Raw genomic sequence first — 56483 nt, 5'->3', positions numbered from 1 at the left:
CCAACGTCTTTGAAGATGGCGAAATGGGCGTCTTTGACGGGGAAGTCCGTTTGGGCGAGGAAATACTTGTCGACGCACGTATCAATGTATATCAGCCCAAGGAGAATGAAACGGCTTCAACGCCGCCTGTGGGCAACAACCAAGAAACATCAGACCAATGACGAAAACCATATTGATAACCGGTGCCAGCAAGGGCATTGGTGCGGCAACAGCACGACGTCTTGCCAAGGACGGTTTTGATATTGTTATCCATTACAATTCTGATCACGATGGTGCCCAAGACGTTGCAAATGATGCAATAAAGCTCGGGGTTCAAGCCCGACTGGTGCAATTCGATATTGCGGATCGGGAAGCGGCGCGTGAAGTTCTAACGCAAGACATCGCGGAACATGGCGCGCCCTATGGTGTCATTCTGAATGCCGGAATAACCCGTGACGGCCCCTTCCCGGCTCTTGAAGATGATGACTGGGACAGTGTTGTGCACACCAACCTTGATGGGTTTTACAACGTTCTCAAACCCGTCCTGATGCCTATCATCCAACGCCGCAAAGGCGGGCGGATTGTTGCTCTTACATCCATCGCAGGCATTGCGGGCAATCGTGGTCAGGTAAACTATGCCGCGTCCAAGGCCGGGATCATTGGTGCCGTAAAGTCACTTGCCCTTGAACTTGCCAAGCGCAAAATCACGGTTAATGCCGTAGCACCTGGGATCATCGAAACCCAGATGACAGGTGACCTTCCCACAGACGAAGTAAAATCCATGATCCCGATGCGCCGATATGGCACACCTGAAGAAGTTGCAGGCACAATTTCATTTTTGTGCAGCGATGATGCTTCTTACATCACCCGCCAGGTCATTAGCGTGAATGGAGGCATGCTATGACGCGACGTGTTGTCGTTACAGGCATGTCAGGCATAACAGCCCTTGGCAATGACTGGCAAACCATCAAAACACGCATGCAGGCTGGTGAAACAGGAATTGTCCGCATGTCCGAATGGGATGGCAAATATGATCTGCGTACCCGGCTTGCGGCCCCGGTGCAGGATTTTTCCCTGAAAGGCCGGTTTAACCGCAAGCAATTGCGCAGCATGGGCCGCGTGGCCCAGATGGCTGTTGCGGCAACTGATGATGCGCTCAAGATGGCAGGCCTGCGCGACGACACAGCGATGTTCGAAGGTGGCCGTCTTGGCATAGCTTATGGATCGTCGTTTGGCAGTACGCCACCGGTTCTTGGCTTTACCCGCCTGATGGAACAGGGTGACAGCAACGCAATTACCGCCACCAGCTACATTCAGATGATGAGCCACACCGCAGCCGTCAATATCGGTGTCCTTTATGGTATTTCCGGGCGGATCATTCCGACGTCGACGGCCTGCACATCCGGCAGCATGGGCATCGGATATGCGTGCGAGGCAATCAAATTTGGCAAACAGGATGTCATGATTGCCGGTGGTGCGGAAGAACTCTGCCCCACGATGGTTGCTGTGTTTGACACGCTTTTCGCCACCAGTGTCAGTAATGATGCACCGTACGCCACACCGCGCCCGTATGACGCCAACCGCGATGGATTGGTCATTGGCGAAGGCGCAGGTACTTTGATCCTTGAGGATTACGAACACGCGAAAGCCCGCGGGGCAAAAATGTATGGTGAAATTGTCGGCTTTGCGACCAATTCAGATGGCGCGCATGTGACCCAACCCGCCGCAGACAAGATGGGCCGTGCCCTTCAACAATCCCTTGATGATGCGGGGCTTTCATCAAGTGACATCGATATTGTCAACGGACATGGCACAGCCACGGATCACGGCGACCTTGCCGAAAGCAAAGCAACCCGCACCGTATTCGACCGCGCAGTTCCAATCCACACGCTTAAAGGCCACTTTGGACATAGTCTTGGCGCATGCGGCGCCGTCGAAGCATGGCTTGGACTGGAAATGATGCATGAGGGTCGCTTTGTCCCCACAGCAAACCTCAAGAACGTGGACCCTGAATGTGCCGATCTTGACTACATTATGGGATCAGAACGGGTCATGAATGCCGAACACATGATGAGCAACAATTTTGCCTTCGGCGGCATAAATACATCCCTGATATTTAAGCGCATATAAGTTCACAATTTAGGGCTTTCTTCAAACGAATCCCGCGAGTTAAGCAGCTTCGCTAAGCCAACTTAAAGCTTACAGAGAACACGCAGCCACTATGCTCTTTGGGGCGATCAAGCTTGATCTTAGTATCGTGACGCGCAGCGATTTCCTTGACGATGGAAAGACCAAGTCCGCAGCCCTCTTCCTGTCCTGTCTCTGCAATACGGTAGAACCGCTTAAAGACGTCCTTGTGATGCTCAATGGGAATTCCAGGGCCATTGTCCTCGACGGTCAATTTAACGCGATTACCGGATTTCTCCCGATCAAGGCGCACAGTCACCGAACTTCCATCCGGGCAATATGTCAACGCGTTGTGAACAAGGTTTTTAAGAAGCTCTTCAATCAGGGTTGCATCCCCCATGATCAAAGCGGGCTCTGTGATGCCTTCATAGCCAAGATCGATACCGCGCTCGATTGCCACCGGGACTTTTGATCCGGTGACAGCACGCGTGATTTCACACAGATCAATTGGGTCAAATGGCCGTCCTGCAAGGCCTTCAGGTGCTGCACGTGCAGATGCCAGCAATTGATTGGCAAGATGGGATGTTTGCCGCGTCGAAGATGCAATCGTCTCCATAATACGATGGATTTTCTTGGGGTCTTCTTCGCGCTGGCCAAGTTCGGCCTGTGTTCTCAATGCTGCTAACGGAGTGCGCAATTGATGTGCGGCATCAGCTGTGAACCGCTGCATGGTCTTAAGGCTGTTTTCTAACCGCTGAAACAATTGATTGATCGCGCCGACAAGATGGCGAACCTCAATCGGGACATCATGCAAAACAGGTCGAAGATCAGTCGGAGATCGGCGATTTAGGGCTTCTTCCAGTCGCGTAAGTGGTTTCAACCCCTGCCCGATCCCAAACCAGACAATCATTGCGGCAATCACAATCAGCACAATCTGACGTGCCGCGGCACTTGCAAGAATATCTTCGCTAAGACTGGTGCGGGTTCCCATGGTTTCGGCAACAAGCACTTGAAAACGGGTGGCCTTGCGAACACTCGCGACATACCGCGACAAAGCACCAATGCGCACCGTTTCGCCGTTATAAACCGCATCATAAAACACCGGCTCTTCGCGTAGGGGAAGCAACCGGTCTGGAACCGGTGGCAGGTCTTCATACCCTGTGATGAATTCACCCTGTATCGTGCTGACCTGATAGAAAACCCGGTCTTCGGCAGAGCTGGTGAGCATCTCAAGCGCGACATAGGGCACATCAACTTCGATCTTGCCACCAATCAGAACAACACGGTCGGCAATGGCGAGTGCAGAACTTAAAAGAGCACGGTCAAATGCCTGATTTGTCGAACGAATTGCGTTAGTCCTGACTTCAAGCAACATCAAGGAGCTGACCACCAAAAGCGGGATCAGCAACCAGATGACAAGCCTGCGCCTCAGGGATCCGTTACGCCATTTCATGTTTTTTTCAACAAATAACCAAGACCACGGACAGTCTGAATTTTAACATCTGCCAACTCAACGCGTTTGCGCAGACGGCTAATGTAAAGTTCGACCGCATTGGCACTGATATCATCCTCAAACCCGGCAAGTTGATCTGAAATCTGTTCTTTGCTTAGAACGTGACCAAGCCTCAGAAGCAAAATTTCAAGGATGTTAAGTTCGCGGCGGGGAATTTCGACATCATCACCATCGATGGTCACCCGTCGCGCAACGGTATCGAATGTCAGTTTTCCGCATTTAATCTGGGTGTTGTGCGTTCCGGCATTGCGCCGCATAAGCGCCCTCACCCGTGCTTCCAGCTCCACCAGTTCAAACGGTTTGGCAAGATAATCATCCGCACCAAGATCAAGCCCCTTTACCCGGTCTTCAATATCCCCGCGTGCGGTCAGGATCAGCACAGCACTTTCCGCCCCGCGGTGGCGCAAACGGCGCAAAATCTCAAGCCCGTCAAGTTTCGGAAGATTCAGATCAAGCACAACCAACCCATATTCCTGCGTGCGCAAAATATCATCGGCCTCTTCCCCATCGGCGATCACGTCGACAGCATAACCGGACTGCCGAAGAGATCTGGCAATCCCGTCAGCCAATGCGGCATGATCTTCGACGACAAGGACTCTCATTGTTTGTGCTTCTCTTCCCTGATAAACCGATGAAAGGCTTTTAAGGTTTGGCCGTTCCAGACCACGACCATGTTTAGCAAATTATATCGACAACCGCCGTTCATGATAGCAAGTCATTGACGGGGTGCTTGTGAAACAGAGTATTCCACCATGATCTTGGGCCGCATCTGTATTCGTTTATGTGCCATCGTGCTTACGATGCAAGCAACTTCTGCCATCGCAGAAGTCTTTACCTATGCCCCATTGCGCACAACACAGGCAGCTGACCCGGAACAATCCCTGCTTTCAAGCACGACCCCAAAAGCTGTTATTTATGGCTCTGCCGATATCGGCGCCTTTACCACGGTGATAGAAGCCTTTCAGCAAGAAAACCCATTCATCGGTGTCGAGTATCATCAGCTCCAGACGCTTGAAATGTATGACATGACCTTGGTTCAGCGTCAAAATGGCGAACCCAATGCAGATCTGATTATCAGCTCGTCGATGGACCTGCAGATGAAACTTGCCAATGATGGCTATGCGATACCGCATGAAAGTGCAGAAACCCGAGCTCTTCCACATTGGGCCCGTTGGCGCAATGAAGCATTTGCCGTCACACAAGAACCGGCCGTGATTGCCTATAACCGCGAATTTTTCCGCGAAAATGATCTTGAACCGCCCCGGACCCGCGATGATTTCATCCGTCTTTTGAACGATCACGATGATCTTCTAAGCGAAAAAGTCACAACCTATGACATTGAACGAAGTGGCGTCGGCTTTCTTTTCCTTGCACGTGATGAACGCTTTTTCCCCGGTATTTGGGACTTTGTCCGAACCCTTGGTCAATCCAAGGTCAAACTTTATTCCAACACTTCCCCGATGCTTGAAAAGATCGCCGATGGTCAGGTTGTACTTGGGTACAATCTTCTAGGGTCCTATGCCGAAACCTTTAGCCAACGGAACCAAAACCTTGGCGTGATCCTGCCAGACGACTTCATCGTGGTTTATTCGCGAATTGCCATCATCCCGCGTGATGCGAGAAACCCGAATTTAGGCGCGCGTTTTCTTGACTTCATCCTGTCCGTCAAAGGGCAAACGGTTCTGCAAAACGATGGCAACTTCAACCCGGTGCGAACTGACGTTCCACCAAGTTCGTTTTCGTCGCTGATCTTTGACCGTTACGGCGAACGTGTACGTTCATTCCCGGTTGGGCCCGGCTTGCTGGTTTACCTTGATCAGGCCAAACGCCAGCGTTTTATTCGCCGGTGGCAGGATGCCTTACTCAACCGTCGCTAAGCCACCCTGCCCTGATTTACCCAGCTTTATGAAGTCTTTGCGCTGTCGGGAACAGGGCGGCGTTCTGGCCCGGTATAGTTCCAGATCATTCGCCGTGGAATCGGCCCCTTGTTTCGACCACCTTGCTGTGTTTGTTCCCACGCATGGGCCAGGATCCCGACCGATCGCGACAAACAAAACAATCCACGCGCCAATTCCGGGGCAAAACCAAGCTCGGCATAGATCACTGCCGTTGCGCCATCAATATTCATCGGAATGCGTTTACCCTTGCGCGCGAGAATCTCTTCTTCAACCGCGCTGGCAATCACCCCGAATTGACCACTGACCTGACCATTTGCGGCCGCCTGTTTGACAAGCGCCAACAGTCTTGGAGCACGCGGATCAATGGGGTGAAACCTGTGACCAAATCCCGGGATATGTTTGCCATGTTCAGCAATCTGGTGATCCAGTCCGGATGCAACGGCTTCGCCCAGTGATGCGCCAGATTTCATACGAGACGCGATGTCATGATAAAGCCCAACGGCCTGTTCGCCTGCACCACCATGAACATCGCCCAACACATTCACCGCACTTGCCATGGCATTGTTCAATCCAACGCCACAGGTCGCGGCCATACGGGCGATTGCAATGCTTGGGGCCTGTGGTCCGTGATCAACCGCTGCCACAAGGGCTGCTTCAAGAAGCTTCGCCTGTTCAGGTGATGGCAGATCGCCGCGTGTCATCAACCAAATCATGATTGGAAAGCTGATATTTCCGATCAGGTCTTCAATCGCATAGCCACCATAGTGAATTTTGCCCGGCTCCATATCAATGATGGCGGTTTGCCACCAGTCACTGACTTCGTTTTCAATATCGGTTGCGGTTTTATCGCTCACAACACGCCCTCCTGCGAAAGAATTGCGATCTCGCTCTTTGAAAAACCAAGAGATGTAAGAATGTCGTCATTGTCTTGGCCAAGTTCTGGCGGTGGTGCGTCCACCGATGGCGCCTTGCCATCCATCTTGATCCCGGTACGCAACACGCGAATATCGCAATCTGCACCCGGCACATTTTCAAATGATGCCATCATCCCGCGATCGGCAATCTGCGGCAGTGCCAAGGCCTGTGGCACTGTCAAAACAGCCCCGGCAGGAACTCCGACGGCATTAAACTTTTCCACCCAATGATCCGTCATGTTGGTGCGCAAAACATCTTCAAGAAGGCCTGTCAGAACCGTACGGTTTTCCAGTCGTTCCTTGCGAGAAGTAAAGCGGACATCAGAAATCAGATGGTCAAGATCCAGCACCAGGCACAGGGCCTCGAACTGTTCTTGTTTGTTGGCCGCAATATTGATCTGTCCGTCACCAGTTCTAAACGCCCCTGATGGGGACGAGGTAAAGTTGTCATTGCCATTGGCCGTCGGTTCTTTGCCCGCCACAAGGTAATTCGAAACAACCCAGCCCATTGTCGCAATTACGGATTCCAGCATGGAAATATCGATGAAGCTGCCTTTGCCGTCATTGTTGCTAAGTGCCCGCCCGGCCAAGGCGGAGCTAATGGCAAATGCGGCTGTCATCCCGCCGATCGTATCCGCCATGGGATAACCCACACGATATGTTCCGGTATCTTCTTCACCGGTGATGGTCATGATCCCCGACAGGCCCTGAACAATCTGATCATAGGCAGGCAGCTTTTTCATCGGGCCGGTTTGACCGAAACCGGAAATCGCACAGTAAACAAGCCCCGGATTAACCTTGGAAAGAACGTCATATCCCAACTCAAGCCGGTCCATAACGCCCGGGCGAAAATTCTCGACCAGAACATCTGCGCGCTCGACAAGCTTTTTAAGGATTTCCTTGCCGCGCGGATCTTTCAGATTAAGCGTCACCGACCGCTTACCTGCATTCTGCGCCATGAATGAAATGCCCATCAGCTTTTCATTCAATTCCATATCCGCGCCAAGCTGACGGGCAAGGTCACCACGCCCCGGTGCTTCGACCTTGATGACCTCTGCCCCCAAATGCGCAAGCTGATGGCAACAAAATGGCCCGGCCAGAACATTTGTCAGGTCCAAAACTGTCATCCCGGAAAGTGATTGTGGTCCGTTCATGAAAAATCCTTAAATTCTGTCTAGTAGAATTATGTTCTATTATATAGAATATTGGATGATCACGAAACGCCAACCACACCCATACGGGGCATTACCCCAGCACCGGAAGTCCATTTTTCATGCCAGAACAAAATGTTAGTGCCGTTGAACGGGCCTTGAAAATTCTTGATGTTTTCACCGATCAGGACCCTGACCTGTCCCTAAAAGAACTGGCAGAACGCACCGGCATGTATAAAAGCACCATTTCAAGACTGGCGGGAACTCTGGAGTCTTGCGGTTTTCTGATGCTGTCCGGTCGTGGACGATATCGACTTGGTCCGGCCCTGTGGCGCTTGGGATCCATTTATCGGCGGTCTTATCGCATGGATGATATTGTCCGCCCCTATCTGTCCATACTGGTCAAGGAAAGCGGCGAAACAGCATCGTTTTATGTTCCTGAGGGATCTAACCGTCTGTGCCTGTTTCGCGAAAATTCACCCAGCAGCCTTCGCCATCATCTCGAAGAAGGTGCCATATTGCCCTGTGATCGCGGTGCCGCCGGCCATGTCATTCGTGCTTGGGGTGATGGTGTCGATGACCGTGCAATAGAAGTCCTCAGTGACAGGTTCGCTCAAAGCGAAGGGGAACGCGATCCTGATATCGCTGCAGTTGCAGTACCTGTCCTTGATCGCCAGAACCATCTTTTAGGCGTTTTAACTTTATCCGGGCCAAGCAGCCGGTTCACCAAAGGTAAGCGCGACAACCTGTTGGCATCATTGCAAAGACATGCAACGGATTGCGGCAAACAACTATCCGCATAATCCGCCATATTCCGTCACCTGTGCCCACATTGCATATATCATGTGAACTTTTTTCACCCAATTGCGCGCAATGACAGGTTGATGACAGGTTCTGCTGCTAACGTCTTCGCACTGCCGATCCGGGAGTTCAAAAGAACCCCTTGGAATAAACAAAAAGAATATCGGCAAGGGAGGTCATCATCAAATCCGCTGACACAGAGCACAAATGCATCTGAACCGCGGGGATTGGGTTCTTCCTTGCTGAAGTTTTGTTCCTAACGATCGGCCGGCCACCACACGGGTGGCTGGGGAAAATGCTTTAGTGTCTGGAGGAGACCCTGATGAACAAGCTGACGATGTTCTCACGTCGCGGATTTCTTGCTGCAGCAACTGTTGTTGCTGTTTCGACTGCTGCATTTGGCGCAATGGATGCCAAAGCTGCAGAAATGGATGAACTTCACTTCGTCATTCCGGGCGGCGCTGGCGGCGGCTGGGACGGTACGGCACGTGGTACCGGCGAAGCCCTGACCAAATCCGGTCTGGTTGGGACTGCATCTTACGAAAACATGTCTGGCGGCGGCGGCGGTAAAGCCATTGCTTACATGATCGAAGCAGCTGACCGTCTTGATAAGACCCTTATGGTCAACTCGACCCCGATCATCGTTCGTTCGCTGACCGGTGTCTTCCCGCAGTCCTTCCGTGACCTGACCCCGATTGCAGCAGTTGTTGCTGAATATGCAGCTTTTGCCGTTGCAGCAGACAGCCCATACCAGTCCTTTACCGAAGTTGTTGATGCCGTCAAAGCTGACCCAAGCTCGGTTAAATTCGGCGGTGGTTCTGTTCGCGGTGGTATGGACCATATCGTAGCTGCCTATGCAGTTCAGAAAGGCGGCGGCGACGCCAAACAGGTTAAATACATTCCGTATGATGCTGGCGGCAAAGCAATTGCTGGTCTTCTGTCGGGTGAAACCGAAGTTCTTTCAACGGGTCTTGGCGAACTTCTTGAATTGGCCAAAGCTGGTCAGATCCGCATCCTTGCAGTGACCTCGGTCGAACGCGTTGAAGCAGCACCGGACGTACCGTCGCTTGGTGAACTTGGCATCGATGCCGAGTTTGTGAACTGGCGCGGTTACTTTGGCTCCCCTTCTCTGTCTGATGACAAAGCGGATGCCTATGCAGCTGTTCTCAAAGACGTTCAGGCCACTGAAGCATGGGAAACCGTTCGTAAGCGTAACGGCTGGGAAAAAATCTACAAAGGTCGCGCAGAATTTTCCTCCTTCATGGAAAATCAGGAAAAGGTCGTTGGCGATCTGATGCGTGATCTCGGCTTCCTGAAATAAGCCTTTAAAACACAAGTAAAAGATCTCCGAAGGAAACCACGCCATGTCCATCAATCGCGACAAATTCGGCGCACTGCTATTTCTATGTCTTGCGCTGATTTATGGCTTCTACGTAAGTGACATTCCGCTGCTGTTTGGTGACGAGGATGCCCCGTTTAATGCCAGAACCCTCCCGAATGCCCTTGCCTGGATACTGGGCGTGGTTTCCTTCATCCAACTGATAATGCCTGCCAATCAAGAGGCAGGCAGCCTTTCCAATGCCTTTCGCGGCCTGAAATGGGGGCGCGTTGTCGTCCTTGCCATTCTGATGGTGTTTTACGGTCTGACGATCCGCCAACTTGGTTTTCCGATTTCAACATCGCTCTTCTTGATGGGCGGCTTTTATACCCTTGGCGAACGGCGTCCTCATGTTCTGATTTTGACGGCTGTTCTTGTCACGCTCGCGTTCTGGGGATTGCTTTATGCGATGGGCATTTACCTGACCCCGGGTGATTTCTTCTACTACCTTGGCTGGATCTCAAACGATGCTTGATGGAATTTTCTCCGGTCTTTCGACCGCTGTAATGCCAATCAACCTTTTGATGGTTGCCGTTGGCTGTTTCGCAGGCACCTTTATCGGGATGCTTCCCGGTCTTGGCCCAATCACCGCCATTGCCCTTATGATCCCGATCACCTACGGGTTTGATCCGTCAACCGGCCTGATCTTGATGGCTGGCGTGTATTACGGGGCAATTTTTGGTGGCTCCACCTCATCCATTCTGATTAATGCGCCGGGTGTTGCCGGCACGGTTGCGACCGCTTTTGACGGCTATCCAATGGCGCAAAAAGGTCAAGCCGGTAAGGCATTGGCGATTGCTGCCTATTCGTCCTTCTCGGGCGGAACGATTGCCGCGATCTTCCTGTTGGTCGCAGCCCCGGTCTTGGCATCTGTGTCGCTTTCGTTCCAGTCAGGTGATTATTTTGCCCTGATGGTTCTGGGGTTAACGGCGGTATCTGCGTTTGCAGGCAAAGGTCAGGTTCTTAAAGCAATCACCATGACCCTGTTTGGGATCATGCTTTCAACCATCGGGACCGACCCGGCTGCCGGTGTCGCACGCTTTACCTTTGGCAGTGTCGATCTTATTGACGGCATCAGCTTCTTGTTGCTCGCCATGTCGACCTTTGCCCTGTCCGAGGCACTTCTATCGATCCTGCGCCCGACCAAAGATACGCGCAGTGCTGAAGAAAGGGCGCTTAAAAGCCTTGGCTCGATGAAGCTGTCCAAGGAAGAAGTAAAGATCATGGTGCCTGTCATTGGTCGCTCGTCGATCCTTGGCTTCTTTACCGGTGTTCTTCCGGGTGCGGGTGCGACCATTGCGTCATTCCTCGCCTATGGCATGGAACGTAATCTGGCTTCGGCCAAAGAAAAGCTGAAATTCGGCAAAGGATCAATCCGTGGTCTGTGTGCACCGGAAACCGCAAACAACGCGGCATGTTCTGGTTCGTTCGTACCGCTCCTGACCCTTGGTATTCCGGGATCTGGAACGACCGCCGTGATGATGGGGGCGCTGATTTCCTATGGTGTTCAGCCGGGCCCGCGTCTGTTTGTTGAACAGCCTGCCGTTTTCTGGTCAGTGATCATTTCGATGTATATCGGCAACGTGGTGCTTCTGGTTCTGAACCTTCCGCTTATCCCGTATATCTCGCGTTTGCTCGCCCTGCCCCAGCAACTGCTGGTACCGTTCGTTCTGTTCTTCTCGTTGGTTGGTGTTTATCTGGTGACCTTTAACACCATGGACATCCACATGATGGTGCTTGCTGCGGCAATCGCAATCGGCCTGCGACTTCTGAACTATCCGATGGCGCCGATGCTCCTTGGCTTCATTCTTGGCAAAATGATGGAAGAAAACCTGCGCCGTGCACTGGCAATCAGTGACGGGTCACTGTCGTTCCTTTGGGAACGCCCGATTACGCTGGTTATTTTAATCATCAGTGCTGTTTTCCTTGCTGCACCGCTTGTTGGAAATCTTCGTGAGTGGAAGCGCAGCCGGAAAACCGTTCCCAATGACGGCGAACTTTAAGACCACACGCTAAAAGGCGCGAAGGATACTGGTAAATGCGTTTTCTTGATAATCTGTCGATTGGTCCCAAAACACTTTTGGTGCCTGTCTTCCTTATGATCGTCATTATCGCGATGGGAATTGCAACGGTCGCAGCCCTTCAAAGCGAGAAAGACACGCTCACCAGCCTTCGCGTCGAAGCATATGAACGGCGATCCGATGCGCTGACACTTAGCAACGCGCTGAACGAAGCGCACGGGTCGCTGTTTCGGATACTGACGTGGGATTCCAATGGCATTAATGCCGCAGTGGTCCCGGATTTGCGCGAAAAAGTCAGTAAGCTTTCTGCCGAACTCGCACCAATGGCCGAACGGCTTTCGGCTGTTGGCGGTGATGCTTTCACTGAAAATTACGTAAAATACATGGAGCAGGTTGACCAGTTCCTTGTTGAAAGCGAAATGAACATCTATGGCGCACTGGAAGTCATCGCAAAAGCAGATGAAACCTTCCAGGCCCTTCAGGTGCCGCTGAACGAAATCCTTGTCCAATCTCATGACGTCGCCACCACATCATTTGCAGCCGCCTACTCACAGGCTGAAGCACTGCAACAAGTCTTCGTTATCGTTGCTATTCTCGTCGTTGTGATTGCGGGAATTTTTTCGATATTCGTGTCACGCCGCATTTCACGTCCGATGACTACGATCGCCAAACTGATCGAACAAATCTCCAATGGTGATCTTGATGTCAATATTGCCGGTGGACAGCGTGGCGATGAAATCGGGACTGTTGCACGTTCGGTCACGGTGCTGCGCGATCAGTCCAAAGAAGCCGAATTGCTGCGTCAAGAACGCGAGCGTATCCGTGCAGTTGAAGGCCAACGTCAACAAAACCTGATCGAGGCAACCAATCATTTCCAGCGTTCCGTTCAGGAAGCCTTATCCGGATTTGACCGTGAATTTGGATCACTCAATGGCTCGGCCAGCGACATGGAACAAATCGCTACCCATGCAAGCGCCCGCTCTGCCGATGCCAATCAGCATTCCGAACAGGTTCTTCACCATATCGAAGCAGTGTCCCACACAACTGCCAGCCTGTCCGAAGCCATTGCCGAAATCGGTCAGCAGGCCCAAACCTCTGCCGAAGTCGCCGGTCGTGCACGTTCTGAAAGCGAACAATCGCGCGCGCTGTTTGAACAATTGACCAATGCCACCCAGCGAATTGGCGATATTGTCGGATTGATCGAAGAAATTGCCAGTCAAACCAATCTTCTGGCGCTCAACGCCACCATCGAAGCAGCTCGTGCAGGCGATGCCGGCAAGGGATTTGCAGTCGTTGCTGGCGAGGTTAAAAATCTTGCATCCCAAACAGCACGTGCGACCGAAGACATTGCAAATCAGGTCGAAGAAATTCGTGGTCTGACCGATAACGTGGTCGCAGCCCTTCGTAGCGTTGCAGATGTCATTGGCGAGGTCGATCAATCTGCTGCGGCGATTGCAGCGGCCGTTGAAGAACAACAGGCATCAACAGCTGGTATTTCCGAAAGCATTCAGGATGCCAATGGCGGCATGCGCACAGTTGCCGAGGCCGTCGGTGCCCTTGATAATGAAACCGCACGCGTTCATAGCGGGTCGGAAAACGTCACACGTGCGACCAGCACGCTGAATACCGAGGCATCCCGGCTGCGCGACGCAATTGACGGCTTCCTCGAACAAATCAACAAAAACAAGGCCAGCGCGTAATGAGCAAAACACAGGACGGTCCATCCAAAGACAGTTGGATCAATCGATTTTCCAGTGTTTTGACACCGCGCTTTTTCAAAAATCTGTCCATCGCCCTTGGGATTGGTCTTGTGGGTGGCCTGATCGCTCATTCCATCAATATGCCACTGGCTTGGATGATGGGGCCAATGTTGGCCACCTTCGTCGCAAGCTTGCTGCGTGTGCCGATGGGGGTTCCGATGCAATTTCGGTCGGTCATTCTGGGCGTGATCGGTGTGTTCCTTGGCGCATCCTTTACGCCAGACACACTTGAACAGGCGGCACGTTGGCCGATCAGCATGATAGCCGTTCTGCTATATGTCCCGATCATCACCCTGTTTATCACCTGGTTTTACACCAAGATCGCCCGCCTGGATCCGGCAACCGCCCTGTTTTCCGCCACCCCCGGCGGCTTGACGCCGATGGTGGTTCTTGGTGCAGCCGCAGGTGGCAATGAACAGGAAATCGCCCTGACACAAGGTTTGCGGGTTTTGTTGCTTGTGATGTCGGCCCCCTTGATCGTTCTTATGATTACCGGGGTTGTCGCAAGTGGACATGGCGACAGCCAAGCCGTGCAAATGACGCTTAACGAAGGCCTGCTTACTGCTGTTTGTGCCGTCATTACCGTTCTGGTCTTTCGCAAGCTTCGCATTCCCGCCTCCTATATGACGGGTGCAATGGCCGCCAGCATGGTTTTGCATGTGACCGGAACCGTCGAAGGAAACTTACCAGATTGGCTACTTGCCGGTAGCCTCTTAATCCTTGGGGCGGCAATTGGCAGCCGGTTTTCCGGAGTAAAGATTGCGGTTTTGGGGCGACTTGCCGGTTATTCAGTTGTTGCTACGGTCGTTGTCCTTGCCTTTACCGGCGGCGTGGCATGGTTTGTCTCACAATGGCTTGATCTTGATTTTATTGCTGTGTTGCTGGCATTCGCACCGGGTGGCGTTGCTGAGATGTCTTTGATTGCGCTTGCCCTGAATGTCGAGCCAAGCTTTGTTGCATTTCACCATATTGTGCGCATTTTCGAAATCGTGCTGCTGGCACCGATTATGGCCAAGTGGTTCCAGCGTCATATGCAAGGCAAATCACGCACAACAATCTAGCGAGCAGACGCCGGTATAACGCCCTGCCCGGTCCGATATTTTCAGAAGAGTCCAATTTCGAAGGAATGCCCATAAGGGTGCTACAGCGACCGACTATTTTAGTCGCGCTTCTCAACGATGACGTCATGATCAAGAACCGGTGCGACATCAATATCGCTGGCATCCATCATGCCGGACACCCGCTGCAAGGCCGCAATCAGGAACGTTTGTTCCCATTCTTCCAGGCCGTTGAAATTATCGGAAAAACGGTCATGTAGCGCCATTGGCGCACGGTCAAGAATGGTCCGTCCGTGATCTGTCAGGCGGACAAACACTTTTCGCTTATCGCTATCACCCCGTTCTCGGGTAACGATTTCCATCGCCTGAAGCTTATCAACCAATGAAGTCGTTGATGCCTGTGCAAGATTAACCTTGGCAGCAATCTGCCCAACCGTCATTTCACCAAACTCTTCCAGAGACTGCAAAACCAAAAGCTGTGAGGTTTTTAACCCGGTTATTTTACCAAGTTTTTTAGCGTGAATATCACTCGCACGTAGAATACGGCGAATAGAAATCAACGCTTCATGCAATTTGTCCATTTTGACGTTCCGGGCATAAATTATTATTCTGCTGCAACTGACCTTTTATCTCCAGAACCGGCAATCCGCAACGGTTTAAGCACAATACCCTTCGATATACGATATTTTATTTCATCGGTTTTCGTTATTTTTATGAAATAATGTTTCCTGTAACGAGCCACATTAATATCGATAGTCGATAAATTATTCTTTCTTTATACTTCAATAACTTAACTACGTTCACAGGAAATTCACAGTCAAAGGGTTGATCAATTTACATCGTTATTCTATACATCTCTCGCGACATGAATGATCGCATATCGAAATAACAGAGCAGGCAGACCGATGAAAATTGCCAACACAAACGGCAATACCGGCCACAAAGCCAACCTGATTATCCGAAAACCCAAGGCCACTGATGGCGCGGCGGTCAACAATCTGATCGCCGAGTGCAAGCCTTTGGACGAGAATTCAATGTATTGCAACTTGCTGCAGTGCTCGCACTTTGCGGACACATGCGCGATTGCGGAACTGGATGGCGAAGCTGTTGGCTTTGTATCTGGCTACATCGTACCGAACACACCTGAACAGCTTTTCATCTGGCAGGTTGCCGTTTCCCCGAAAGCCCGTGGCCTTCGGCTTGCGAAACGCTTGATCCTTGACATTCTGGATCGCTCGGCATGTCACAACGTAAATCAGTTGAATACGACGATTACGTCGACGAATGCACCATCACAGGGCGTGTTCCGCTCCGTCGCACGCGAGCTTGGCGCTGATGTAAAACGTAAAGTTCAGTTCGAACGCGAAACGCACTTCGAAGGTGCCGCTGCCAGTGAAATTCTATGGCAGATCGGCCCATTCGAACGCGAAGACGTCGAACGCGTCGCGGCCTGACCCGACCAAGCATATTTCACCACCTTGATGCACAAAACGGCGTTGCCCGTCGATGGAACATCCGGTCCGCCGGAACGTTTTGCATGACAGGTGAACTTGACTTTTCCCAATCTGAAAGAGGGAACCATGACTGTATTTGATCGCCTTGAATCGGAAGTTCAGAGCTACGCACGCTCCTTCCCCGTCACCTTTGATAATGCCGAAGGTGCATGGCTAACCGACCTTGATGGCAACCGTTATCTTGATTTCCTTGCTGGCGCCGGCAGCTTGAACTACGGGCACAACCATCCGGTTCTGCAGGAAAAGCTAATTGATTACATCAAATCAAACGGCATTACCCATGGTCTGGACATGCACACCAAGGCCAAGGAAGCCTTCCTGACCGCGCTTGAAACCAAAATCTTCAAACCGCGCGATATGGAATATAAGGTTCAGTTCACTGGCCCGACCGGCACCAATGCGGTTGAGGCTGCGTTGAAACTTGCGCGCCGTGTAAAAGGCCGTGAAACCATCATTTCGTTCACCAACGGCTTCCACGGTTGCACCCTTGGTTCACTTGCCATAACCGGTAATGAACATCACCGTGGCGCTGCAGGTGTATCGCTTGATAATGCTGTTGCAGTTCCGTTTGATGGCTATATGGGCGATGGCGCAGATACCACCGAGTATCTTGATCGCGTTCTTTCGGACAACTCCAGTGGTATCGCCCTTCCGGCTGCAGTGATTGTTGAAACCCTTCAGGGTGAAGGTGGTTTGAACGCCGCTGACTTTGGCTGGTTGAAAAATCTTGAGAAAGTCTGCCGCAAACACGACATCCTGCTGATTGTCGATGACATTCAGGCGGGTTGTGGTCGTACAGGCACATTCTTCAGCTTCGAACCTGCTGGCATTAAGCCCGACATGATCACCCTGTCCAAATCGCTGTCGGCTTATGGTCTTCCGCTTGCAGTTGTTCTGATCAAGCCGGAATTTGATGTGTGGCATCCGGGCGAACATAACGGCACCTTCCGTGGCAACAACCATGCGTTTGTTACTGCCACTGCTGCCCTTGATCATTTTTGGTCAGATGACAAGTTCGCAGCCGATGTCCGCGATAAGGCCGAATTCCTTGGTAACCGCCTTGAAGAGATTGCCGAACGTTATGGCGATGGCAAACTCTATCGCAAGGGCCGTGGCCTGATGCAGGGTATCTGCTTTGAAAGTGGCGAGCTGGCGTCGAAAGTCACCAAGGAATGCTTCAAACATAACCTGGTCATTGAAACCAGTGGTCCGGAAGATGAAGTTGTCAAATGCCTTGTGCCTTTGATCATCTCCAAGCAGGATCTGGCACATGGCTTGGACATTCTTGAGCTGGCAACTGCAAAAGCCATGGGCAAAGATGTCGTTCCAGCCAAAGCCGCCGCAGAGTAAAGAAGTTAGGGTGATGTCATTGGGCATCGCCCTGCCCCACAGCTTAAATAATTCAAAGAGTTAAAGATGATTGTTCGTACACTGAAAGAATGTGAAGCATCCGGTCGCCGTGTCGTTTCGGATAACTGGGAAAGCACGCGCCTGTCACTTGCTGATGACGGCATGGGGTTCTCGTTCCACGTCACGACTATCTATGCCGGCACCGAAACCGAAATTTGCTACGCAAACCATTTCGAGACGGTCTATTGCATTTCGGGCAATGGCGAAGTTGAAACCATTGCTGATGGCAAAAAATACAAGATCGTACCGGGTACGGTTTACATCCTTGATAAGCATGACCGCCATTATCTGCGCGGCGGCACCGAGGATATGGTTGTAGCTTGCGCCTTTAACCCACCACTTAATGGCCGCGAAGTCCATGACGAGAACGGGGTTTACCCGCTCGGTGGGGATGCACTCGCCAGCTAATGCTCTTATTTGGGGCGGCCGGTAACGACCGCCCCAAAATTAAAAAACAATAGTTTTCAAAGAATCGCCCCCCAAAGGAGGCAACATGCTTTCAGTCCAGAAAAAATCGGACGCTGGGCATAGCGTTCATAAGATCGGTGGTACGTCGATGACGCAGGTAGATGCGGTCATGGACAACATTCTGGTCGGCAATCGTAGCGAAGAAGAACTGTATAACCGGGTCTTTGTCGTTTCAGCTTATGGCGGTTTTACCGACGTTCTGCTGGAAAACAAGAAAACCGGTGAAGCAGGTGTCTATCAGCTTTATGCCGGGTCGGAAACCGATTGGGCTTGGGGCGATGCTCTGACCAAAGTTTCCGAAAAAATGTGCACCATCAACGAAGAAATTTTTGGTGATGCACCGGAACTTAAACTGGCCAATGCCTTTGTTCAGGAACGCATTGAAGGCACGCGCAGTTGCTTGATGGACCTCCATCGCTTGTGCAGTTTTGGGCATTTCAAACTTGAGAAGCACCTTCTAACAGTGCGTGAAATGCTCTCAGCCATTGGCGAAGCACACAGCGCGCATAACACCATGCTGCTGCTGCGTGCCAAGGGTGTTAATGCTGTGTTTGCCGACCTTTCAGGTTGGCGCGAACCCGAGGCATCAACCCTTGACGGCCGTATTGAAAAGGTCTTTGAAGATATCGATCTTTCCAGTCAGCTTGCCATTGCTACGGGCTATGCCCAGTGCAGCGAAGGCTTGATGAGCATCTATGGCCGTGGATACAGCGAAGTGACCTTCTCGCGCATTGCCTGCCTGACGCAAGCACGTGAAGCCATCATTCACAAGGAATTCCACCTTTCCAGTGCCGATCCGCGCATTGTGGGTGAAGATGCCGTGCGCCCCATTGGCCGGACCAGCTATGATGTGGCTGATCAGTTGTCAAATATGGGGATGGAAGCCATCCACCCGCGTGCCGCGAAAGGTCTTCGTCAGAATGACATTCCGCTGCGCATCGCCAATACCTTTGAACCGGAACATCCCGGTACGGTTATTGACGATCATTGGGACCCGGAAAACAGCCGCGTTGAAATTGTGACGGGTGTTCCAACCGCGTTTGAAATTGAAGTCTTCAATCAGGACATGGTTGGCGTTCCGGGCAGCGAAGAATCAATCCTAAGCGTGCTAAAGCGCTATAAGGTTCCGACTGTTACCAAGAACCTGAATGCCAATACGATCACGCATTATGTGGTGGCACCGCTTAAGCAGATCCGTCGCTGCGTTGACGAGATCGAGGCCAAACACCCCGAAGCAACCGTTCAGACCCGCAAAGTTGCAATTGTCTCGGTCATTGGGGCGAATATTGACCAACCGGGCCTGTTTGCCCGTGCCGTCATGACACTTGATGATGCTGGTGTTGAATTAGTGGCATCCCACTATCCAAGCCGCCGTGTGGATCTGCAATTTGTTGTTGCCGAAGGTGACTTTGACAAAGCAATCATTGCGCTGCATCGCGGACTGGTCGAAGGCAAAAAAGAAGAAAGCGCATCATCTAAGAAAACCAACGATGTTAGCGCTAACAAACAGGAAAAGCTTAAGGCGGCATAAGCCAAAGGCATCCGAACATCACAGCAAAACCCGCAAGTGCTTTTATAGCCTTGCGGGTTTTGTTTTGCCTTGATCAGCCTCTTGTCAGCGATGATGCACCGCGATAGGACTAAAAGCAGAATTTGAAAAACACATCACAGGACCACGCCCATGAGCACGCATAAAAGCAAAGCCATCAACGACCTTCTTGACGTCATGGCCAAGCTGCGTGATCCCGATGGTGGATGCCCTTGGGATTTGGAACAGGATTTTTCCACCATCGCCCCCTACACCATAGAAGAAGCTTATGAAGTTGCCGATGCTATTGCCGATGACGACATGCACGAACTTAAGGGCGAATTGGGTGATTTGTTGCTTCAGGTTGTTTTCCATGCACAAATGGCCAAGGAAGCAGGACATTTTGAATTTGAAGACGTAGCCAACAGCATCGTTTCAAAAATGATCAGCCGCCATCCTCACGTTTTTGGCGATGGGGATGCGACTACCACGGACGGTGTTAATCAGACGTGGGAAAAGATCAAGGCCGCCGAACGTGCACAAAAGGCCGAAACCAAAGGCCATGAACGTCACAGCGCACTTGATGGCGTTGCAAGTGCCCTGCCCGCGTTAATGCGTGCAGAAAAGCTCACCAAGCGGGCAGCACGGGTTGGCTTTGACTGGCCAAGCACCGATGAAGTCTTTGACAAGCTTCACGAAGAGATCGACGAACTTAAGGCCGAAATGACAGAAACGCCTGATCCAGAACGCCTTCAGGATGAATTGGGGGATATGTTGTTTGTAATGGCGAACCTTGCCCGCAAGATCGGTGTCGATCCTGAAGTGGCCCTGCGCGGTGCCAACCACAAATTCACCAAGCGGTTTCATTTCATCGAAGACGAACTGGCCCGGGACAACCGCACGGCTGCACAATCGGATCTAAAAGAAATGGATGACCTGTGGAATTTGGCAAAAAAGGTGGAACGCGGCCAAGTCTGACCGTTGGGCCTTTTACTACCCTACAAACTCCGGCGTCGATGAAGTTAATGCACCTTACGAAAACAAAGGCAGCAAAATTTCGTTAATCTCGGCCCAAAGTTCTTCTGAACTTGCACACAAAAGACCCGGGGCCGTTGCATTTGCGTTGTATTCGTTACTTTTATCCGTGGTGATATAGCGAGCATAGCCACCGGATTCACGAACAAGCAACGTACCCGGCGCATGATCCCATGGCTTGAGCGTACGGTAGGCGCAAAAATCATATGCCCCACGGGCTAATTCTTCATACTCCGCCCCACAGCAGGAGTAATGCGCAATCCCGTCAAAGAAATCCATATGACCATAATGCTTGGTCAAACGGTCACGGGCGTAGGAAATCAGGAACCCTTTGGCATCACTTGCCTTGGTGATGTTTGATCGAACGGAAACCTGCTTTTCCTGATAACGGGTACCGGCCCCTTTTTCTGCCACGGTTGCCGATCCCTCAATCGGATCAACAATCCACGCAGCAACAGTTTCACCGCCTGAATACAGCCCGACCATACAGCGAAATGGTTGGCGATGATGGGCAAAGTTCTTTGTCCCATCAACCGGATCAATAATCCAGAACGGGTCATCCCCGGCAAAGATACGATCCTGAAGTGTCGGATCGGCATGGGCTGCTTCTTCGCCAAGCGCACGACTGCCAGGCAGAAGATCGGTCAATCGTTTGGTCAGAACACGTTCTGCTTCGGTATCGGCAATCGTTACCAGATCAAGCGCATGGGTCTTGATGTCAATATCTGCATCATCAAGTTGACCGAAACGCGGGGCGATTTCTTCAGCCGAGACTTCCCGGATAATCCCGGTAACCTTGTCTATATCGACTTTCATCGCCACGCTTCGTCTCCCATTGGGTATGTGTATTTACGATACCAGCTGTATCTCAAGCCCGGATTTAGCACACCAGTCTTCAAATCGCCCAAGCCGGGTGGTATCCACGCGGACCTGAATTGAAATACCATCTGGCCCTTCGTTACGGTGCAATACTTCACCCTGTTCATACAAACGGGCCAAGGATTTACCATCAGAATAAGGTACGCACAGCTCAAACACCGGCATATCTACGGTCAGGCGATCTTCAATTAGTTCTAATAATGCCTCACAGTTTCGGCCCTTCACGGCTGAAATCGCAATGGTATTACTATGACGCGCTGAAGATTCAAGCATGGCTTGCAGATCTTCACCTTCAAGCAAATCGATCTTGTTCAAAGCCTCGACCAGTTCTTCACCGTCAATTGCTTTTTGCAATCCAAGTGCCTTTAGCACTTCCAGAACGTCAAGCTTTTGCGCTTCTGTCTCCGGTGACGAAGCATCGCGCACATGAACAATCAGATCAGCTTCAAGAACTTCTTCAAGTGTTGCCCGGAATGCCGCCACCAGATCATGGGGCAAATCGGAAACAAAACCCACCGTATCCGACAGGATAACCTTCCGCCCACCGGGCAAGATCAAACCACGCATTGTCGGGTCAAGCGTTGCAAACAGCATATCCTCGGCAAAGACCTCAGACACTGTTAACTGATTAAACAGCGTTGATTTCCCCGCGTTGGTATATCCAACAAGCGCCACAATCGGATAAGGAACACGACGTCGTGCTTCACGATGAAGCTCACGCGTACGTTTAACTTCCTCAAGTTCGCGGCGCAGCTTTGCCAGCTTGTCGCCAATCAAACGTCGGTCAATTTCGATCTGACGTTCACCCGGCCCGGCAAGGAAGCCACGACCGCCACGCTGACGCTCAAGGTGGGTCCACGTCCGCACAAGACGAGATCGCTGATAGCTCAGCAGGGCAAGCTGAACCTGCAGGCGCCCTTCTCGGGTACGCGCACGATCAGCAAAAATCTCAAGAATCAAACCTGTACGGTCAATAACCTTACACTTCCACTCTTTCTCCAGATTACGCTGCTGGATCGGGGTGAGTTGGCCATTGATCATAACAATGTCGGCTTCTTCGGCCTTGATCTGCAGACCAAGCCGTTCCGTTACGCCTTTACCAAACAAGGTAGAAGGACGCACTTTTGCAATGGGCACGATATCCGCGCCCACCACTTCAAATTCTAACGCGCCAGTTAAACTGACGGCTTCATCCAAACGAGATGAAGCATCGCGCCAGGACGCCGTCTGGTCCGCACGTTTTAGTTCCGGATGGAAAACCAGGACCCGGGGGGCGTCAGGCGTATCGCCTCCCCCCGAAGTCAGAGACTCGTCAGCTATTTTCTTCTTCCGTCGCTGGCTGGCTCGGATCAAACAGTTTAATCGGTGTCGTCGGCATTACCGTCGAAATCGCGTGTTTGTACACGAGCTGGGTGTGAGCATCGCGCCGCAGCAAAACAGAGAAATTGTCAAACCAGGTGATGATGCCCTGCAATTTGACTCCGTTGACCAGAAACACGGTAACCGGCGTTTTGTTTTTACGGCAATAATTCAGGAATACGTCCTGAACATTTTGTGATTTTTCCGCCATTGGTTAGACCTAGCCTTCTTTTATGAGCGTTTTTTTAGTTTCGGGCGGCCAAGGAAAATGTGGAACCGTCGACCTTGGGTCTATTACGGTTCCGTCCCCATTTTTAGTGACCTGTTTGAACTATAAGACTTTCGAGAAGCTTTTTACAACCCCTACAAACGCCTCGCAATCAGCGAAATGCCAATCAGGGCTAAGAGTCGCAGAATTCTGCCCGTCACTATGGCCGGTAATTTCATTGCCGATCAAAATTGCAGTCGCCCCGACATTGCGCGCACATTGAATATCAACCACGCTATCGCCGACAAACCACAGATTCTCATATTGCGGCGCCGAAGAGTCGCCCATTGCCATATGCACTGGATCGGGTGCCGGTTTGTCATTGGCAGCATCTGTTGCACCAATAATTTTGCCAAAAAATTCCGTCCAACCAAGATGTTCGGCTTCTTTCCGCAAGAAATCACCGTTTTTATTGCTGACCACCCCGATATAAGTGTCGTTGTCACGCAGTGCACATAAAAGATCATAGGCACCGGCAAGTGGGGTCAGTGTTTCCAGATGAATGGACTGGAAATGGGCATAGAAGCTGTCTTTGGCCGCATGCCACTTATCTTCTCCAAACAGAACCGGGAAACTGTCACGCAAAGAACGCGCCACGCGCTGCTTGGTTTCATCAAGCGTCCAGGGCTCTTTGCCGAAGTCGGCAAAGGTCATGTTCAAAGCAACCTGAATGGTTCCCCAACTATCAACAAGGGTGTTGTCCCAATCAAAGATCACAGCCTTTGGCGGATGGGGCAATTGATCAGACATAAAATCTTCCGGTTGTTTTGGGGATTTTTATTTGTATGAGGATATTAAATATTCCCTGTTGATTAGAAATATTCCAACCGGACAGCAAACATTTTCTCAACCTTTTTGATCTGATTGGATCCGGCGAAGACGACAATACGGTCATTCGCTTCAATCACGGTGTTTGCACGTGGCATAACCACTTCGCCATTTCGCAAGATCGCACCAAACACGACGCTGGTTGGCATCGCGATATCTTTGATCGCTTTGCCAACAATAGGGGCTGTTTCAAGTGCCTCTGCTTCAAGCACCTCGCCAAAACCTTCTGACAGACTGTGAACCGCACGGATACGCCCGCGGCGCACGTGGTGCAGAATGGTCGATACTGTCGTCATGCGCGGGCTGATGACAACATCAATGCCAAGTTCCGACACCAACGAGTTATAGGTACTTTTATTAATCAGGGTCAGTGCGCGTGGGCAGCCATACCGTTTGGCAAGCAAGGATGCCAGAATGTTGGTTTCATCATCATTGGTGAGGGCCACAACGGCTTCGGCATTGCCGACATTGGCTTCTTCCAACAATTCCGGGTCCAGAACGTCGCCATGTAGAACCACACTTTTCTTGGGCAGTTTCTGGGCGACATAACGTGCGCGTTCTGCATCTGCCTCGACCAGTCGTGTCGTGACACCGGGAAAGTTCTTATTGATTTCTTCGGCAAGGAACAAGGCAATGTTCCCGCCACCAAAGATCACAATCCGGCGGGCTTCCGGGTCTTCGTGACCAAATGCCGACATTGCGCGGTCGACCTGATCGCCAGACACGGCAAGATAGACCAGATCACCTGCCAACATCTGATCATCGCCCTTGGGATAGACCGGCTTATCGTTGCGGATCATGCCAAGGATCGAAATATTCAAATCCGGGAACAACTGATGGAGCTGACGCAAAGGGGTATTAATCACCGGGCAATCTTCGCTGCAGCGCAGGCCAAGGATTTTGACCTTGTCATCGGCAAACGGGATCATATCAAACGCACCGGGTGCCTGCAGACGGCGGGCAACCGCGCGGGCGACTTCCATTTCCGGGGAAATCACCACATCAATCGGAAGCTTTTCCCGACCAAACAGGCTTGCCCATTCCGGCTGCAGATATGTCTGGCTCCGGATACGGGCAATCTTGGTCGGCACGTTAAACAGCGAATGCGCAACCTGACAGGCCGTCATGTTGACTTCATCGGCAAAGGTCACCGCAATCAGCATGTCGGCTTCTTCGGCACCTGCCTGTTGCAGAATGTCGGGGTGAGAGCCAAACCCGATGATGCCTTTGACTTCAAGCGTATCTGAAATCTTGCGCACCAGTTCTTCGGATTGGTCGATCACGGTAACATCATTGTTTTCCGCAGCCAGATATTTGGCAATGTGGAACCCCACCTGCCCTGCGCCGCAAATGATGACCTTCATCTTATCTACTCCCGTTCACAACAGTCCGTGGTGGTTTTCGGTCTATTGACCGCTGACCCCAAGGCTTTTTAGCTTGCGATGCAATGCTGATCGTTCCATTCCGACGAAAGTCGCCGTCTTGGAAATATTCCCGCCAAACCGATCAATCTGGGTCTGCAGATATTCTTTCTCAAACAGCTCGCGCGCTTCGCGAAGCGGCAATGCCATGATTTCACTGGTTTTGTCAAAGCTTAGCGACGTTGGCACATCGGAAAACAGTTCTGACGGCAACATCTTGCCGCTGATCAGATCAACTTTCTCTTCGTCCGGTGCCATGATCATCAGTCTTTCCATGACATTGCGCAACTGCCGGACATTGCCCGGCCAATCATAGGCATGTAATGTTGCCATGGCTTCTGGTGAAAGCTTTCGTTTTGGAAGGCCGGTTGCCTCAGCATACCGTTCAAGGAACCGTTCGGCCAATTCAGGTATATCATCGCGGCGCTGCTGCAATGAGGGAACCTCAAGCGGCACAACATTCAGCCGGTAATACAAATCCTGCCGGAAGGTTTGTTCTGCGATACGTTGTTCAAGATCACGCGCCGTTGTTGCGATCACACGTACATCAACGCTAACCGGGATTGCCCCACCAACCCGTTCAAAAGTTTGGTCTTGCAAGACGCGAACAATTTTACCCTGCGTTTCCAAAGGCATATCGGCCACTTCATCAAGTAGAAGTGTACCTCCGTGGGCCAGTTCCAGCACACCTGTGCGCGCTTCACGATCGACATTGGCAACCGCGCCGAACAGGGATTCTTCCATGGTTTCAGGCGAGATATTCGCGCAATTCAGCACAACAAACGGTGCTTCTGATCGTGCTGATTTCCGATGAATAAGTCGCGCGACGACTTCTTTGCCCGATCCGGCTGGTCCATGGATCAAGACCCGGCTTCCGGTACGGGCAACACGTTCTGCAGATTGGCGAAGATTATTCACCAGTGATGACTTGCCGACAAGTTCGGTATCACCCCCGGTAAGTAACGTCAGCTCACGGTTTTCACGGCGCAGTCGGGCATCATCAATCGCACGTTCAACAACCATCAACAAACGGTCGGTATTGAACGGTTTTTCAATGAAGTCATAGGCACCGATCCGCGATGCTTCGAGTGCGGTTTCAATATTGCCGTGACCGGAAATCATGACCACAGGTACTTCGCTATGTTCGCGTTTGATCAGCTTAAGCGTTTCAATGCCGTCATGGTCACTTTCATCCATCCAGATATCAAGAACCACAAGGCTTGGCCGACGTGCAGAAACCTCGGACAGAGCTTCCTGGCTCGATCCGGCCTGTCGGGTTGTGTAGCCTTCGTCTTCCAGAATACCGGAAATCAACGCTCGGATGTCTTTTTCGTCGTCGACAATCAGAATGTCGTGCGCCATGTCGTGACCAAATCAATCTTTGTTCTTGTTACGATTTTGACAATTGAATTAATTGCCTGAGGAATATACGTCCGGCGATTTGCCTTCAAGATCGGCTTCAACCACCTGCGGGAACGATAACGTAATTGTCGCCCCGCTTTCAACGCCGTCAGAGAGTATCAGCTCTCCTCCATGGTCTTCCATGATTTTCTTAACGATCGCCAGACCAAGACCGGTCCCCTTCGAACGTGTGGTGATATAAGGCTCTGTCAAGCGTTCGCGATGCTCGGCCGGAAGCCCTTTTCCGTTGTCAGACACCGCGACAAACAGATGTTGATTGTTTGGTGACACCGTAATTGAAACTTCGATCTTCCCGCGGGGCAACTCGCCATCTTCTGGCTTATCGCGGGCCTCGATTGCTTCGGCAGCATTTTTAAGGGTGTTGATCAGACACTGGTTTACCTGATGGGCATCGCAGGAAATTTGCATTTCCTCAATTCCGGTCTGGTCAAAGTCATAGGTGATGTTGCTATGCGCCTGTTTTTGCAAGAATACCGCACTTTTCACCAGATCACTGATGTTTTCCGACCGCATTTTCGGTGATGGCATGCGTGCAAAACTTGAAAACTCATCCACCATCCGACCGATATCGGATACCTGCCGGATAATGGTATCGGTGCAGGTTTTGAAGACTTCCTCATCGTCGTCATTAATTTGCTTGAGGAAACGGCGTTTAAGGCGTTCGGCTGACAGTTGAATAGGTGTCAGCGGGTTTTTGATTTCATGGGCAATACGTCGCGCAACATCGGCCCATGCCGCCATGCGTTGCGCCGTTTGCAATTCCGTCACATCATCAAATGTCACGACATAGCCAAACACCGTGCCATCATCAGCCCATTCTGCTGTCACGCGGGCCAATAGGGTCACATTCACGCCCTCACGGCGAATTTCGACCTGTCGCGGCTTGCTGCGATCTCCATCCCGGCCAAAATCTTCGAACAGTGTGGCGAATTCGGGAATGACGTCCGTCAGTTTCTGGCCGATATGGTTTTCAAGATCAACCGCCAAAAGGTCAGACGCACTTCGGTTTGGCAAATCAATCTTGCGATCAGGATCAAGACCAATCACGCCCGCTGTAACCCCGCCAAGAATAGCTTCGGTGAAGCGCCTCCGTTCATCATTCAGACGGTTGGCCGCAATCAGTTCATTGTGCTGTGTTTCAAGCTGTGCGGTCATCCGGTTAAAGGCGCGGCTAAGGGCCTCAAGCTCATCACCCTGCCCGTCCAGCGGCACACGGAACGACAGATCACCGTCCCTGACACGTTCAGCACCCGTGATCAATTGCGACACGGGCTGCACCAAACGTGTTGCCACCATAAGCCCCATCGTCACTGCTGCCAGCAACAACACCACAGAGATCAGAACAAAGATCATGACAAACGTAATCACGATCCCTGAACGTTCCCCTTCAAGGCTTTCATAGGCGTCAACAGCACGCCTGGCCTTATCAATACGGTCAAGAACGTTGGGATCAACAAAACGCCCCACCAGCAAAAATGCATTGATGAAGGTCGGGATCTTGGCCAATGCGCGAATGCGGTTATCGGCAGAGCCGATCATGAGAACCACATCTTTTTCGCGCGCCTCGTCAAAGACTTCCGGCGGGATAGAAGACTGATCCGTCATATAGGAAAAACTGTATTCGGACTGCGCGATGACCTGCCCGGAACCGTCGATCATCATGACTTCCGGCAACCCACGGGCAAGAGCCTGATCGGTCAGAAGGTCTGAGATGCGATCCGTACTGGTCGAAAAATTGACCCCAAATCTTTGCAAGTCACTTGTGGTCGCAAGAACGTCTGCACGGATCAGCTCCTGATGCTCTTTCAAATAAGCATCAGCAATGACCATACTTTCTTCCACGGCTGTTCTGATGCGGTCACTAAACCAGCCCTGAATACCAAAATGCAGGAACAAGGCCGAGAATACCGCAACGAAGATCGCCGGCGTCACCGCAACCAGTGAAAACATCAAAACCATACGGGTGTGAAGCTTTGCCCCGGCAACCCCGCGTCGACGTTCGACCCAGATTTGAACAAGCTTTCGCGCAACCAGTGTTGCCAGCAGCAACACCAGCACAAGATCGGCATTCAGCAACAGCAAAATCAAGCGTGGATCAGGACGAAACGGTGCCGTCCCGGTCATCGCAAGATAGGTTGCCGTGACCGATATCAGGGCTGCTGCGACCAGGCCAAACGCGAAACGACGCGACTGCCCCAACCTCGCCACAAACCGTACAAAGCCCGACCGCAAGAAACGGTTGGAGATCGAACGGTCAGTATTATTCATTTTGTGCCCCTGACGACTTCAAGCCCAAGATCACGGATTTTCTTGCGCAGGGTATTCCGGTTCAGGCCAAGAACTTCTGCTGCCTTGACCTGATTTCCCCGCGTTGCTTCAAGTGTCACATTCAAAAGCGGTCGTTCCATTTCACGCAGGATACGGTCATACAGCCCATTGGATGGCAAATCTTCTTCATGCGCGTCAAAATACTCCCGCACATGACGTTCAATCGATTCTGACAAAGATTGCGGCTCCGCACTTGGGGCTGCTTCGTTGATGTTGTTCTCGGAAAACTCGGTTTCGATCACATCAACGCCAATGACGTCATGCGAGTAAAGCGCTGTCAGACGGCGCACCATGTTCTCAAGTTCACGAATGTTACCCGGCCAACGGTGCGCCTTCAGGCGTGCCATTGCTTCTGATGACAGGTTCTTGCGCGGAAGTCCTTCCTGGCTGGCCAGCATCAGGAAATGGTTCACCAGTTCAGGAATGTCTTCCAGACGTTCGCGCAGCGACGGCAAACGGATCGGAACAACATTCAGACGATAGAACAAGTCTTCGCGAAACGTCCCTTCGCGGATGAGTTTGCGTAAATCGCGGTGCGTTGCCGCCACAATGCGGACATTCACCCGGATAGGCGTGCGGCCACCAACACGGGTATATTCGCCTTCCTGCAAAACACGTAACAAACGGGTCTGCGCTTCAAGCGGCATATCGCCAATTTCATCAAGGAAAAGCGTTCCGCCTTCTGCCTGTTCAAACCGCCCGACTTTGCGTTCATTCGCACCGGTAAAGGCCCCTTTTTCGTGGCCGAACAGCTCGCTTTCGATCAATTCACGCGGGATTGCGGCCATATTGATCGCAACAAACGGCCCATGACGGCGCCCGCCATATTCATGCAATGCGCGCGCGACCAGTTCTTTACCCGTTCCACTTTCACCTGTGACCATCACGGTAAGGTCCGTGTTCATCAGACGTGCCAGCGCACGGTAGATTTCCTGCATCGCCGCCGAACGGCCGATCAAAGGCAGGCGATCATCACCCTCTTCATCGGCAGCTTTTCCGACCTGACTTTCCTGTGGTGTTTCAAGTGCACGATCAACAATGCCCATTAACTCATTAAGGTCAAAAGGCTTTGGCAGATACTCGAACGCACCGCGCTGTGCGGCTTTAACCGCAGTCATCAGGGTGTTTTGCGCACTCATGACAATCACGCGAAGGTCGGGGCGCAATTTACGAATGCGCGGCACCATATCAAGACCGTTCTCGTCCGGCATCATGACATCGGTAATAACCAGATCACCGTCCCCGTCGGCGATCCAGTCCCAAAGTGTACGACCATGGCCCGTACTACGGACCTCGTGTCCTTGGCGCGACAAAGCCTGCGTCAATACCGTGCGGATTGCACGGTCATCGTCGGCGACCAGAATTCTGGCAGGGCGCGTGCTCATGCGGTTTCTTCCCTGTTATTGATTATTATGGGTTCGCTCGCCCCCTCGGCCAGCGCACGATTGTAAATCGGCAGCATGATCTGAAATTCTGCACCGCCCCCCGGCACATCTTTCACTTCAATCACACCACCATGGTCATTAATGATCTTGGCCACCAGTGCCAGGCCAAGGCCCGACCCGGTCGGCTTGGTCGTGACAAACGGATCAAACAGGCTTTCACGCATATCTTGTGAAATGCCCGGACCATTGTCAGAAACAGAAACAACAAGCGGCAAATGCACACGTGCATCGCGCCCTGCAACCGCCAAACGGACACCGTGTTGATACCGGGTGGAAATAATGATTTTTCCATCTTTCGGATCAACCGCCTCGCCCGCGTTCTTCACCAGATTGAGGAAGACCTGAATAAGTTGATCCCGATTGCCAAAGACCGGCGGCAAGGATGGATCATAGATTTCTTCAAACACCAGGTTCTTACCAAAGCCGTTTTCAGCCAAACGCCGGACATGCTCAAGCACGGTGTGAATGTTAACCGCACCGCGTTCCAACGGCTTGTCCGAGAAAATCTCCATCCGGTCGACAAGCTCGACAATCCGATCCGCTTCATCGCAAATCAGACGGGTGAGAACCCGGTCATCTTCGTTACTGGTTTGCTCAAGCAATTGCGCAGCACCACGGATACCCGACAGAGGGTTTTTGATCTCGTGGGCAAGGATCGCGGCCATTGCACTTACAGAACGTGCAGAATTACGGCTCAGAAGCTGATTATCGATTTTCTGGGCGATCGAGCGCGGCTCAAAAGTCAGAACGGCACAATCGGTTTCATCTGGCATCGAGCCCACGGTCAAATTGACCGTATGCTTGCCAATCTTGGGGCTTTCGATCAGCAGATTATGATCAGCAACAAGAGTTGCTTCTTCAATTGCCTGCCTGATTAAGGAAAATACAGGGCTGTCAGCGGGAATGAAATCCGTCAGGTCACTGCGACACAAAACGCTGGCACTTGTATTAAACAGCTGTTCGGTCGCCTGATTGACAAACCGGATCTTCCCATCCCGATTGGCAACGACGACCGCACTTGCAATCGCGTTAAGCACACCGGTTGGATCAACCCCGTTGCCTTTTCCAAATCCCAGTCTCATTCAATTCTTCCCCAACGATTTTTTCAATCGCCATTTTATTGTTATAAAAAGATCAGGCAGCTTTCTGATCAAATTTGATTTCGTGTTCGACCAACGGTTCGTAGAAGGACCGAATTTGGTCTTTGACCGCTGACGGGTCATCCAAAACGTTGATAACACGTCGAAATTCTGTCGCGTTGCGCAAGCTGTTGCAATACCACGCAAGGTGTTTCCGCGCGATGCGCACACCCTGTCGGCCATGATGGTCAATCATTGCATCATAGTGGCGCAAGATCGTTTCCAACTGAATGGCAAGTGACGGTGCAGACAGTTTTTCACCGGTTTTAAGGAAGTGCGATACCTGCGTCAGAAACCAGGGTTTTCCATATGCACCACGGCCAACCATGACACCATCTGCACCTGAACGTTGCAGCAAGTCCTGCGCATCTTCTTCTCTGGTGACGTCACCATTGCCAATGACCGGGATTGAAACCGCGTTTTTAACCAAAGAAATCGCATCCCAGTCGGCATCGCCTTTGTAAAACTGGCAGCGTGTGCGTCCATGAATGGTCAGCATCGCGATGCCCAGATCTTCTGCGATCTTGGCCAATGTCGGCGCATTGCGGTTATCATCATCCCAGCCAAGACGCATTTTCAGGGTAACCGGTACCGATACGGCATCAACGGTGGCTTTGATGATATCTGCAGCAAGCTTTTCGTCGCGCATCAATGCCGAACCAGCATAGCCTTTTGTCACCTTTTTGGCCGGGCAGCCCATATTGATATCAATGATCATGGCCCCACGGGCTTCGTTCATTTTTGCCGCTTCGGCCATTTCTTCTGGCTCAGTCCCGGCAAGCTGAACGGAAAGCGGGCTTTCGGCTGCGCAATCGCCATGCATCTTGCGCACTTCTTTACTATGCTGCTGGATGCGGGTCATGGCATCTGACGCAATCATTTCAGACACAACAAGATGCCCGCCAAACTGGCGGACTTGTTGCCGAAATGGAAGGTCAGTCACACCTGACATAGGTGCCAGAATGACATTTTCTGGCACATGCACAGAACCAATCTGCAATGACATGAAGTATTTCCGATTGCCTAAAACTTGGGCAGATTAATAAAACTGGCAACGAGTTGCAACAACTCTAAGCGTATTGATGAAAATATCGTGGTGCTCAACCCGGCGAAAGACCTTGAATATGCTGAAATTTGAGTATGATGCGTGCGATAATTCTGCATGTTGGCGGGATACCGCAGCGCACACTGACCATCAATTATGCATCATGCATTCCATCGATCAGGTGTTTGCGCACTTTTCTGGCAAAATGAACGCTGCCAATCCGCCGACTATCCAATCAGATACCCGCTGACCAAACGAACGCCGGGAAAGGCCAAGGTCAGAAGCAACCAAGCCCCAAGGACAAATCGCACCGCCATGCGGCCACGTAGTGTTGATTTCTCATGAATGAAAATCAGGGTGCAGATGGTTGCAAAACCCAATAGGGTCAACAGCATCTTATGGTCAATTTCCCAAAGGCTACTGCCTTCGACATAGCGAAGTGCAAATCCCGAAACAATTCCGATCGTCAGAACCCATGCGGACCATTTCAAAAAATCGACCAGCATGTATTCACTGTCGCGTAACGGTGGCAGACGGCGGCTCCAACGGGTCGGTTTGCGATGTTTAAGGGCATGTTCCTGCACGACATAGGCCATCGCCGCAATTGCCGCGAGCGTCACAAGCGCATACGTGATCAATGAGCTGCCGATATGCGCCCACAGCCAACCTGAATACAGAGCTGGTCCTTCAACTGTCGGCGGTGTCTGGGTGCCAAACACGCGAAAAACGCCGGCCAGCACCGCAAAGAGCAACAGATATCCGCCAATGTAACCGGCAAGTCGCCAAACCTGATGCGGGCCCTTGCAGATCACCAAGCCACCAAAGATCAGGATCACGGTAAGTTCCGACCAGTGAAGGGCGGCAGAAAATCCGCGCGACTGAGCTTCTTCGCCCGTCAGGCCAAGCAACACCATCGTTCCGACTGCCGCCAGACAAATTGATCCATACAGCCACACATCACGCTTTGGCTCTTCACGCATGATCTGCGCCGTAAGCGGCAACAAGGCCAGTATGTGTATATATGCAGCAAGCATGCGATGGTCCGTTTCAGTATTTCGGGTCACAAAGACCTGATATTCCAAATGTCGACTTGGCAAAGTCTTCGCAGAAAGATAGCCTGCGGCGCAATTCAGACAAGCCATGGCATCATGTTTATGACCAAAAAAATCGGGGTTGTCATCGTTGCTGCAGGCAGCGGTAGCAGATTTGGCGACCCAACACCAAAACAATATCACGTGCTTGGCGGTAAAAGCCTGCTTGCGCATTGCATTGAATGCTTTGCTCGGCACACATCACCCGACCTTGTTCAGGTGGTCTATAATCCAGCACATCAGGATTTATACGACAAAGCCGTTTGCGACCTTTCCCAGGTGTCGGATCTGTCGGCCGCGATTGCCGGCGGTGAAACCCGACAGCAATCTGTGCTTAATGGTTTGCGTGGCCTTGCTGTGCACAATCCCGATATTGTCCTGATCCATGATGCCGCACGTCCCGGGATATCTGATGATGTCATTGAACGGGTTATCAGTGCCCTTGAAAAACAACGTGGCGCCATCCCGACCCTGCCCGTTGTCGACACCATAAAACAAACCGATCAGGGAAATGTCATTTCACGCACCATCCCGCGCGAAAGCCTGTACCGGGCCCAAACCCCACAGGGTTTTGATTTTACAACCATCCTTGAAGCTCATCAGAAGTTCGAAGGTCAGGAACTTACCGATGATGCCGCCTTGCTTGAAATGCTGGGCATTGACGTGGTGTGTGTCGAAGGCACGGTAAATAACGATAAAATCACCCGACGCGACGATTTCGACCGTGCGCAAGATCGGGCTAAAAGCACAGAAAAGAAAGATTGCCAGATGCAGCAAGAAGAATACCGTGCCGGAACAGGCTTTGACGTTCACCGCTTTGCCCCGGGCGATCATTGTATTCTTTGCGGTATCAAGGTGCCCCACACTGCCCGACTTGACGGGCATTCCGATGCCGATGTTGGTCTTCACACCCTAACCGATGCCATTCTGGGCGCCATTGGCGCGGGTGATATCGGTCAGCATTTCCCGCCAAGTGACATGCAGTGGAAAGGTGCGTCCTCTGATATTTTCCTGAAGCATGCTGTCGATCTGGTGCGCAAACGTGGGGGCAGGATCGTGAATGCGGATATCACCCTGATTTGTGAATACCCCAAAATCGGCCCGCATACACAAGCGATGCGTACAAAAGTCGCCGAGATCCTTGAGATTGAAGTCGACCGAGTGAATGTCAAAGCCACCACCACCGAACGATTGGGCTTTACCGGACGCGAAGAAGGTATCGCGGCACAGGCTGCTGTCAGTGTGGCTTTGCCCATTCTCTAATAGAGCTTTCGAGGCTTTCCGCGTGTATTGTTAAAACAAAGGGCAGGATATCATCCTGCCCTTGTGCATTTCATCATGATCGATTGTGCCAAAATCTTAAGAAGCGGGTGAACCGCCCTCTTCTTCTGGCAATTGGTGCTTCATCAAGACCGGCACCTGCGCCATGCCAAACACCATGGTAATGGGCATTATGCCCCATACCTTGAATGCGACCCATGTATCGGTCGGGAAATTGCGCCAGACAATTTCATTGACGATGGCAAGGAAGACAAAGAAGAACGCCCAGCGCCAGGTCAAAATGCGCCAACCTTCATCGGTCGCCTTAAAGGCGCTTTCCAGAACAAGCTTGAGAAACAGCTTTCGCGCCATCAAACCGCCAAACAGGATTGCTGCAAACAGCAAATTGACAATCGTCGGCTTGATTTTAATGAAAAGCTCATCATCAAGATAAAGCGTCAACCCGCCAAACACGATGACAAACACGCCACCAATCAACGGCATAACCGGAATGGTCCGCGCTATCATATAGGACGTGATCAACGCAATGACCGTTGCCGTAACAAAGACGGCCGTTGCAGTCATAAGGTTGGTCGTTGCATTGGCCGCAAAGAACAGGATCAACGGCCCCATTTCCAAGGCCATTTTGGTAAGCTGGTTCATGAAATCTCTTTATCCACTGGATTAAATTTGCGCCATCCTAGGGGGCAAGCCGCGTTGATGCAATCACATCAGCCGTGATTTTGATCCCAATTGCTTTTGCAGCCATGAAACGTAATCGTGATTACCCCGCCCCAACGGGATTTCAAGGACACAGGGCACTTCATAGGGATGATGTTGCTCAACCCATTGGGCCAACGCCGGGGCAGTTGCCTGCGATGTTTTAAGAATGACGATCAACTCGTTTTCTTCCTCAACATCGCCGTCCCATTCATAAATCGCCGTCATCTGCAGCAAAACATTTGCGCATGCTGCAAGCTTTTCACGAATTGCACCACCCGCAATCATACGTGCAGTTTCCATATCTGGAACAGTGACATACAAAAACGACATTTGGCTGGCGTGAAACGCATCGGGTGTCATTGCGATTGCTCCATGATTGATTATCCGTCACACTGTTCCCCATCCAGTGTTTATGATGCCAATCATACCATAACGGTGCGAGGAGTACCGATGACGGGGAAAAAACATTCGAAACCCACAGATGTCCAGCTTGAATGGCTACAAAGTGGCCTAAGCCAGCCGGGTGGGAAATTGCCGCTATTTGACGGCAATGGCAAACAAATCAGCGAAAAAACGGTCAGAAGCTGTATTGATCACGGCTGGGCCGCCCCGTGGTTTGACAATCCGGTCAAACCCGACTGGCTGATTTGCAAGCTAACCGATGAAGGCCGTCTTGTTGTGACCGACCTTTCCAAAAAAGGCTCTTAACTTTTTGCGTTTACGCCAAAAGAACAAACACATCATCCCAAATTGATCCAGTCGGCAGTTTCCCGGGTATCAAACATTGTGTCTGTTACCACGAACTGTGTTTGACCATGTTAAAATTGATGCGAAACACCATTGCTGCGATTGCCGTTATTTGCATGACGGCACCGTTGGATGCCTCGGCATCGGACAAAGATCCATGGGCTATTTGGAATCAGACTGGCGTGCACGCCTTGATGCGCCACGCAACGGCTCCGGGAACCGGTGACCCATCGAACTTCACCATCGATGAGTGCAGCACGCAGCGAAATCTAGATGATACAGGCCGACGTCAGGCACGCGAAACTGGCAAGCAAATACGTCAACACGGAATTCCGATTGATACAGTTCTTAGCAGCCAGTGGTGCCGGTGCATGGAAACAGCAACGCTGCTTGCACTTGGGCCTGTTACCGAAGAACCCGTACTGAATTCATTTTTCCGCGATCGCAGCACCGAAAACCAGCAAAACGACCAACTGATTGCACGTCTTAAGGGACTTCCCAAAGACAGCAAGGCATTACTGATCACTCATCAGGTCAACATCACCAAACTGACGGCTATCTATCCCAGATCTGGTGAAATCATCTTGGTCCGACTTGATGAAAACGGAAACGTCGAAACGCTTGGCCGGATCATGCCAATGGCAAAATAACCGTTAAATTGAGTTTGGAATTTCAATGGGAAAATAATTGGTCGGAGCGAGAGGATTCGAACCTCCGACCCCCTGCACCCCATGCAGGTGCGCTACCAGGCTGCGCCACGCTCCGACCGTATAGATGCGCTCTTTGGCGCGGCTCGATAAATAGCGGCGCCACGCCAAAGACGCAAATGATTTTTACGGATTTTTTTTGACGTCCCGCAGGCTCGCCTGAAGGATACCTTGCAGCTCCTGCAATTCACCCAACACGCTCCGCAAAGCAGCTTTATCAACGGTTGAACCGTTAACGTCATCGGCAGAACTGGTGTTTGCGACCGATGCAGCGGCTCCCTGCTCACCCTCATGTGCCGTTACAGAGATTTCCGAGGGCAACTTGCCCTTATTCTGATCAAGAAGCTTCTGAACCCCTTTGATCGTGAAACCCTGATCGTGCAGCAATGAACGGATATCGCCGAGAAAGTCGATGTCTTCGGGCCGGTAGTAGCGACGACCACCCGCCCGTTTCAATGGCTGGATCTGTGGAAACTTGGATTCCCAGAACCTTAGCACGTGCTGCTGAAGACCAAGCTCCTTTGCAGCCTCGCTAATTGTGCGAAAAGCAGAGTCAGACTTTGCTGTACGGCGAGAAGTTCCCGCCACAGCCCCCAAGTTCGTTTTCATGAGTTCTTTTCTTAAGCGTTAATGCGGGCTTTCAGAACCTGTGACGGTCGGAAGACGAGCACCTTACGCGGAAGTATAGGCACTTCTTCACCTGTTTTCGGGTTCCGTCCGATGCGCTGTCCTTTTTGACGCACGGAGAAGCTTCCAAACGAGGAAATCTTTACCACTTCGTCTTTGATCAGCGCAGTCGAAATTTCATCAAGAACAGTTTCCAGTAGTTGTGCGGATTCATTCCGCGACAAACCTACTTCTTGGTAAACGGCTTCAGCGAGATCCGCACGGGTAATCGTTGTTTCCGACATAACAGGCCGCCTCCTTATTTCGGGACTTTATACACAAGGCTATATCTGGTGGCTAAATCAGTCAATATCAACAGGATACACTGCTTTGAGGCGGAATGTTGTGATTTTTACGGATTAAGTGTGTTTTTCCGCACAATGGCGGCAATTCGACACACCCGAATTTACCAACGAACGAGCGAAGCACCCCAGGTAAATCCGCCGCCCATGGCTTCAAGAATCACAATATCTCCGCGCTTTACGCGCCCGTCATGAACGGCCTCGGCCAATGCCAGCGGAATAGACGCCGCCGACGTATTGGCGTGACGATCAACCGTCACAACAACTTTATCCGGCGAAATACCGAACTTCTTGGCCGTGCTATCAAGGATACGACGGTTAGCCTGATGCGGCACAAGCCAATCGATATCTTCTGGCTCAAGTCCGGTATCGGCAAGAACTTCGCGAATCACACTTGCCAAATTGGTCACGGCATGTCGGAAGACTTCCTTGCCTTCCATACGCAGATGACCAACGGTCTGGGTAGTCGACGGGCCGCCATCAACATAGAGAAGTTCATATTTGCTGCCATCCGAATGCAGTCGGCTGGCAAGAATGCCTTGATCTTCGACAGTGCCGTTGCCTTCTGCAGCTTGGACAACAACCGCCCCTGCACCATCGCCAAACAGCACGCAGGTCCGACGATCTTCCCAATCTAGAATGCGCGAGAATGTTTCAGCCCCAATGACCAAGGCGGTTTTGGCCTGACCATTGCGGATATACATATCTGCCGTGGTCAAACCATAGATAAATCCAGAACACACAGCCTGCACATCAAAGGCAAAACCCTTAACGCCAAGACGGTTCTGAACCTTGGTCGCTGTTGCAGGGAAGGTGTTGTCCGGTGTCGCCGTTGCGACAATGATCAAGTCAATGTCGTCTGCGCTAACACCAGCATGTTCCATCGCCTTTTTCGCGGCTTCACATGCAAGGTCACTGGTGGTTTCACCTTCGGCAGCAATATGACGCTGACGAATGCCGGTACGCGCGACGATCCATTCATCAGACGTATCAACGCGCGCGGTCAGATCATCATTGGTTACAACATTTGCAGGAAGATATGAGCCGCAACCAATAATGCGAGAACGAACTGTCATGATTTGGGGACCGCCAGCTTTCTAATGTTTTGGTGAGTTTATCAGTTGGTTTGACCAACCGGAACCGCGTCTTCCTGAATGGCGGCAACCTTGTTGGTTATCGCCTGTTCAAAAGCTGCAAGTTCGTTTTTGATGCTGTCATTAAGGTTATTCACGATCAAATCGTGGCAAACCCCGATGGCATTAGAAAAACCAAGCGCATCGGTACCGCCGTGACTTTTGACCGCGATACCGTTAAGGCCCAGCAGCATCGCACCGTTATAGCGGCGCGGATCCATGCGATCACGGAAACGCTGCAGCGAACGACGGGCAAGAAGATAGCCAACCTTGGCAAAGAACGAACTTTTGAAAGTTTCGCGCAGGAAATGCACCAGTAGACGTGCTGTGCCCTCTGCGGTCTTAAGCGCGACGTTGCCTGTGAAACCATCGGTAACGATGACATCGACCGTGCCCTTGGCAAGATCATCACCTTCGACAAAGCCCGCAAAACGGATCGGAAGATCAATGTCGCGCAAGATGGCGCCAGCCTTCTTGACAGACTCGTTACCTTTAAGCTCTTCGATGCCGACATTGAGCAAACCAACAGACGGTTTTTCAAGGCCGAACAAAATACGGCTGAAAACTTCACCCATCAGCGCAAACTGAACCAGATTGTTTTCATCGCACTCGATATTCGCACCAAGATCGAGCATCACGGTCTCGCCGCGCTGAGTCGGCATATAGGTCGCGATTGCCGGACGGTCGATACCGCGCACGGTTTTCAACACGAACTTGGCCATCGCCATCAATGCACCGGTATTACCTGCTGACACGACACCTTGCGCATCACCTTCCTTAACGGCGTTGATGGCAAGACGCATGCTGGAATCACGACGCTGACGCAAAGCAACGGAAGGTTTGTCTTCCATCGAGACTTCCTGCGTCGCGTGGCGAACCTCGCTAACTGTTTCCAATGCGGGATATTTAGCCAGCAGCGGCTTAAGCCGTGCTTCATCACCAAACATCAGAAACTTGAGATGGGGGAGCCTTTTGAGCGCGATTTCAGCACCCGCTACGACCATCTCTGGCGCGTGGTCTCCTCCCATCGCGTCAAGTGATATGCAAACCTGTTCAGGCAACGTATTCTCTTATGGTTGTTCTAAAATTTCTGAACCGGATATCCGGCAGGTCAGCCATTGGGCTGATGACGGTCATCTATTCGCCGGAACGCCCGTAATTACCGGAAATCTCGCTCAGTTACAAGGTAAAGCCGAGGTCGGCAATCTTACCGCCCATCGGGAATACACTGTCATCTTACTTTGGAAAAGTGAAATGCCGGTAAAAACCGGCATATTCAAAGATCCTAATCATCAAACCCAAAAAGCTTTTGGCGATTATTTTTTCTTTTCAAGTTGCTCTTTCAAACCGGCAAGCTGCGCGAAGGGATTAGGACGTTCTTCCTCAGCTTCCTCTTCGGCCATAACCGATTTCGGCAATTCTGCACCTTCTTGGCGCGGATACGGGTCCATCGCAACGGCCAGAAACTGCGCGACGACTTCGCCGACATCAATCTTGTTATCGACCAGCGGTTCTGGCTGATTCAGCAACGCCATCAGTTCTTCTTCCGACAGGTTTTCAAGATCATCCGGATTGGACGGAAGATCATCTTCTGACACATGCGGGGAAAACAGAACATCGACCGTGTCTTCGACGGCTTCCGGAACCGGCTCAAGTGTCGTTACGCAGTTTTGCGTGATCTGCGCACTCATTGGGCCATGAACGGTGACTTCGCCATTCGATGAGATCTTGATGGTCAGTTCTGCTTTAAGACTGTCGATGGATACCAGTTCAAAACGTTTGGCCAGTGCCGCACGTTCCTTTTCACTGGCTTCAATCGTGAGGCGTTCTTTCCGACTTACCTGCTCGTCGGTTTTGACAATACGGGAAAATTCGGGGGTAAATTTTTTAGACATCAGGTCGTTCTTTCTACTGCGGGGCTGTAACGGCAATTGCGGGAACATCGGGAAAATGCACCGCGCCGTTCTGCAATTCTAAAATAGCTTGTTTATCAAGGGATGCCAGTGCGTCATTCACATACCCGACCATCGCCATCAATTGTTCATCCGTAACGTCGGTATCTGCAAAAAGGTTCCGGTCCAATGCGGCGGCAAGTTCTGCTGCGCCAGATTGAACGCCCTCTTCATATGCAACGATACGTCCGTGATAGGATTCTGACATTTTGCGGATCCGTTTAAGGATTCCGACATCACCAATGCCCATTTCACGCATATTCTGGTCAAGATCGGCAAACATCACATCAAAGATATGTTGCGCCAGATCACGGTCCCCATTGTCGGTTTTAAGTCGACGGAACAAGACGAACGCATGGACCAAAATAAGGTCAAAACGCCCGTCTATTGTATCAGGAACACCAAGCTTTGCATAAAAGTCCGGTTGGCGTGCCTGCGTTACCATTGCAGTGTAAAGCTCGAACGCAGCGGTTTGCTTGCGGTCTTTTTTCTTAAGCCATCCAAACAACAGTAACACTCCTTCGTTGACATTCCCGCCATGGCAAGCAGAATGCCGTAAATCTTCTCGGGGCGGCTCTGCCCCAGACATTGCCCGGCAATATCATGCGCCTAGCGCAGAAACTCAAGGCAATTCCGGTTTGGTTTCAACAAGAGGGTCGCTCTGGTGAGCTTCATACACAATAAAATTACCCGCATTCCCCTGATCCTGCTCGCCGGATTGGCTGTTGCTTACGTCTCGGCATGCAGTCCCCGGATCGCCTCACGCGGCAACGCGCCGGAACCAGAAATGCTCGAACAGATCACAATCGGAGAATCGACCAAGGGCGATGTAACCGACATTCTTGGCTCGCCTTCAACGGTTGCGGCCTTTGATGAGAATGTCTGGCTTTATATTTCCAAGACAACCGAAACAGTCGCATTCTTCGAGCCGGAAACCGTCGAACAGAAAGTTGTTCTCATCAGTTTTGATGCGGCAAACCGGGTCGAAATCCTGAGCGAATATGACCTTGAAGATGGCAAGCCGGTTATTCCAACTGATCGCGTGACACCGACTGCGGGCCGCGAAATGACCATTTTACAACAGCTGTTTGGCAACCTTGGCCGGTTTAGCGAAGGCAAATAATCCTGCTAACAATCGCTGATCGCCAGATCAGAATTTTATCGAAAATGGTCGAACCCGCCCGGTGCGAGTTCGGCTATTTTTCCATCAGCGCTAATCAGTTCAACTTGCCCTGCCCGATCTGTTACCGAACCAATGACCGTAACCTGATCACCCAGTGCCTTGATGTCATCAGGCGCACCGGCAATCAGCAATTCATAGTCATCGCCGCCGCCAAGAATTTGGCCCCATCGGCTTTGATCGTTTTCTAGAACGGCTTTTGCTGCGGGGGACAAGGCAATTGCGTCCTGGTGGATTGTCATGCCGACATTTGACGTATCGCAGATTTTGCGGCAATCCCCGGCCAAGCCATCCGACAGGTCCATGACCGCGAACCTGCATTCGAGGTCCATACATGCCTGACTGATTGCCATGCGCGGCTGTGGCACCCAATAGCGATCCTTCAAAAACGCCTGTGCTTCATCATCGATGTCGGGCAGTTCCCCCATCAGCACGGACAAACCCAGTGCCGAATCGCCAAGCGTACCTGTGACGGCCAAAAGGTCCCCAGGGCGCGCCTGATCACGGCGAAGCGCCCTTCCCGCCGGAACATATCCAAACGCCGTCAGGCTAAAGAATGTCGGGCCCGGCGTACCAACCGTATCGCCCCCCAACAATGAAACCGAGAATGCAGCGCAATCATCACCAAAACTTTTGGCGAAACCGGCGATCCAGTCTTCGGAAAGATCCCGGTTAAAACCCACCGTCAAAACCACGCCGCCCGGGGTCGTCCCCATGGCTGCAAGATCAGACATATTCACGCGCAGGACTTTTTGCGCGATCAGGCCCGGATCATCAATGCTGCGGAAATGGACGTCTGCCACCAATGCGTCTGTCGTTACAACGACTTCACATCCAGGTGGCGGAGAAAACACCGCCGCATCATCCTTAAGCGACAATGCAGCCGGATCTCGCCGTGCGATGGGCGCAAAATGGCGCGCGATCAGATCGAACTCTCCTAATCGCTCTGCCATATCAGTTTTGTCCGGCTTCACCAGCGCGCAGGTTTTTACCAATGCGATCAAGAACCGCATTCACCAATTTCGGTTCTTTTTCATCAAAGAACGAATGCGCGGCATCAACATATTCGGTGATAACAACGCGCATCGGGACATCTTCACGTGCCATAAGCTCGTAAGTACCCGCACGCAGGATGCTGCGCAGAACGGTTTCAAGACGCTTGGTGGTCCAACCTTTTTCAAGGGCACCATTAATCAAGGCGTCAATATCAACCATCCGTGCGGTGACACCCTGAACAAGATCGGCAAAGAAACCACGATCCGGATCAATCAGGTCTTCATTGGTCAGATCAAGATCACGACCACCCTCGCCATCAAGACGGAAGTCGGAATATTCGCGCACGATGTCACTTGCTGAAAGCTGGGACAGCTCAGCCTGATAAAGTGCCTGAATAGCGGCAAAACGCGCTGCGCTACGCTGCTGTGCGGCTGATGCCTTTGGTTTATCGGTCATTACTTGTGATGTATTCCAAAATGGTTTTGAACTTCTATCTGACGCAGAACAGCGTTGGCAGCTTCGCCACCTTTGTTCTTTTCATCCGCCTTGGCCCGTGCCAGTGCTTGTGCCTCGTTCTCGACAGTCAAAATGCCGTTCCCAATCGCAAGATTGTAATCAAGGCAAAGCTGCATCAGCGCACGGTTGGCTTCTTCGCAGATGTGATCATAGTGTGTCGTCTCGCCGCGGATAACGCAACCAAGCGCAAGATATCCATCATAGCGCGGCCCGGTCGCCAATTCTTCCATGGACTGTACCGCATAACGAATGGCAATCGGCACTTCAAAAGCACCAGACACCGAAATACGATCCCACGTTGCACCACCGGCTTCTAGAGTCGAAGCAGCCCCTTTGACAAGGTCTTCGACGATATGCGTGTAATATGGCGCATCCACAATCAAAATGTGGGGGGCGTTACTCATGGTTTTATTCCTCCGAGACGACAAGCGGACGCTGATCAACCAGATTTAGGCCGAAGCCGTCAAGTCCTACAATGTGGCGTTTGGTATTTGAAAGAAGAATCATGTCGCGAATGCCAAGATCATGCAAGATTTGTGCACCAACACCATAATCACGCAAATCAGCATCATCCGTTGCTTTGGCAATTTCCTGCCGCAGGGATTCGCCATCGCCGCCATTCAATTCAATCAGCTTGGCGATTGATGATGAAAGTGTATTGGGCCGTGGTTCGCGGATCAAAACCACAACGCCACGTCCCTCTTCACCGATCTGGCGCATTGCAGCTGCTAATTGACCATGATGACCGGTCTGGGTATCGCCAAGAACATCTTCGAGTACATTAAGCGCGTGAACGCGCGTAAGCACCGGCGCATCATTGCTGATGTCACCTTTGACCAGCGCGATATGTTCCGCATAGGTGATATTGTTGACATAAAGATGCATGTCAAACTCGCCACCATTGATGCTTTTGATCGTGGTGGTTGCCTTCCGCTGCACGACTTTTTCGTGTTTGCGACGGTACCGGATCAAATCGGCAATCTGAGCAATTTTCAGATTATGCTTTTTGGCGAACTCGACAAGTTCCGGCAGCCGGGCCATTTCACCCGACTCACTCATGATTTCGCAAATCACACCAGATGCGTTCAATCCGGCAAGACGGGCAATATCAACCGATGCTTCGGTATGCCCGGCACGGACAAGAACCCCGCCCGGACGGGCACGTAACGGGAATACATGCCCCGGTGTCACGATGTCATGGCGACCGGCAGTTGGATCAATTGCAACCGCAACCGTCCGCGCACGGTCCGGTGCGGAAATACCGGTCGTCACGCCTGTTTTGGCTTCAATCGATACGGTAAAGGCTGTTTCATGGCGTGTGCCGTTATGGGCACTCATCATGGTCAGGCCAAGTTCATCACACCGTTCTGATTCAAGGGTCAGACAGATCAGACCACGACCATGAGTCGCCATGAAATTGATCGCATCGGGTGTGGCCATTTGTGCCGGGATCACCAGATCGCCTTCGTTTTCACGATCCTCGTCATCCACCAGAATAAACATCCGGCCGTTGCGGGCTTCTTCAATGACTTCTTCAATCGGCGAAAGATAGCGGTGCGGCATCGTTGATCAATCCTTACCCAGCATACGCGCGACATAGCGTGCAAGCATGTCGATTTCGAAGTTAATCCGGTCGCCCGGCTGTTTCGAACCCAACGTGGTGTGTGTCTGTGTATGTGGTATCAGATTGATACCGAAAGTGTTTTCGTCAACCTCGTTGACCGTCAAAGATACCCCTTCAAGGGTGACCGAGCCTTTTGAAGCGATATATTTTGCAAAATCACGGGGCACTTCAAAACTCAGGCGCAGTGAATCGCCTTCGGGCACACGTTTGGTCAGGGTTGCAACCCCGTCAACATGACCGGAAACAATATGCCCGCCAAGCTCATCCCCGACACGGGTTGCTTGTTCAAGATTAACCTTGGAGCCAGCGGCAAGATCACCAAGAGTGGTCCGATCAAGGCTTTCGGCAGATGCTTCGATCGCAAACCAGTCATCACCGGTTTCAATCACGGTCATACACGCACCGTTACACGCAATTGACGCGCCCAAAACGATCTTGGATGTGTCAAAGGATGTTGTGAATTCAAACCGGGTATCGCCGGTTTTCTTGACGCTGCGTACCGTTGCAATGTCGGTGATGATGCCAGTAAACATGCACTTAATCCGTTTTATTATCATATGTTACCGCGATATCTTCGCCCATCTCACGAACCGAGACACGGTCAAAGCGCGGCATATCTGAAAGTCGTTCAAGGCCCAACGACGCGATCATTGCCTGTCCGTCGCCGCCAATCACTGACGGGGCAACAAAATGAACAATCCGCCCCACCAGCCCTGCCGAAACCAATGCAGCGGCCAAACTGCCACCACTTTCGACCAGAACCCGGGTCAATCCCGCATCGCTTAGCTTTCGCATGACGTCATGTAGGTCTAAATGACCGTGCGCGCATCCAACTGCGATCACTTTTATCGAAGTTTTTTCAAATTTTTCCGATAGTTCGGAGAAATTGTGCTCAGCCGTTACAAGCCAGGTCGGAACAGTGTTCGCTGTTTGAACCAACTGAACCGACAGCGACACATCCCCTGCACGATCAAGTATCACGCGCACGGGTGACTGATGCTCCCGCCCCGCCAACCGGCATGTCAGTGTCGGATCATCCGCAAGAACTGTCTTGGCCCCGACAAGGATCGCATCATGGGTCGCACGCAAACGATGGCCTTCTTGCCGTGCGGCTTCACCGGTGATCCATTGGCTTTCGCCAGATGCCGTTGCCGAACGCGCATCAAGGGTTGATGCCAGTTTAAGTGTTACAAACGGACGACCATGTTCGACCTTTGACAGGAAACCTTCATTCACCTTGCGGGCTGTATCGGCAAACAAGCCAACATCAACCTGAATACCAGCGTCCGTAAGCATCGTATGGCCGCGACCAGACACACGTGGGTCAGGATCGGTCAGCGCACTGACAACGCGTGTGACACCGGCGTCAATCAAGCCAGATGCGCAAGGAGGCGATTTGCCAAAATGACTACAAGGTTCAAGCGTAACATAGGCGGTTGCACCACGGGCCAGATCACCGGCCATATCAAGGGCAACACGTTCGGCATGCGGGCGGCCACCGGGTTGGGTATGGCCCCGCCCGACAATTGAGCCATCAGAAGATACAAGGACGCAGCCCACCGACGGGTTCGGCCAAACATTTCCCAAACCGCGTTTTGACAGGCTCAATGCGACCCGCATGAAATGCCGATCGTCTTCTGTAAACGCGGGGGCTGTCATTACTCTGCGTCCGCCTCTTCTTCCCCATCATTCATTTTTTCGACGAATTGTTCGAAATCGCGGGCTTCGCGGAAATTCTTATACACCGAAGCGTAACGCACATAGGCAACCTGATCGAGGGCATTAAGCGCCTCCATCACCATTTCACCAATGGTATCGGTTGTGATGTCGCTTTCACCGCTGCTTTCGAGACGGCGCTGAATGCCGTTCAAAGCTTTTTCAACCCGCTCATCTTCAATCGGGCGCTTACGGCAGGCAAGAAAGATCGACCGTGCCAACTTGTCACGGTCGAACAATTCGCGTTGCCCGTCTGTTTTGACAACCATCAACTCACGCAGTTGGACACGTTCAAACGTCGTAAAACGTGATCCGCAGGCAGGACAGAACCGACGCCGACGAATAGCATGATGCTCTTCGGTCGGACGGGAATCCTTTACCTGAGTGTCAGTATGTCCGCAAAACGGGCAACGCATTATGTTTACTCAGCTCTTGGCGATCAGGAATAGATCGGGAAGCGTTTGCACAGATCTTCGACCTTGGCACGGACGGCTGCCTCAACCTCGGCATTGCCTTCCGGGCTGTCGACCATCGCATCAAGAACATCACTGATCAGCTCGCCGATCTGTTTGAATTCTTCAACGCCAAAACCACGGGTGGTACCAGCCGGTGTTCCCAAACGAACGCCCGAGGTAACAGTCGGCTTTTCAGTATCAAACGGGATGCCGTTCTTGTTGCAGGTAATACCTGCACGCTCAAGAGCCACTTCTGCGGTGTTGCCTTTAAGTCCCTTCGGACGCAGATCAACCAGCATCAGGTGCGTATCGGTGCCGCCTGTCACAATATCAAAGCCGCGTTTAACCAGAACTTCGGCCAGCGCCTTGGCATTATCAACAACCTGCTGCGCATACCCTTTGAATTCCGGGCGGAGTGCTTCACCAAAGGCAACAGCCTTGGCTGCAATCACATGCATCAACGGGCCACCCTGGAGGCCAGGGAACACTGCGGAGTTGATCTTTTTGCCGATATCAAGATTGTTCGACAGGATCATGCCGCCACGTGGGCCACGAAGGGTCTTATGCGTCGTGGTGGTGACAACGTCTGCATAAGGAAGCGGGCTCGGATGAACGCCACCGGCAACCAGACCCGCAAAGTGCGCCATATCGACCATCAAAAGTGCACCGACTTTGTCTGCGATTTCACGGAAACGCTTGAAATCGATCTGACGCGGGATGGCCGAACCACCTGCAATGATAAGGGCTGGTTTATGTTCAACAGCAAGCGCTTCAACCTGATCATAATCAAGGGTCAGATCGTCTTCGCGAACGCCATACTGAATGGCGTTGAACCATTTGCCCGACAGTGCCGGACGTGCACCATGGGTAAGGTGACCACCTGCATCAAGCGACATACCCAAAATGGTATCTCCCGGCTTGCAAAGGGCAAGCATAACCGCGCCATTGGCCTGTGCACCGGAATGCGGCTGAACGTTAACAAACTCACATCCAAAGAGTTCCTTGGCACGTTCGATCGCCAAGGCTTCCGCAACGTCAACAAACTCACAACCACCATAATAACGACGCGAAGGATAGCCTTCGGCATATTTGTTGGTCAGAACAGTGCCCTGTGCTTCGATAACAGCTTTGGAAACAATGTTTTCCGAAGCAATCATTTCGATCTGATTTTGCTGACGGTCCAGTTCATCGGTGACAGATTTGAACAATACCGGATCGGCGTCGGACAAGCTGGTGGTGAAAAAGCCTTTGAACGACATGCGGGGCCTCTTTTGATGCAATGTGACGGGTAAGATGTAGCGAGGAAGACAAACCCGTACTGGTTAATGCCAGATGGCGATGAATTCAGTTAACTTTAGGACATTTTCGCAATACGACCTTCATGACGACCGCCTTCGAACTCGGTCGAAATGAATGCGTCAACACAATCAAGCGCCGTCGCATCGCCCAAAAGGCGTGCGCCAAGGCACAGAACATTTGCATTATTATGCATACGGCAAAGTTCGGCAGAAAGACGGTCATGAACCAATGCTGCGCGGACTTCCGGGAAACGGTTTGCCGCAATGCTCATGCCAATACCAGAACCGCACACCAGAATGCCGGCTTCTGCTTTGCCATCGACAATAGATTTGGCAACAGCCTGCGCATAGTCGGGATAATCAACTGATGCAGGTCCGTTGGTGCCAAGGTCAAAGACCTCGATACCACGTTCTTGCAATGCAGTGATAATGGCGGATTTCAGTTCCACGCCACCATGGTCGGCAGCAATGGCAAGGGTCTTGACAGTCATATGCGCGCCTTCATTCAAAATCTGATCAGAAAATCGAGCGCTTTGTAGCATATAGGAGCGCCCCTGCCAACGCGCTAGCGCGACCAAATAGCCAAGTTTTACGAAAGTCAGATATGCAGATTACTGTATTAGGAAAAGCTTCCAAAATGACGGGCCTTTCTCACAACACGCATTGGTTTCAACACAGGAACCACAACAACACCAAGTAGTGATAAAAGCGAAATATCACACAATCAACGATTTAATCTGCAAGGAAATACTAACCACAGCATTTAGTGAAATTGATGAATCCGCTGTGGAACATGCGCAAATTATTATTTTGCTCGATCAAAACGACACATTATCCACTTGTCTTGTTATTATTTTTGATCATTTGCCCTTGTTCTTTTCTGTTGTTTGACTATCTCGCAAGAGTAGTGCATTAAGTTTAATGTAAATTTTCACATAAAGGGTTACTTCAATCATGGCCGAAACCGATAACAGCGTTCTTGACCGCGACGAACTCTTGCAAATGACCGTCGATATTGTCTCTGCCTATGTCAGCAATAATGCTCTTGCTGCTGCGCAGATTCCTGAACTGATTTCTACTGTTTTCTCCTCGCTTGATGAAATTCGCGAAGACGACAAAGAACCGGAACAGGAACCGCTGAAACCGGCCGTGCCCATCCGCAAATCTGTTGGCGATGATTACATCATCTGCCTTGAAGACGGCAAAAAGCTTAAAATGCTTAAACGGCACCTGCGCACGACATACAATCTTACCCCTGAAGAATACCGTGCGAAATGGGGCCTGCCGTCCGATTATCCGATGGTTGCACCGAACTATGCGAAACAACGTTCACAGTTCGCCAAAAAGATTGGTCTTGGCCGCAAGGCAAAGTAACCACCCTACCCGTCGTCGTTATGCCGGGTTCGAAATTAAAGCGTCGTTCTGTAGATCAGAACGACGCTTTTTTGTCGGGGCCGCATAAAAAAAGCCCGGCACGTGGCCGGGCTTTCTCCAAATCAGATGATTTGATTAGTTTGCGTAATCGTAGGAACCGTTTTCCCACTCGTAGAATACATAACCCGGTGCAGCAACATCACCCTTGGCATCAAACGCGATTGAACCAAGAACGGTGTCGAAGGTATCGCCACTGTGCAGTGCTTCGATAACTGCTTCGGAATCAGTGGTACCGGCTTTGGCCGCAGCCTGCGCCCAAGCCTGGATCGCACCATAGGTGTACAGGGTGTAACCTTCTGGCTTGTAGTTCTGAGCTTCGAAATACTTAACGAGTTCAGCGTTGCGCGGATCTTTTTCAAGAGCCGGACCAGCAGTGAAGAGCGTACCCTTACCTGCATCGCCAGTGATCGACCAGTATTCGAGGGAGTTCAGCGCATCACCCGAAATTGCAAGGGTGTCCATGCCCTGAGCACGCATCTGACGAACGATCAGACCAAGTTCAGTATGGTAACCACCATAATAAAGAACTTCGATGCCTTCAGATTTCAGCTTGGTCACCAGTGCCGAGTAATCTTTCTCAGCCGGGGTGATTGCTTCGTAAAGTGCTTCGGTAACGCCAGCTGCATTCAGGTTTTTCTTGGTCTCGTCAGCAAGACCTTTGGAATATGCCTGTTTGTCATGAACGATAGCAATTTTCTTGCTGCCGTAGTTTTCTGCCAGATATTTACCAGCAACTTCACCCTGCTGATCATCACGACCGCAAACACGGAACACGTTGTCCATGTCACGTTCGGTCAACTGCGGGTTGGTTGAAGCCGGGGAGATCTGAACGATGCCTTCTTCGAAGTAAACTTCAGAAGCCGGGATCGAAGAACCCGAGCAGAAGTGACCAGCTACGAGAGCAACATTTTTGCTAACCAACTGGTTGGCAACTGCAACAGCCTGTTTCGGATCGCATGCGTCATCGCCGATCTCGAGAACAACTTTTTCGCCATTCACGCCGCCAGCTGCATTGAGGTCAGCAACCGCTTTCTCTGCACCCTTGGTCATCTGTTCACCGAACGCAGCATACGGACCAGTCATCGGACCAACGGTCGCGATAACGATGTCAGCTTTGGCTACACTCATTGAAAGAACAAGCGCGGAAGCAGTGGCAAGAAGGCCGAGCTTGGTTTTCGACATTAGAGAAGTCTCCCTGTTCCAAAGGTTGGATCCATCACCATGACAAATCCATCTTTTCGGACCTAAAACCGGCTCGTGTTATTCGCCGATTACCGGTGTTAGATCCCAAGTACTTTAACACCCCAGAATTAGTGTGCAATAGTACAAACCAGTATGTTGCCATGTATTTAGCAACGATGTGGTGACGCAGAACGTCACCACATAAATCAACGCGTGTCTGCACCTTCACGTGCGCGATAACCAAACGGTCCGACACGTTCATACAGCCACGGATATTGCGACAGCATCTTATTGACCTGCGTCAGACGAAACGCGGCAAAAGTGATGGCAAACAAAACAACCGTGTCAAAGACATAGCCAGAAAGCGAAAGAAGCTCGCCTTCAAACAGGGCATAGACCATGAAACGGTCAACGCAGCCCAACAGCAATGCATAAGGCACAATTTGATAGGTCGGCCGCCAAGTATTGGCGATGGCCTGGCCGGTCATAAAACCACAGAAACCCATCAAAATGACGGTCATTCCGATCGTGACACCAACGCTGGTACCAGTAATCGCTTCCATGTCGGGTCTCCTAGTGGCCGCCTTCGAGGTAAGCTGCGCGCACTTCCGGATTTGCCAGAAGTTCCGCACCCGTACCCGAGAGCGTAATGTTGCCATTGACCATCACATAACCACGATGAGCAAGCTTGAGTGCATGGAATGCATTCTGCTCGACAAGGAATACAGTCACCTTGTTCTCACTGTTGATTTTTTTGACGGTCTCGAAAATCTGCTTCACCACAAGTGGCGCCAAGCCAAGTGACGGCTCATCAAGCAGAAGAAGACGTGGACGCCCCATCAGGGAACGGCCAATTGCCAACATCTGCTGTTCGCCACCCGACATCGTACCGGCACGCTGGTTGATGCGTTCCTTCAAGCGCGGGAACAATTCAAACACCATTTCAAGATCCGAACTAAAATGTTTCGGGTCCTGGGTAATTGCCCCCATCTGAAGGTTCTCAAAAACCGACATACGCGGGAAAATGCGACGGCCTTCAGGCGATTGCTGAATGCCAAGCTGACAGATCTCATGCATCAGCATGCGACTGATGTCTTGACCTTCAAACAAAATACGCCCTTTGCTGGCCTGCGGCGATCCGCAACAGGTCATCAGCAGCGTGGTCTTCCCGGCACCATTGGCGCCGATCAGCGTTACAATTTCACCTTCATTGACTTCCATATCAATGCCCCTGAGGGCTTCGATATTGCCATAGAAGGTATGTACACCTTCGATCTTAAGCATGGACATATCGACGAACTCCCTCAGTGCGCATTCGGATCAAGATGAAGGTCGGCAGCAACTTCCGGCGGAAGCTCGTCATCCTCTTCTTCGCCAAGATAGGCGCGGATAACGGCCGGATCGTTCTTGACGGCATCGGGATTGCCATCGGCAATCTTTTTACCGTAATCAAGCACGATCACATGGTCGGAAATCTGCATGACAACACTCATGTCATGTTCGATCAGAAGACAGCCAACGCCCTGATCATCACGGATACTCTGCAACAGGATGTTCAGTTCCGCCGACTCACGCGGGTTAAGACCCGCTGCCGGCTCATCCAGGCACAGAAGTGATGGATCAGTACACATTGCACGTGCGATTTCCAGACGACGCTGGGAACCATATGGCAGGTTTCCAGCATTCCAGTCAGCCTGTTCATACAGACCAACCTTGTTCAGCCAGAACTTTGCCGTTTCGATCGCTTCCTTTTCCGCCCTAGCATAACGGCCAAGGTTGAACAGCCCCGCCAAAGAGAAAGCAGATGCTTCCATTAGGCGGTTATGCTGGGCAACGATCAGGTTTTCCAGAACAGTCATCCCGGTAAACAGGCGAATGTTCTGGAATGTACGTGCAACGCCCTTGTTGCGTGGAATGCGGAACCCTTCGGTTCGCTCCAGCAGACGGGGACCGTCATCGGCGTGAAGAGTCAAACGCCCTTCGGTTGGGACATAAAACCCGGTAAGGCAGTTAAACACGGTGGTTTTCCCTGCCCCGTTCGGGCCGATGATTGCCGTGATTTCACGCTTATTGGCCATGAAGGACAAATCATCAATCGCAACCAGACCGCCAAAGCGCATGGTCAGGTGTTCGACTTCAAGAAGTTTGTTGTCGGTCATTTCAGTTCTCCGGCAACTTTTTCTTTCTGGCTCATATTGAGCAGAATGGTCGGGTCACGGAAGGACAGCAGACCGCGCGGACGCCATAGCATGATGGCAACAATACCTGCACCAAAGATCAGCATGCGATATTCGGCAAGTTCACGGAACATTTCCGGGAAACCAATCATCACGATTGCGGCCAAAACCACACCGATCTGACTTCCCATGCCGCCCAGAACCACAATTGCAAGGATCACAGCTGATTCAAGGAAGGTGAAACTTTCCGGGCTGATAAAGCCCTGACGGGTAGCAAAGAACGCACCGGCAAAACCACCGAACATTGCACCAATTGCAAATGCAGACAGCTTGGTGTTGGTCGGGTTGATCCCCAGCGAACGGCAGGCGATTTCATCTTCACGCAGTGCTTCCCATGCACGACCGATCGGAAGTTTGCGCAGACGCATCGTGACAAAGTTGGTCACAAGTGCCAGCACAAGGATCAGATAATACAGGAAAATCAAACGGTGCATGGATGAGTAATCCATACCAAACAGCTCATTGAAACCAATTGAGCCTTCAGGCACGCGACGCGAGAAGTCGGCCATGCCAAAGAAGCTTGGACGTTCAATCGATGAAATACCGTCCGGACCACCGGTCAAATCATACCAGTTGATCAAAACAACGCGGATGATCTCACCAAAGCCCAACGTCACAATGGCCAGATAATCCCCGCGCAATCGCAGAACAGGGAAGCCAAGAATAATGCCAAAGCTGGCTGCAAAGATACCGGCAAGCGGCAGGCACAGCCAGAAGCTCAGATCAAAGTTCTGGGACAACAGGGCATAGGAATAGGCCCCTACTGCGTAAAACGCGACATAGCCCAGATCAAGAAGACCCGCCAGACCGACAACGATGTTAAGCCCCCAGCCCAGCATGATGTAAATCATCACAAGGGTTGCAAGGTCGATCGCAGAGCGGTCTTCACCAAAGATGAACGGGAAGATGATGAAGAAGATGATCCCGATCAAACCAATTTTCTTGGTGTTTGAACGGTAAACCAGCTGGATCTTTGATGAAAGCTTGGCACTTTCATCAACTTCCACTGCTGTTTTGTCTTTCATCGAGAAATAAGCTGCGGCAAAGATGATGGCCAGAAACGCGATTGAGACAATCACACTCACGACACTTGAAAACGCCATATCAAGAAAGACTGGAGATGCCCAGCGGTCATCCATGTCACGAAAACGCACGAACATTTCAAAGACCGAAACAGCAGCCAAAGTGATCAGAGCAGCCTGCCCCAATCGGGAAATGTTTTCGCGGCGGAAAATCAGACCAAGACGCCCAACAACCGTAGAACCGATTGCCAGCAGAACAAGATCCCAACGTACAGCCAATTCCAGACCAGTCGGACGGTCAACCGTCTCAACCCCCAAGATCATGACCGACATCATCAGTGCGATAACTGCAAAGAACGCGAGTTCTTTTACAACTTCCGAACCGTTGGTGCGAGATGAAGCAAATGCTGATGCCATTAGACTTTCTCGACCTCCGGCTTACCAAGCAGACCCCATGGGCGGAAAATCAACACAAGAACCAGAATGCCGAACGTGGCGACATCCTTATATTCAATCGTGAGATAGCCCGACCAGAATGCTTCGATCAAACCAATCAGCAAGCCACCAAGCATCGCACCTGGAAGCGAACCGATACCACCAAGAACGGCGGCGGTGAAGGCTTTTACACCGGCAAGGAAGCCGATATAGAAGTCAATCACACCATAATACAGTGTCACCATCATACCTGCGACCGATGCAAGGGCAGCGCCCATGACAAAGGTGGTCGAAATTGTGCGGTCGACATTGACGCCCAGAAGGCCTGCCATTGTACGATCCTGTTCACAAGCGCGCTGTGCACGACCAAGCGAGGTTTTGGCAATCAAAAGCGAGAACACAACCATCAGCACCAGCGTCAGAACGATAATCACCATCTGCATATAGCTAAGCTGTACGTCGAAATTCCCTTCTTTCATAAGGGTAATGCCGCCCTCAACAAGCGGCTGCATCGGCTTTACGCGTGCTCCCTGCGAAATTTGAACAAAGTTTTGCAGAAAGATGGACATGCCGATGGCAGAAATCAGCGCTGCCAAACGGAATGATCCGCGCAGTGGCCGGTATGCGACCCGTTCAACGCCCCAACCATAAATCGAAGTCAGAACCATTGAAACGAACAGCATCAAAAGAAGTGTAAGCGGAAGAATTCCGCTGATCCCGGCTGCCTGACAGATCAGGAAGGTGATCAGGGAATGGAACGCACCGAGCATATAAATCTCGCCATGCGCAAAGTTGATCATGCCGATAATGCCATACACCATCGTGTAACCGATGGCGATCAAACCGTAGATGGCTCCCAGCGTCAGACCATTAATCAATTGTTGTAGGAAATAAGCCCAATCCATTGCACAACCTTAGATTTGGCACAGACAAACAAGGTCTTCGCCAGCTCGGCAGAAGGCATCAAGCTACATATATATGTATTGATTGGGTAAGTCATAGCCCCCCAATTGCCCCCTTGCAAACCCGCGAATCCTCCGTCTTTTTGTTATCGGGTAAAACCCGTTGTTAACCTTCAGAAGCGACCATTCTATCTGTGGCACTTACTTCCAAAAGCG

Annotated in this window: 59 protein-coding genes and 1 tRNA gene (1 of these 60 cut by a window edge); 20 read left to right on the top strand and 40 right to left on the bottom strand. The window is 51.5% G+C overall.

Annotation, left to right across the window (positions count from 1 at the left end):
* The 3 genes in view from ACQ0MK_RS07430 to ACQ0MK_RS07420 are tightly spaced (each overlapping or abutting the next) and all read left to right on the top strand, a layout consistent with a single transcriptional unit that may run on beyond the window.
* Positions 1–161, top strand: partial view of a hypothetical protein gene (locus ACQ0MK_RS07430; protein WP_430475477.1) — the final stretch only. It extends 340 nt beyond the left edge of the window; the window shows 161 of its 501 coding nt (coding positions 341–501); its start codon lies beyond the left edge, outside the window; it ends in the stop codon at positions 159–161.
* Positions 158–883, top strand: coding sequence for a 3-oxoacyl-ACP reductase FabG (fabG, locus tag ACQ0MK_RS07425; protein WP_430475476.1), 726 nt, complete (start codon positions 158–160; stop codon positions 881–883). The genes ACQ0MK_RS07430 and fabG overlap by 4 nt, the downstream gene beginning before the upstream one ends.
* Positions 880–2109 (top strand): beta-ketoacyl-ACP synthase, encoded by a 1230-nt coding sequence (locus ACQ0MK_RS07420; RefSeq protein ID WP_430475475.1) that lies wholly within the window; start codon positions 880–882, stop codon positions 2107–2109. Before fabG ends, ACQ0MK_RS07420 begins: the two co-directional genes overlap by 4 nt.
* A gap of 52 nt (positions 2110–2161) precedes the next feature.
* Here the strand turns inward: ACQ0MK_RS07420 and ACQ0MK_RS07415 are convergent, their stop codons facing one another.
* On the bottom strand, positions 2162–3559 hold the full coding sequence (locus ACQ0MK_RS07415; protein WP_430475474.1) for a sensor histidine kinase: 1398 nt from the start codon (positions 3557–3559) through the stop codon (positions 2162–2164).
* Positions 3556–4221 (bottom strand): response regulator transcription factor, encoded by a 666-nt coding sequence (locus ACQ0MK_RS07410; RefSeq protein ID WP_350045888.1) that lies wholly within the window; start codon positions 4219–4221, stop codon positions 3556–3558. The genes ACQ0MK_RS07415 and ACQ0MK_RS07410 overlap by 4 nt, the downstream gene beginning before the upstream one ends.
* 150 nt (positions 4222–4371) lie before the next feature.
* On the opposite strand from ACQ0MK_RS07410, the gene ACQ0MK_RS07405 reads away from it, so the two are divergent.
* Positions 4372–5496: an ABC transporter substrate-binding protein gene (locus tag ACQ0MK_RS07405; RefSeq protein WP_350041344.1), complete on the top strand. Its 1125-nt coding sequence runs from the start codon at positions 4372–4374 to the stop codon at positions 5494–5496.
* 26 nt (positions 5497–5522) lie between these two features.
* Here the strand turns inward: ACQ0MK_RS07405 and ACQ0MK_RS07400 are convergent, their stop codons facing one another.
* Both ACQ0MK_RS07400 and ACQ0MK_RS07395 read right to left on the bottom strand, forming a co-directional pair.
* Positions 5523–6371 (bottom strand): citryl-CoA lyase, encoded by an 849-nt coding sequence (locus ACQ0MK_RS07400; RefSeq protein WP_430475473.1) that lies wholly within the window; start codon positions 6369–6371, stop codon positions 5523–5525.
* Positions 6368–7585 carry a CaiB/BaiF CoA transferase family protein gene (locus ACQ0MK_RS07395; protein WP_430475472.1) on the bottom strand — a complete coding sequence of 406 codons (1218 nt, stop codon included), beginning with the start codon at positions 7583–7585 and terminating at the stop codon, positions 6368–6370. The genes ACQ0MK_RS07400 and ACQ0MK_RS07395 overlap by 4 nt, the downstream gene beginning before the upstream one ends.
* A gap of 119 nt (positions 7586–7704) precedes the next feature.
* Here ACQ0MK_RS07395 and ACQ0MK_RS07390 point away from each other — a divergent pair, with 119 nt between their 5' ends.
* From ACQ0MK_RS07390 to ACQ0MK_RS07365, 6 genes are all read left to right on the top strand, one after another.
* Positions 7705–8385 (top strand): IclR family transcriptional regulator, encoded by a 681-nt coding sequence (locus ACQ0MK_RS07390; RefSeq protein ID WP_430475471.1) that lies wholly within the window; start codon positions 7705–7707, stop codon positions 8383–8385.
* 320 nt (positions 8386–8705) lie between these two features.
* On the top strand, positions 8706–9704 hold the full coding sequence (locus tag ACQ0MK_RS07385) for a tripartite tricarboxylate transporter substrate binding protein (RefSeq protein WP_430475470.1): 999 nt from the start codon (positions 8706–8708) through the stop codon (positions 9702–9704).
* Between the two features lie 43 nt (positions 9705–9747).
* Positions 9748–10236 carry a tripartite tricarboxylate transporter TctB family protein gene (locus ACQ0MK_RS07380; RefSeq protein WP_430475469.1) on the top strand — a complete coding sequence of 163 codons (489 nt, stop codon included), beginning with the start codon at positions 9748–9750 and terminating at the stop codon, positions 10234–10236.
* Positions 10229–11764 (top strand): tripartite tricarboxylate transporter permease, encoded by a 1536-nt coding sequence (locus ACQ0MK_RS07375; protein ID WP_430475468.1) that lies wholly within the window; start codon positions 10229–10231, stop codon positions 11762–11764. Before ACQ0MK_RS07380 ends, ACQ0MK_RS07375 begins: the two co-directional genes overlap by 8 nt.
* Positions 11765–11799: 35 nt before the next feature.
* A complete protein-coding gene (locus ACQ0MK_RS07370; protein WP_430475467.1) occupies positions 11800–13482 on the top strand; it encodes a methyl-accepting chemotaxis protein in 1683 nt (560 codons plus the stop codon).
* The gene (locus ACQ0MK_RS07365; protein ID WP_430475466.1) at positions 13482–14603 is read left to right on the top strand and encodes an AbrB family transcriptional regulator; all 1122 of its coding nucleotides are present in this window, start codon (positions 13482–13484) and stop codon (positions 14601–14603) included. Before ACQ0MK_RS07370 ends, ACQ0MK_RS07365 begins: the two co-directional genes overlap by 1 nt.
* A gap of 98 nt (positions 14604–14701) precedes the next feature.
* Here ACQ0MK_RS07365 and ACQ0MK_RS07360 read toward each other — a convergent pair whose 3' ends face one another.
* Positions 14702–15181: a MarR family winged helix-turn-helix transcriptional regulator gene (locus ACQ0MK_RS07360; protein WP_350041335.1), complete on the bottom strand. Its 480-nt coding sequence runs from the start codon at positions 15179–15181 to the stop codon at positions 14702–14704.
* Positions 15182–15505: 324 nt separating this feature from the next.
* Between ACQ0MK_RS07360 and ectA the strand changes: the two genes are divergently transcribed.
* The 5 genes from ectA to mazG all read left to right on the top strand — a co-directional run bounded on the left by ectA (position 15506) and on the right by mazG (position 20498).
* On the top strand, positions 15506–16054 hold the full coding sequence (ectA, locus tag ACQ0MK_RS07355; RefSeq protein ID WP_350041334.1) for a diaminobutyrate acetyltransferase: 549 nt from the start codon (positions 15506–15508) through the stop codon (positions 16052–16054).
* 126 nt (positions 16055–16180) lie between these two features.
* The gene (gene ectB / locus ACQ0MK_RS07350; RefSeq protein ID WP_430475465.1) at positions 16181–17464 is read left to right on the top strand and encodes a diaminobutyrate--2-oxoglutarate transaminase; all 1284 of its coding nucleotides are present in this window, start codon (positions 16181–16183) and stop codon (positions 17462–17464) included.
* A gap of 66 nt (positions 17465–17530) precedes the next feature.
* Entirely contained in the window at positions 17531–17932 is a 402-nt protein-coding gene (locus ACQ0MK_RS07345; RefSeq protein ID WP_350041332.1) for an ectoine synthase, read from the top strand.
* A gap of 85 nt (positions 17933–18017) precedes the next feature.
* Complete coding sequence (locus ACQ0MK_RS07340; RefSeq protein WP_430475464.1) at positions 18018–19523, top strand: aspartate kinase; 1506 nt, start codon at positions 18018–18020, stop codon at positions 19521–19523.
* 150 nt (positions 19524–19673) lie between these two features.
* Positions 19674–20498: a nucleoside triphosphate pyrophosphohydrolase gene (gene mazG, locus ACQ0MK_RS07335; RefSeq protein ID WP_430475463.1), complete on the top strand. Its 825-nt coding sequence runs from the start codon at positions 19674–19676 to the stop codon at positions 20496–20498.
* A 54-nt stretch (positions 20499–20552) separates the two neighbouring features.
* On the opposite strand, the gene ACQ0MK_RS07330 is transcribed toward mazG, so the two are convergent.
* From ACQ0MK_RS07330 to ACQ0MK_RS07280, 11 genes are all read right to left on the bottom strand, one after another.
* A complete protein-coding gene (locus ACQ0MK_RS07330; RefSeq protein WP_430476015.1) occupies positions 20553–21371 on the bottom strand; it encodes an inositol monophosphatase family protein in 819 nt (272 codons plus the stop codon).
* A 33-nt stretch (positions 21372–21404) separates the two neighbouring features.
* Positions 21405–22739, bottom strand: a complete 1335-nt coding sequence (hflX, locus tag ACQ0MK_RS07325; RefSeq protein ID WP_430476014.1) for a GTPase HflX — start codon at positions 22737–22739, stop codon at positions 21405–21407.
* A gap of 7 nt (positions 22740–22746) precedes the next feature.
* Positions 22747–23004 (bottom strand): RNA chaperone Hfq, encoded by a 258-nt coding sequence (hfq, locus tag ACQ0MK_RS07320; protein ID WP_008891082.1) that lies wholly within the window; start codon positions 23002–23004, stop codon positions 22747–22749.
* A gap of 120 nt (positions 23005–23124) precedes the next feature.
* Complete coding sequence (locus ACQ0MK_RS07315) at positions 23125–23811, bottom strand: HAD family hydrolase (RefSeq protein ID WP_430475462.1); 687 nt, start codon at positions 23809–23811, stop codon at positions 23125–23127.
* A gap of 62 nt (positions 23812–23873) precedes the next feature.
* Positions 23874–25253 (bottom strand): Trk system potassium transporter TrkA, encoded by a 1380-nt coding sequence (trkA, locus tag ACQ0MK_RS07310; protein ID WP_430475461.1) that lies wholly within the window; start codon positions 25251–25253, stop codon positions 23874–23876.
* Positions 25254–25295: 42 nt separating this feature from the next.
* The gene (locus ACQ0MK_RS07305) at positions 25296–26672 is read right to left on the bottom strand and encodes a sigma-54-dependent transcriptional regulator (RefSeq protein WP_350040603.1); all 1377 of its coding nucleotides are present in this window, start codon (positions 26670–26672) and stop codon (positions 25296–25298) included.
* Between the two features lie 48 nt (positions 26673–26720).
* Entirely contained in the window at positions 26721–29000 is a 2280-nt protein-coding gene (locus tag ACQ0MK_RS07300; protein WP_350040604.1) for a sensor histidine kinase NtrY-like, read from the bottom strand.
* Positions 28997–30445 (bottom strand): nitrogen regulation protein NR(I), encoded by a 1449-nt coding sequence (ntrC, locus tag ACQ0MK_RS07295; RefSeq protein WP_350045900.1) that lies wholly within the window; start codon positions 30443–30445, stop codon positions 28997–28999. The genes ACQ0MK_RS07300 and ntrC overlap by 4 nt, the downstream gene beginning before the upstream one ends.
* Complete coding sequence (locus tag ACQ0MK_RS07290) at positions 30442–31587, bottom strand: two-component system sensor histidine kinase NtrB (RefSeq protein ID WP_430475460.1); 1146 nt, start codon at positions 31585–31587, stop codon at positions 30442–30444. Before ACQ0MK_RS07290 ends, ntrC begins: the two co-directional genes overlap by 4 nt.
* 52 nt (positions 31588–31639) lie before the next feature.
* Entirely contained in the window at positions 31640–32650 is a 1011-nt protein-coding gene (gene dusB, locus ACQ0MK_RS07285) for a tRNA dihydrouridine synthase DusB (protein ID WP_430475459.1), read from the bottom strand.
* Positions 32651–32916: 266 nt separating this feature from the next.
* A complete protein-coding gene (locus ACQ0MK_RS07280) occupies positions 32917–33723 on the bottom strand; it encodes a cytochrome C assembly family protein (protein WP_430475458.1) in 807 nt (268 codons plus the stop codon).
* A gap of 120 nt (positions 33724–33843) precedes the next feature.
* On the opposite strand from ACQ0MK_RS07280, the gene ACQ0MK_RS07275 reads away from it, so the two are divergent.
* Positions 33844–35043 carry a bifunctional 2-C-methyl-D-erythritol 4-phosphate cytidylyltransferase/2-C-methyl-D-erythritol 2,4-cyclodiphosphate synthase gene (locus ACQ0MK_RS07275; RefSeq protein ID WP_430475457.1) on the top strand — a complete coding sequence of 400 codons (1200 nt, stop codon included), beginning with the start codon at positions 33844–33846 and terminating at the stop codon, positions 35041–35043.
* A 96-nt stretch (positions 35044–35139) separates the two neighbouring features.
* Here the strand turns inward: ACQ0MK_RS07275 and ACQ0MK_RS07270 are convergent, their stop codons facing one another.
* Both ACQ0MK_RS07270 and cutA read right to left on the bottom strand, forming a co-directional pair.
* Entirely contained in the window at positions 35140–35703 is a 564-nt protein-coding gene (locus ACQ0MK_RS07270; RefSeq protein ID WP_430475456.1) for a septation protein A, read from the bottom strand.
* 63 nt (positions 35704–35766) lie between these two features.
* Positions 35767–36123 (bottom strand): divalent-cation tolerance protein CutA, encoded by a 357-nt coding sequence (cutA, locus tag ACQ0MK_RS07265; RefSeq protein ID WP_430475455.1) that lies wholly within the window; start codon positions 36121–36123, stop codon positions 35767–35769.
* Between the two features lie 90 nt (positions 36124–36213).
* Between cutA and ACQ0MK_RS07260 the strand changes: the two genes are divergently transcribed.
* Together ACQ0MK_RS07260 and ACQ0MK_RS07255 are read left to right on the top strand one after the other, a co-directional pair.
* On the top strand, positions 36214–36471 hold the full coding sequence (locus ACQ0MK_RS07260) for a hypothetical protein (protein WP_430475454.1): 258 nt from the start codon (positions 36214–36216) through the stop codon (positions 36469–36471).
* Between the two features lie 119 nt (positions 36472–36590).
* Positions 36591–37160: a histidine phosphatase family protein gene (locus ACQ0MK_RS07255; RefSeq protein ID WP_430475453.1), complete on the top strand. Its 570-nt coding sequence runs from the start codon at positions 36591–36593 to the stop codon at positions 37158–37160.
* Between the two features lie 38 nt (positions 37161–37198).
* Here ACQ0MK_RS07255 and ACQ0MK_RS07250 read toward each other — a convergent pair.
* The 7 genes from ACQ0MK_RS07250 to ACQ0MK_RS07220 all read right to left on the bottom strand — a co-directional run bounded on the left by ACQ0MK_RS07250 (position 37199) and on the right by ACQ0MK_RS07220 (position 41778).
* Positions 37199–37275: transfer RNA gene (locus tag ACQ0MK_RS07250), tRNA-Pro, on the bottom strand.
* Between the two features lie 68 nt (positions 37276–37343).
* Entirely contained in the window at positions 37344–37826 is a 483-nt protein-coding gene (locus ACQ0MK_RS07245) for a MerR family transcriptional regulator (RefSeq protein WP_350040614.1), read from the bottom strand.
* Positions 37827–37837: 11 nt separating this feature from the next.
* The gene (locus tag ACQ0MK_RS07240; protein ID WP_033069712.1) at positions 37838–38128 is read right to left on the bottom strand and encodes an integration host factor subunit alpha; all 291 of its coding nucleotides are present in this window, start codon (positions 38126–38128) and stop codon (positions 37838–37840) included.
* Between the two features lie 161 nt (positions 38129–38289).
* Positions 38290–39261 carry a beta-ketoacyl-ACP synthase III gene (locus ACQ0MK_RS07235; RefSeq protein WP_350045908.1) on the bottom strand — a complete coding sequence of 324 codons (972 nt, stop codon included), beginning with the start codon at positions 39259–39261 and terminating at the stop codon, positions 38290–38292.
* A 41-nt stretch (positions 39262–39302) separates the two neighbouring features.
* The gene (gene plsX, locus ACQ0MK_RS07230) at positions 39303–40379 is read right to left on the bottom strand and encodes a phosphate acyltransferase PlsX (protein WP_350040616.1); all 1077 of its coding nucleotides are present in this window, start codon (positions 40377–40379) and stop codon (positions 39303–39305) included.
* Between the two features lie 255 nt (positions 40380–40634).
* Entirely contained in the window at positions 40635–41213 is a 579-nt protein-coding gene (locus ACQ0MK_RS07225; protein ID WP_430475452.1) for a YceD family protein, read from the bottom strand.
* A gap of 13 nt (positions 41214–41226) precedes the next feature.
* The gene (locus ACQ0MK_RS07220; RefSeq protein ID WP_430475451.1) at positions 41227–41778 is read right to left on the bottom strand and encodes a ubiquinol-cytochrome C chaperone family protein; all 552 of its coding nucleotides are present in this window, start codon (positions 41776–41778) and stop codon (positions 41227–41229) included.
* Between the two features lie 156 nt (positions 41779–41934).
* On the opposite strand from ACQ0MK_RS07220, the gene ACQ0MK_RS07215 reads away from it, so the two are divergent.
* Positions 41935–42393, top strand: a complete 459-nt coding sequence (locus tag ACQ0MK_RS07215; protein WP_350045911.1) for an outer membrane protein assembly factor BamE — start codon at positions 41935–41937, stop codon at positions 42391–42393.
* Positions 42394–42428: 35 nt separating this feature from the next.
* Here the strand turns inward: ACQ0MK_RS07215 and thiL are convergent, their stop codons facing one another.
* From thiL to rpiB, 9 genes are all read right to left on the bottom strand, one after another.
* Complete coding sequence (thiL, locus tag ACQ0MK_RS07210; RefSeq protein ID WP_430475450.1) at positions 42429–43403, bottom strand: thiamine-phosphate kinase; 975 nt, start codon at positions 43401–43403, stop codon at positions 42429–42431.
* A gap of 1 nt (position 43404) precedes the next feature.
* Positions 43405–43902 (bottom strand): transcription antitermination factor NusB, encoded by a 498-nt coding sequence (nusB, locus tag ACQ0MK_RS07205; protein ID WP_350040621.1) that lies wholly within the window; start codon positions 43900–43902, stop codon positions 43405–43407.
* The gene (gene ribH, locus ACQ0MK_RS07200) at positions 43902–44366 is read right to left on the bottom strand and encodes a 6,7-dimethyl-8-ribityllumazine synthase (RefSeq protein WP_350045913.1); all 465 of its coding nucleotides are present in this window, start codon (positions 44364–44366) and stop codon (positions 43902–43904) included. Before ribH ends, nusB begins: the two co-directional genes overlap by 1 nt.
* A gap of 4 nt (positions 44367–44370) precedes the next feature.
* Positions 44371–45525 (bottom strand): 3,4-dihydroxy-2-butanone-4-phosphate synthase, encoded by a 1155-nt coding sequence (gene ribB / locus ACQ0MK_RS07195; protein WP_430475449.1) that lies wholly within the window; start codon positions 45523–45525, stop codon positions 44371–44373.
* 6 nt (positions 45526–45531) lie between these two features.
* Positions 45532–46119 carry a riboflavin synthase gene (locus tag ACQ0MK_RS07190; RefSeq protein WP_350040624.1) on the bottom strand — a complete coding sequence of 196 codons (588 nt, stop codon included), beginning with the start codon at positions 46117–46119 and terminating at the stop codon, positions 45532–45534.
* A gap of 4 nt (positions 46120–46123) precedes the next feature.
* Positions 46124–47245: a bifunctional diaminohydroxyphosphoribosylaminopyrimidine deaminase/5-amino-6-(5-phosphoribosylamino)uracil reductase RibD gene (gene ribD, locus ACQ0MK_RS07185; protein WP_430475448.1), complete on the bottom strand. Its 1122-nt coding sequence runs from the start codon at positions 47243–47245 to the stop codon at positions 46124–46126.
* Positions 47245–47718 carry a transcriptional regulator NrdR gene (gene nrdR / locus ACQ0MK_RS07180; protein WP_350045917.1) on the bottom strand — a complete coding sequence of 158 codons (474 nt, stop codon included), beginning with the start codon at positions 47716–47718 and terminating at the stop codon, positions 47245–47247. Before nrdR ends, ribD begins: the two co-directional genes overlap by 1 nt.
* A gap of 23 nt (positions 47719–47741) precedes the next feature.
* Positions 47742–49016, bottom strand: coding sequence for a serine hydroxymethyltransferase (gene glyA, locus ACQ0MK_RS07175; protein WP_350040627.1), 1275 nt, complete (start codon positions 49014–49016; stop codon positions 47742–47744).
* 95 nt (positions 49017–49111) lie between these two features.
* On the bottom strand, positions 49112–49546 hold the full coding sequence (gene rpiB / locus ACQ0MK_RS07170) for a ribose 5-phosphate isomerase B (RefSeq protein WP_430475447.1): 435 nt from the start codon (positions 49544–49546) through the stop codon (positions 49112–49114).
* A gap of 463 nt (positions 49547–50009) precedes the next feature.
* Between rpiB and ACQ0MK_RS07165 the strand changes: the two genes are divergently transcribed.
* On the top strand, positions 50010–50429 hold the full coding sequence (locus ACQ0MK_RS07165) for a MucR family transcriptional regulator (protein ID WP_350040629.1): 420 nt from the start codon (positions 50010–50012) through the stop codon (positions 50427–50429).
* 135 nt (positions 50430–50564) lie between these two features.
* Here the strand turns inward: ACQ0MK_RS07165 and ACQ0MK_RS07160 are convergent, their stop codons facing one another.
* The 6 genes from ACQ0MK_RS07160 to ACQ0MK_RS07135 all read right to left on the bottom strand — a co-directional run bounded on the left by ACQ0MK_RS07160 (position 50565) and on the right by ACQ0MK_RS07135 (position 56270).
* Positions 50565–51671 (bottom strand): branched-chain amino acid ABC transporter substrate-binding protein, encoded by a 1107-nt coding sequence (locus ACQ0MK_RS07160; RefSeq protein WP_430475446.1) that lies wholly within the window; start codon positions 51669–51671, stop codon positions 50565–50567.
* Between the two features lie 206 nt (positions 51672–51877).
* Entirely contained in the window at positions 51878–52234 is a 357-nt protein-coding gene (locus ACQ0MK_RS07155) for a DUF6867 family protein (RefSeq protein WP_350040631.1), read from the bottom strand.
* Positions 52235–52244: 10 nt separating this feature from the next.
* Positions 52245–52955, bottom strand: a complete 711-nt coding sequence (locus ACQ0MK_RS07150; protein ID WP_430476013.1) for an ABC transporter ATP-binding protein — start codon at positions 52953–52955, stop codon at positions 52245–52247.
* A gap of 20 nt (positions 52956–52975) precedes the next feature.
* Positions 52976–53830: an ABC transporter ATP-binding protein gene (locus ACQ0MK_RS07145; protein ID WP_430475445.1), complete on the bottom strand. Its 855-nt coding sequence runs from the start codon at positions 53828–53830 to the stop codon at positions 52976–52978.
* On the bottom strand, positions 53827–55347 hold the full coding sequence (livM, locus tag ACQ0MK_RS07140) for a high-affinity branched-chain amino acid ABC transporter permease LivM (protein WP_430475444.1): 1521 nt from the start codon (positions 55345–55347) through the stop codon (positions 53827–53829). The genes ACQ0MK_RS07145 and livM overlap by 4 nt, the downstream gene beginning before the upstream one ends.
* On the bottom strand, positions 55347–56270 hold the full coding sequence (locus tag ACQ0MK_RS07135; RefSeq protein ID WP_430475443.1) for an ABC transporter permease subunit: 924 nt from the start codon (positions 56268–56270) through the stop codon (positions 55347–55349). The genes livM and ACQ0MK_RS07135 overlap by 1 nt, the downstream gene beginning before the upstream one ends.
* Positions 56271–56483 lie beyond the last annotated feature (213 nt).

Origin of the sequence: Thalassospira lucentensis, assembly GCF_050516545.1 — a bacterium.
Classification (GTDB): domain Bacteria; phylum Pseudomonadota; class Alphaproteobacteria; order Rhodospirillales; family Thalassospiraceae; genus Thalassospira; species Thalassospira lucentensis_C.
The sequence above is the reverse complement of the archived record's forward strand: the minus strand, read 5'-3'. Positions and strand labels throughout refer to the sequence as shown.

Excerpts from the sequence above, each read along its gene's own strand:
- fabG (WP_430475476.1), top strand. The coding sequence starts at position 158 with ATGACGAAAACCATATTGATAACCGGTGCCAGCAAGGGCATTGGTGCG.
- ACQ0MK_RS07420 (WP_430475475.1), top strand. The coding sequence starts at position 880 with ATGACGCGACGTGTTGTCGTTACAGGCATGTCAGGCATAACAGCCCTT.
- ACQ0MK_RS07415 (WP_430475474.1), bottom strand. The coding sequence starts at position 3,559 with ATGAAATGGCGTAACGGATCCCTGAGGCGCAGGCTTGTCATCTGGTTG.
- ACQ0MK_RS07410 (WP_350045888.1), bottom strand. The coding sequence starts at position 4,221 with ATGAGAGTCCTTGTCGTCGAAGATCATGCCGCATTGGCTGACGGGATT.
- ACQ0MK_RS07405 (WP_350041344.1), top strand. The coding sequence starts at position 4,372 with ATGATCTTGGGCCGCATCTGTATTCGTTTATGTGCCATCGTGCTTACG.
- ACQ0MK_RS07395 (WP_430475472.1), bottom strand. The coding sequence starts at position 7,585 with ATGAACGGACCACAATCACTTTCCGGGATGACAGTTTTGGACCTGACA.
- ACQ0MK_RS07390 (WP_430475471.1), top strand. The coding sequence starts at position 7,705 with ATGCCAGAACAAAATGTTAGTGCCGTTGAACGGGCCTTGAAAATTCTT.
- ACQ0MK_RS07385 (WP_430475470.1), top strand. The coding sequence starts at position 8,706 with ATGAACAAGCTGACGATGTTCTCACGTCGCGGATTTCTTGCTGCAGCA.
- ACQ0MK_RS07380 (WP_430475469.1), top strand. The coding sequence starts at position 9,748 with ATGTCCATCAATCGCGACAAATTCGGCGCACTGCTATTTCTATGTCTT.
- ACQ0MK_RS07375 (WP_430475468.1), top strand. The coding sequence starts at position 10,229 with ATGCTTGATGGAATTTTCTCCGGTCTTTCGACCGCTGTAATGCCAATC.
- ACQ0MK_RS07370 (WP_430475467.1), top strand. The coding sequence starts at position 11,800 with ATGCGTTTTCTTGATAATCTGTCGATTGGTCCCAAAACACTTTTGGTG.
- ACQ0MK_RS07365 (WP_430475466.1), top strand. The coding sequence starts at position 13,482 with ATGAGCAAAACACAGGACGGTCCATCCAAAGACAGTTGGATCAATCGA.
- ACQ0MK_RS07360 (WP_350041335.1), bottom strand. The coding sequence starts at position 15,181 with ATGGACAAATTGCATGAAGCGTTGATTTCTATTCGCCGTATTCTACGT.
- ectA (WP_350041334.1), top strand. The coding sequence starts at position 15,506 with ATGAAAATTGCCAACACAAACGGCAATACCGGCCACAAAGCCAACCTG.
- ectB (WP_430475465.1), top strand. The coding sequence starts at position 16,181 with ATGACTGTATTTGATCGCCTTGAATCGGAAGTTCAGAGCTACGCACGC.
- ACQ0MK_RS07345 (WP_350041332.1), top strand. The coding sequence starts at position 17,531 with ATGATTGTTCGTACACTGAAAGAATGTGAAGCATCCGGTCGCCGTGTC.
- ACQ0MK_RS07340 (WP_430475464.1), top strand. The coding sequence starts at position 18,018 with ATGCTTTCAGTCCAGAAAAAATCGGACGCTGGGCATAGCGTTCATAAG.
- mazG (WP_430475463.1), top strand. The coding sequence starts at position 19,674 with ATGAGCACGCATAAAAGCAAAGCCATCAACGACCTTCTTGACGTCATG.
- ACQ0MK_RS07330 (WP_430476015.1), bottom strand. The coding sequence starts at position 21,371 with ATGAAAGTCGATATAGACAAGGTTACCGGGATTATCCGGGAAGTCTCG.
- hfq (WP_008891082.1), bottom strand. The coding sequence starts at position 23,004 with ATGGCGGAAAAATCACAAAATGTTCAGGACGTATTCCTGAATTATTGC.
- ACQ0MK_RS07315 (WP_430475462.1), bottom strand. The coding sequence starts at position 23,811 with ATGTCTGATCAATTGCCCCATCCGCCAAAGGCTGTGATCTTTGATTGG.
- trkA (WP_430475461.1), bottom strand. The coding sequence starts at position 25,253 with ATGAAGGTCATCATTTGCGGCGCAGGGCAGGTGGGGTTCCACATTGCC.
- ACQ0MK_RS07305 (WP_350040603.1), bottom strand. The coding sequence starts at position 26,672 with ATGGCGCACGACATTCTGATTGTCGACGACGAAAAAGACATCCGAGCG.
- ACQ0MK_RS07300 (WP_350040604.1), bottom strand. The coding sequence starts at position 29,000 with ATGAATAATACTGACCGTTCGATCTCCAACCGTTTCTTGCGGTCGGGC.
- ntrC (WP_350045900.1), bottom strand. The coding sequence starts at position 30,445 with ATGAGCACGCGCCCTGCCAGAATTCTGGTCGCCGACGATGACCGTGCA.
- ACQ0MK_RS07290 (WP_430475460.1), bottom strand. The coding sequence starts at position 31,587 with ATGAGACTGGGATTTGGAAAAGGCAACGGGGTTGATCCAACCGGTGTG.
- dusB (WP_430475459.1), bottom strand. The coding sequence starts at position 32,650 with ATGTCATTGCAGATTGGTTCTGTGCATGTGCCAGAAAATGTCATTCTG.
- ACQ0MK_RS07280 (WP_430475458.1), bottom strand. The coding sequence starts at position 33,723 with ATGCTTGCTGCATATATACACATACTGGCCTTGTTGCCGCTTACGGCG.
- ACQ0MK_RS07275 (WP_430475457.1), top strand. The coding sequence starts at position 33,844 with ATGACCAAAAAAATCGGGGTTGTCATCGTTGCTGCAGGCAGCGGTAGC.
- ACQ0MK_RS07270 (WP_430475456.1), bottom strand. The coding sequence starts at position 35,703 with ATGAACCAGCTTACCAAAATGGCCTTGGAAATGGGGCCGTTGATCCTG.
- cutA (WP_430475455.1), bottom strand. The coding sequence starts at position 36,123 with ATGACACCCGATGCGTTTCACGCCAGCCAAATGTCGTTTTTGTATGTC.
- ACQ0MK_RS07260 (WP_430475454.1), top strand. The coding sequence starts at position 36,214 with ATGACGGGGAAAAAACATTCGAAACCCACAGATGTCCAGCTTGAATGG.
- ACQ0MK_RS07255 (WP_430475453.1), top strand. The coding sequence starts at position 36,591 with ATGCGAAACACCATTGCTGCGATTGCCGTTATTTGCATGACGGCACCG.
- ACQ0MK_RS07245 (WP_350040614.1), bottom strand. The coding sequence starts at position 37,826 with ATGAAAACGAACTTGGGGGCTGTGGCGGGAACTTCTCGCCGTACAGCA.
- ACQ0MK_RS07240 (WP_033069712.1), bottom strand. The coding sequence starts at position 38,128 with ATGTCGGAAACAACGATTACCCGTGCGGATCTCGCTGAAGCCGTTTAC.
- ACQ0MK_RS07235 (WP_350045908.1), bottom strand. The coding sequence starts at position 39,261 with ATGACAGTTCGTTCTCGCATTATTGGTTGCGGCTCATATCTTCCTGCA.
- ACQ0MK_RS07225 (WP_430475452.1), bottom strand. The coding sequence starts at position 41,213 with ATGTCTAAAAAATTTACCCCCGAATTTTCCCGTATTGTCAAAACCGAC.
- thiL (WP_430475450.1), bottom strand. The coding sequence starts at position 43,403 with ATGGCAGAGCGATTAGGAGAGTTCGATCTGATCGCGCGCCATTTTGCG.
- nusB (WP_350040621.1), bottom strand. The coding sequence starts at position 43,902 with ATGACCGATAAACCAAAGGCATCAGCCGCACAGCAGCGTAGCGCAGCG.
- ribH (WP_350045913.1), bottom strand. The coding sequence starts at position 44,366 with ATGAGTAACGCCCCCCACATTTTGATTGTGGATGCGCCATATTACACG.
- ribB (WP_430475449.1), bottom strand. The coding sequence starts at position 45,525 with ATGCCGCACCGCTATCTTTCGCCGATTGAAGAAGTCATTGAAGAAGCC.
- ACQ0MK_RS07190 (WP_350040624.1), bottom strand. The coding sequence starts at position 46,119 with ATGTTTACTGGCATCATCACCGACATTGCAACGGTACGCAGCGTCAAG.
- ribD (WP_430475448.1), bottom strand. The coding sequence starts at position 47,245 with ATGACAGCCCCCGCGTTTACAGAAGACGATCGGCATTTCATGCGGGTC.
- nrdR (WP_350045917.1), bottom strand. The coding sequence starts at position 47,718 with ATGCGTTGCCCGTTTTGCGGACATACTGACACTCAGGTAAAGGATTCC.
- glyA (WP_350040627.1), bottom strand. The coding sequence starts at position 49,016 with ATGTCGTTCAAAGGCTTTTTCACCACCAGCTTGTCCGACGCCGATCCG.
- rpiB (WP_430475447.1), bottom strand. The coding sequence starts at position 49,546 with ATGACTGTCAAGACCCTTGCCATTGCTGCCGACCATGGTGGCGTGGAA.
- ACQ0MK_RS07165 (WP_350040629.1), top strand. The coding sequence starts at position 50,010 with ATGGCCGAAACCGATAACAGCGTTCTTGACCGCGACGAACTCTTGCAA.
- ACQ0MK_RS07160 (WP_430475446.1), bottom strand. The coding sequence starts at position 51,671 with ATGTCGAAAACCAAGCTCGGCCTTCTTGCCACTGCTTCCGCGCTTGTT.
- ACQ0MK_RS07155 (WP_350040631.1), bottom strand. The coding sequence starts at position 52,234 with ATGGAAGCGATTACTGGTACCAGCGTTGGTGTCACGATCGGAATGACC.
- ACQ0MK_RS07150 (WP_430476013.1), bottom strand. The coding sequence starts at position 52,955 with ATGCTTAAGATCGAAGGTGTACATACCTTCTATGGCAATATCGAAGCC.
- ACQ0MK_RS07145 (WP_430475445.1), bottom strand. The coding sequence starts at position 53,830 with ATGACCGACAACAAACTTCTTGAAGTCGAACACCTGACCATGCGCTTT.
- livM (WP_430475444.1), bottom strand. The coding sequence starts at position 55,347 with ATGGCATCAGCATTTGCTTCATCTCGCACCAACGGTTCGGAAGTTGTA.
- ACQ0MK_RS07135 (WP_430475443.1), bottom strand. The coding sequence starts at position 56,270 with ATGGATTGGGCTTATTTCCTACAACAATTGATTAATGGTCTGACGCTG.